The organism is Rhizobium sp. RAF56, from assembly GCF_052113965.1.
Lineage (GTDB): Bacteria > Pseudomonadota > Alphaproteobacteria > Rhizobiales > Rhizobiaceae > Rhizobium.
Window position 1 is genome coordinate 1 of sequence record NZ_JBFRDU010000025.1, and the last position, 54527, is coordinate 54527.

Here is a 54527-nt window from a genome sequence, read left to right on the forward strand (position 1 = left end):
GAAAATGCCAGCGCCGGATTACGCTCAGTAACGCCATGTCGATCACTCCAGAGCCCCCGCTGAAAACATGCGAGGGACGGTTGAAACATGGGTCAATTCTCAATGGAAATATCGGGCTGTGCCGGGTCAGCTCTCAGTGGAAATCAACACAGAGAAAATCCTTTGGCAGCGAGAGACTCGCAATGACGGTGGTAAGCGGCTGCAGTTCTGCGTTGGATTAATAGCCCGCAAACTGGAATATTCGCTGGCCACGCTTCAAAACATGAATTTCCAAAATGACGCGTGGCATACGGCAAACAATTTTCTAGCAATTTGCCTAAATTCCTTCTCCGAGGCGCCCCCGGAATCAGTTCCGGATTTACGCATGCTGGAAGCAAATTGCGCCGTTGCCTATTTTAGAGCGTGGCGTGGCGTGACCATGGCCTGGAAGGGGAAAAGCCGTAAATTCATTCCAGATCATTGGAATGCGTTCGAACAGCGTAGTTCGCCGCTTGTCGCAAATGGCAATCGGAAAGCCCATCACCCCATAAATGCATTGTTGAACTATGCTTATCAGGTTGCGGAGAGCGAACTGCTTATACAGTCGGTTTCGGAAGGGTTCGACCCGACGATCGGCATTCTGCACGAAAGCCAGCCCAATCGAAATTCATTCCTGCTCGATTTGATAGAACTCGAACGGGCCCAGATTGATTTTCAGATTTTCAATTTTGTTCGCAGCAATGTGTTTTCGGCGGACGATTTCACAATTGCTAAAGACGGAACCGTTTTGCTTAATCCGCAATTGGCTCGCTACGTTGCCCTGATGGTGTGCAGACTGCCGCCTAAGTCGATCGAGGAAAAGCTCTGTCTTGAGGCGATTGGTTGACTCCGGCGCATGCGGGACCAACTTGTGCAATTGGCTAAGATCAGGTATTGGGTTTTGCAAGGGATTAAATCCCAACGGAATAGACGGGCTGAGCATTCGGTGCTGCCCAATATATTGCTAGCTGCTTCCCAGTATTTTCTGGGTTGCAGCTGTGGCGGCGGCTTCGATCGCAATATCGCCCTTCCTATCAATATAGCCTAACACTCTTTTAGCGTTTCGCCGGAACCAACCCGGTTTCAGATGCTTTGAAATTTCGTCGGCGAGTCTCGCGAGATCTATATCTGATCGGTTAACAATCTCGCGCATCAGGCTGCAAGTGTCGGCATCATGTTGGTTGCCTTCAACCGGCGACAGCGCTTTCATGCGTTCCAACATAGCAGAAATTGCCTCTTCTAGGCGGTCGGTTTTTGGCATCACCCCGTGGTCATACCCATCAAGATAAAATTTATGCGCGAACAGCAACGTTCTCAGTTGCGTATAAATCAGTCGCACCAATCGTTCCTGTGCCGTTTCTGCTTCGAGCGGATTGGGTGACTTTATTACAAGAGTATCAAAACCTTGGTGATGTACACCAGAACGGATTGTAAAGGCATCCATTTCGTTTCGACTGAACACGGGCCTCATTTGCTTAGCATGCAAAATCGGGGTCTCGGCCGCCGCTCTTATCACCACAAATGGCGACCCGACACCTACGTATAGTGATCCGACGGTAACGATGTCGTAGTCGCCAAGCGAGTCGCTTTTCGTACTGCTGAGAAGATAGGCGTCTCGAAGATAGTCCATTGATCTAACGCTGGGGCGAACCGCAACCCGATCATCCAACAGGTGAAGCGAAACATTCGATTCAAGTATCTGTTTTGAGATTGCCACGGCATCAAAAAAAACTGGCGTTTTGCGAATATCTGCGAGCATCGCAATTTCGTTAAGACTCGCTCTGTTGAGGCGAAATCCTAACTCGAACCTGCCTGCGAACAACCCATCAAAGAAAAACCGTCTATAGATCGGGTAAGCGAGGACTGAACGTTCCCGTTTATGGAGAGCCTGAATAAACTTCAATTCAGGATATCTGATCAACTTTTGACAATCGGCATAGTAATTTTCGCCGATGAAACCATTCCCAGATTTAGTCCGCGTGTGGATCCCGCCAAACCCACGAGCAAACTTGGCTCTTGGGTCAGAACTGCCCCAGGCCGGGATATTTAGTCGGCCCGCATGTTCCCTGTGAAGGATGCGAAAGTCTGCAACCGGAAACGTAACCGAAATGAACATGCCTATTTCAACCTCAATGCGCTGGCCTGCCTATAAAAGAAAGCTGACGCTCAGTAAATCGCCGTCCTGCTCTTGCCGTGCCACAATCGCCGAGCCCATCATTCATAAATGCGCTGTTGAAATAATGCATATCTGGTCGCAGCGAGCGAATTGCTGATCCAAGCAGTCTCTGCCCAATAGAACCTGACGATCTAAATAAGCATGAGAACCAACGAAACCGGAATTCATTCCTGCTGGATTCGATCGGGCTCGAAGGGGCATGCATCGATTTTTCAGACGTTGAACTTTCTCGCAGCAATCTGTTTCGGGGAACGATTTTGCGATCGCGCCTACCGGGGCGGCCCTACTGAGCGCGCGGTTGGCTCGCTATGCTGTGCTCACGGTCCGCGGAATGCATCGACTGTCTGTGCGCGCTAAACCATTATTGGTGGATTGAGAAAAATAGACACTAGCGACCGCCTGTAAGTTGCCGGAAGGTAATCACCGGGCCCGATGCTCCGCTTGACCTTCGAACACAGGACAAATTTCAATATGAAACTTCACCCTTGGGAGCCGGACCTTCGAACGTTGGTTGATCGGATTGACCAAGGCGACATCGACCTGCAGCCTGATTTTCAGCGACAAGAGGTGTGGCCGACAGCCAAAAAAAAACGTCTTATCGATACGGTATTACGAGAATGGTCCATACCCCCAATACATTTGGTGGTGGTAGATGACAACAAGCTCGAAGTTCTGGACGGCCAGCAACGTCTAGCAGCGATCCGTGACTTTCTCCATGGAAGATTCTCCATCGATGGAAAGATAACGCCACCGGATGCGAGAGTGTCCGAGCTCGGCGGGCTCTTCTACGATAAGCTTCCTCCGTACGCTAAACGTAAAATTGATCAGTACACGCTTCGATGCTTTAGGATCACTGATTACCTACCAGAGGAGCCAAGCGAATTATTTTATCGGCTAAATCAACCCACAATGCTTACCGCCGGTGAACAGCGAAATGCTTTGTACGGTCCGGCTAGAGAACAGCTTAAGGAGCTAGTGCAGTTCTTCGAGTCGGAAGGGAACGAGAAATCTACGATTGGGTTTTCGAATGCTCGATTGGCTTACGACGATATTTTAGCGCGTTTGCTCTTTTTCATTGAAGTCAATAATTTTGGCGAAAAGAGCACCGAGTCCCGCATCTCAGAGCGCTTTCGCCAAATTGCTCCCTTTGGCGACTACGCAATCACCCGTTGTCGTATCGGCATCAGTCACTTTTCGCGTTGTAGAGAGCAGGCTTCTCCGTTTCGTTTCAATAAAGCCAGTACACTATCTTGGCTGCTCTTCTTTAGCCGATTTGATACGAATCCTCCCGAAGGAAATCTAGTTCAGGATTTCGTGAACGTGGAAGCGGGACGCGCCGGTATGCAACTGGCGCCCGCGATCGGCCTATTCAACGATCGTGCCAGTTTGCGAGTTACAGACGTCTCGTCCGTCGTATATCGTGACTTTGCCCTAGCCTACTTATATTTTTTCAAAGACTTTCGACATCTACCTCCCAGGATACCTGAAGCAGTCTTAAGTGATGTCCGTAGAGTGGTAGAAGGAGATGGCCTGGACTTCGAATCTGCAGTCGCGGAGTATGTCCGAATTGACGAATGGAGCCGCTCTATATGAGACAGGCTCGGTTGTTGGATTATAGACGCAATTTACTCGACAAACCTCAGCGCTGGTCTGTTCAACTCGACAGATTTGCCTTCAGCGACGTTCCAAGTCTGGGGACCCTCGAGATACCGTTTAACGCGCCACTTACTGTGCTCTGTGGCGCAAACGGCGTCGGTAAGTCCACTGTGCTAGCTGCGCTGCGGATAGCTCTCTGCCTGGACAGGGATACCTATGGATCAAATGTTCGGAAACTTGCAGGCGGCTCTGCCAGCGCGCATCTAGTAGCGGACAAACGCTCATACGAGCTTTCGGTTGAGTTTGGTGGGAGCTCAGCGCGTCGGACGGTCGGCGATGACCAGTTGGTGACCTTCGTGAACACGGGTGCCATCGTCCATCAAATACAATCCGTTTTCTGTGAATTTGAGAATGCCGAGGAGCTGTTGAATGGCGCTGGTTCCAAAGAATTAAGCGGCGGGGACGTTGCCGCGATAAACTATCTGCTCCAGCGCAACTATCGCCGGATATCTTTATCGGAAGTTGAAATAGGAACGGTGGCGCCATTTTTCGAAGTCTCGTTTGAAGACGATAACTACGACAGCCGAACCATGGGATCTGGGGAGCTTGCCGCACTCTATCTGTGGTGGATCATTCAACGCGTTGAGAAGAACTCAATTGTTCTAATCGAGGAGCCAGAGAGCTTCCTTTCTCCAGCGGCCCAGGAAACTATGGGAAATTTCATTGTCGCAAGCGCGGTAGAGAAGGGTTTGTGCATCGTGGCGACAAGCCACTCGGCGCCCATCATTGCTCCACTTCCCAAGCCCTGCGTCAAATTCCTTTATCGTGGCGCCAATGGGCTGAGAGTTACCTCAGAGCCCACACCGTTGTCTCTAAGCAAAATAGGAATCACAACAGCTCCCCGATCAATCGTTTTTGTCGAAGACCACGCGGCGAAAACTTTCACCAAACTACTACTCGAGCGAAAGGACCCGTTACTGGCAGCTACAGTGCTGCTTCAGGTACGACAGGGGGAGGCCGAGATAACGAGAGTCTTGGAGAGTGTTGGTGTTCTTGAGGGTCCCATAAAGCTTCTTGGAATGTATGATGGGGACATGAAGGGGAAGGTGGATAAAAAGAATGAGACTATAAGCATGTTCCTTCCAGGCGCTGAAGCGATTGAGACCGCGTTTATGCGCTTGGTGCAGAATTCACCCCGGGACTTGGCCCTAGCTCAGGGGGTGGGCGAAGAGAAGATCGAGGAGCTTCTTGCGGGATTGCAGGGCGCAAACCACCACGATTGGTATGAGGAAATTAGCAGGGGGCTAGGTCTCACTAAGGAGCAATTGTTCGCCAATCTTTTCGTCATATGGATGCGAAATGCGGATAATGAAAAAGCGGCCGACGCTTGGTACGTCGAGATTTCGCGTAAGCTAAACTAATTGGGTCATCCCGTACTTGTTGCCAGTTTGGCTTTTTTTCTTCTTATCTCCTTACCCCATCTTGCATGGAAAAAAGAATAAAACAAGAACAATTCTAGAACGATTTCGCCCACCCGCTGCATTTAAGTTGCAGCAGGTTGTGTGAGTGGAACAAGGAAGCAGCCGAATTTGGCCGGGGCGGGTCAGGCGCGTTTGGTCTCTATCGCGTCCCAAAGCAGGCTGGCGATGTCCGCCCCGCCGAAACGCTTGACCTCGCGGATGCCGGTCGGGGATGTGACGTTGATCTCAGTCATATAGTCGCCGATGACGTCGATGCCGACCAGCAGGAAGCCGCGTGCTTTCAGCGCAGGGCCGATGCGCGCGCAGATCTCCCGTTCGCGCGCCGTCAGTTCCGTCGCCTCGGCGCGGCCGCCGACATGCATGTTGGAGCGGCTGTCGTGCTCGGCCGGCACGCGATTGATGGCGCCCACGGGCTCGCCGTCGACGAGAATGATGCGCTTGTCGCCCTTGCGCACGTCGGGCAGGTATTGCTGCGCGATGAAGGGCTCGCGGAACATCTGGCCGAACATTTCCATAAGCGACGACAGGTTGCGGTCGTCGCGGGTCGAATGGAACACGCCGGCGCCGCCGTTGCCGTATAGCGGCTTCAGGATGATATCGCCCATTTCGTCGCGGAAGCGTCGGATCTCGGCCGCATCGCGGGTGATCAGCGTCTGCGGCATGAGGTCGGCGAATTCGGTGACGAAGATCTTTTCGGGAGAATTGCGCACCCAGGCCGGATCATTGACGACCAGCGTTTTCGGGTGAATGCGCTCAAGCATATGCGTCGAGGTGATATACGCCATGTCGAACGGCGGATCCTGGCGCAGCAGCACGACATCCATGGTGGAAAGGTCGATGCGCTCGGGCGCGCCGAGTTCGAAATGATCGCCCTTGAGGTCGCGCAGCACCATCGGCTCGGCCGCGGCATAGACCTTGCCGTCGCGCATGCTCAGCCGCTCCGGCGTGTAATGGAAGAGTTTGTAGCCGCGGTTCTGGGCCTCGAGGCTCATGGCAAAGGTCGAGTCGCCGGCAATGGTGATGCCCGACACATGGTCCATCTGGACCGCAACATTCCTGATCTTCGCCATTTCCGTTCCTCGCTTGAATGCGGGACAGATTTAGGTCGCCCCGACCAGAAACGCAACGACATTCACGGCCGCCGCCCTACGCCGCGAGCCCCGAAAGGACGCCCGAACGGATCAGATTTCTGAGGCGGTAGGCCAAGGCCAAAGGCTTTGGGAAGGGCTTGCGGCAGAAGGCGATCTTGCGAACATAGTCATCGATCCGCCAGACCGCCGTCGTGCCGCCGGCGAAATAGGCAACGTCGCCGGCGCCAAGCGTGCGCTCCGTGCCATCGGCGGCTGTGACGTGAACCGAGCCTTTGAGGATGACAACCGTCTCGTCCCAACCGAAGTGCCAGCGGAATTCGCCCGCGGTGCAATCCCAGACGGCCGTGACGGCCGCGTCGTCTCGGCCGCGCGAATGCTCGGCAAACCGTGCAACGGGGTTACCCGCGATGATCCAAGATGGATCGATCGGGGCTGGCTTAAGGCACATGGTTTCAGCCGTGCCCGCGACGAAATTCGGTGCCGGCGGCTCGTTCGCCCACACGGGCACTGCGCGCACCGCGAACGCCGCAGCGGTTGCCGTCATGAGTTTCCAGACCATCCGCATTATCCCTGCCGACCGTATCAACGGGCAAAATGACACAGAAAACGTAGGAGGCGGATGAACCGGAATGCTTGCATTTTAACGATGCGAGCAGACTTCGCGGGACTTAAAAGGCATCCTGAAAATGCTTGGGCCAGCGGCCGGGCAGGATCGCCACGATATCGTATCGCTGCGAAAGCAGCGCATGTTCGGGCCGCCGCGCCAGCCAGAGATCGCTGGCGGCGCGTATCCGGCGCTGGGCGGCGGGCGCCACGGCATCGATCGCCTCGCGCTCCCCCCGCCGGGCCTTGACCTCGATGAAGACGGCAAGATCGCCCTTGCGCGCTATGATGTCGATCTCGCCAAGCCTGGTGCGATGGCGAATGGCGAGAATGCGATAGCCCTTGGCGAACAAGTAAAGTGCGGCGAGATACTCGGAAAGATGCCCTCGACGCCATGCCTTGCGCCGTTTCGCGAGATTGCCGCTACTGTCCATCGCGCGCCTTGATGTCGAGCAGGCGCTGGTAGAGGTCCTTGCGCGGCAGGCCGGTGAGGCGGGCCGCCTCGGCCGCCGCCTTCGCGGTCGGCATGGATTTGGAGAGATCGACGAGCATGGCTTCGAGATCAGCCTCCGGCGTCAGCTTCTCGCCCGGCGGCGCGATCACGAGGACGATCTCCCCCTTGACGTTGTCGACCCCGCTATAGTGCGCTGCGAGTTCGGCGAGAGAGCCGCGGCGGAATTCCTCGAAAGTCTTGGTCAACTCCCGGCAGACGGCCGCCTTGCGCTCGCCGCCGAGCACGTCGGCGGCTGCGGAAACGGTGGCACCGATCCGATGCGGCGATTCGAAGAAGATCAGCGTCGCCGGCACCGCGGCAAGCTCGGCCAGTCGGTCGCGCCGCCCCTTGTCCTTGGTGGGCAGGAAACCGGCGAAGAAGAAGGCGTCGTTCGGCAGGCCGGCACCAACCAGCGCCGCAAGCGGCGCCGAGGCGCCGGGGATCGGCACGACGCGGTGGCCGGCGTCGATCGCCTGAAGCGCGAGCCGATAGCCGGGATCGGAGACCAGCGGCGTTCCTGCATCCGAAACCAGCGCCACCGACCGACCGTCGGCAAGCGCCTGCAACAGCTTCGGGCCTACCTGGTCGGCATTGTGTTCGTGATAGGCGAAGGGACGATTGTCGATGCCGTACCGGTCGAGCAGGACGCGGGTCACGCGCGTGTCCTCGCAGGCAAGCACGTCGGCACCCGCAAGCGTTTCCAGCGCTCTCAAGGTTATATCGCCGAGATTGCCGATCGGGGTAGCAACCAGGTAGAGCGCCGGCGACAGCGGTCGGGCCGGAACGCCGACATTGAAGAGACGGAACGAGCGCGTCTTGCCGCTCTCGCCGTTGTTGTCGTCGCCCATAAAGATCCCGCTATTCGCCTTGTTTCGATTGGATCTTTATGGGCGAGGCGCGCCACTTCGGCAAGGGCTCGGCGATTCTCGCGAGGATCGTCACCGGAATCCCCGAATGCCTTTGGATGACCCGCTATTCCTCTTGCAATTCCGTGCTGAATTCTGCCATTTTGCCCGTCCATTCCTGTGGGCTTGGCCCGCAGCGGCATCCTTCAGGGCGCACCCGGTGCGCCCGGCAGTCACGGTCGAAAGCGGTAGCATCCATGCGCATTACCATTGAGCGTTCCAACTTGTTGAAATCGCTGAACCACGTGCATCGCGTGGTGGAGCGTCGCAACACGATCCCGATCCTCTCAAACGTCCTTTTGAAGGCCGAAGGCGCCAACCTCGACATGAAGGCCACCGACCTCGACCTCGAAGTCACAGAGGCGACGCCGGCCAATGTCGAGCAGCCCGGCGCGACCACCGTTCCGGCTCACCTTCTTTACGACATCGTCCGCAAGCTGTCGGACGGCTCGGAAGTGCTGCTCGCGACCAACAGCGACGGCAGCTCGATGACGGTCGCCTCGGGGCGGTCGAAGTTCTCGCTGCAATGCCTGCCTGAATCCGATTTCCCGGATCTGACGGCCGGCAACTTCAGCCACAGCTTCCGCCTGAAAGCCTCGGACCTGAAGATGCTGATCGACCGGACGCAGTTCGCGATTTCGACGGAAGAGACGCGCTACTATCTGAACGGCATCTTCCTCCACACGATAGAAAGCAAGGGCGACCTGAAGCTGCGCGCCGTGGCGACCGACGGACACCGCCTTGCGCGCGCCGACGTCGACGCCCCCTCAGGCTCGGAAGGCATGCCGGGCATCATCATTCCCCGCAAGACTGTCGGCGAACTGCAGAAACTCGTCGATAGCCCCGATGCCATCGTCACGATCGAGGTCTCCGACGCCAAGATCCGGATGAGCATCGATTCCATCGTCCTGACGTCGAAGCTGATCGACGGAACCTTCCCCGACTATCAGCGCGTCATTCCCGCGAACAACGACAAGGAAATGCGCGTCGATTGCCAGACCTTCGCGCAGGCCGTCGACCGCGTCTCGACGATTTCGTCCGAGCGCGGCCGCGCCGTGAAGCTGGCGCTTTCGGACGGCCAGCTCCTGCTGACCGTCAACAATCCGGATTCCGGCAGCGCCACGGAAGAGGTCGCCGTCGGCTACGACACGGATTCGATGGAGATTGGTTTCAACGCCAAGTACCTCCTCGACATCACCGCGCAACTCTCCGGCGACGAGGCGATTTTCCTCCTCGCCGATGCCGGTTCGCCGACACTGATCCGCGACACGGCTGGCGACGACGCGCTCTACGTGCTGATGCCGATGCGCGTTTGACGACGTCGCATCGGCGCAAAGATGCACTGAATGCGACGTTTAGCCTTGTTTTTGCGCCACTATCCTGCGACCATGACATGAAACTTTGGCGGCGTGACTGCTTCCGGGTTGAATGATTCGGGGGCGATCAGGCAACGTTCCAAGTTCGGCGATGATGCGCGGATGCGCTCGTTTTCGGGCGTCGTGACAACATATGGTGGAGGCATGCCATGGCGATACGACTGAAGGAACGGCTGGGCAGGAAGTTCGACGAGGAGATCCGTTTCTTCAAGGGCATGATGCAGGGCCCGAAAACCGTGGGCTCGATCGTGCCGACATCTTCGGTCACGGCGCGCAGGATGGCGAGCGTGATCGACACGAATTCGGGGCTGCCGGTCCTGGAGCTCGGACCCGGCACCGGGGCAATCACCAAGGCCATATTGGCGAAGGGGGTGCGGCCGGACAATCTGGTCGCGATCGAGTATTCGACCGACTTCTACCTGCATCTCGTTCGCCTCTACGAAGGCGTGCATTTCATCAACGGCGACGCCTTCGATCTGAACCGGACGCTCGGCGTGCTCCGCGGACAGGTGTTCGATTCCGTCATTTCGGCCGTACCGCTCCTGAATTTTCCGATGCAGGCGCGTGTGAACCTTCTTGAAGACTTGCTCGACCGCCTGCCGCCCGGCCGGCCGGTGGTGCAGATTTCCTATGGCCCGGTCTCGCCGATCATCGCCAAGCCGGAGCGCTATCACATCCGGCATTTCGATTTCGTCGTGCGCAATATCCCGCCGGCGCAGCTGTGGATCTATCGCCGCTCCTGAAGTGCTACCGCAAGACCGAGCGCAATCTTTGTCTTGCGGTTCACGTCGTCTCATGCCACTCCACCGCCATGATGAATTGACCGGGATGGGATGAAACGCATGGGTGCACGCGACCGCCTGATCGTCGGACTGGATGTACCGACGGTGAAAGAAGCCGAGACGATCGTGGCGACGCTCGGTGACGACATCCTTTTCTACAAGATCGGCCATCAACTCGCCTTCGCAGGCGGACTGGAACTGGCGCGGGATCTGGCGAGCAGCGGCAAGAAGATCTTCCTCGACATGAAGTTGCTCGACATCGACAACACTGTGGCATCCGGCGTCGAAAACATCGCGAAGATGGGCATGTCGATGCTCACCCTTCACGCCTATCCGAAGGCGATGCGGGCGGCGGTGACCGCCGCCAAGGGCTCCGACCTCTGTCTGCTCGGAGTGACGGTACTGACATCGATGGATGACGAGGACCTCAAGGATGCCGGCTACGGCACCGACGCGGTCTCGCTGGTGTTGCGACGCGCAGGCCAGGCGCGCGCCGCCGGCATGGGCGGCATCGTCTGCTCCGCCGAGGAAGCTGTCGCGGTCAGGAACGTCATTGGACCCGACATGGCGCTAGTGACGCCGGGCATTCGCCCGGCCGGTGCCGAAAAGGGCGACCAGAAGCGCGTGATGACCCCGTCAGATGCCATTCGCGCCGGATCGAGCCACCTCGTCGTGGCCCGTCCGATCGTCAAGGCGCCAGATCCGAAAGCGGCTGCGCGGGCTATTCTCAACGAGATGCTGTCGGCGCTCTGGCCGGCCAACCACTAAGCCTGTCCAAAACGAGGCAAAGGAGCGAAACATGGCCAAGGGATACTGGATCGCGCGCGTCGATGTCCGCGATACCGAACGCTACAAGGATTACGTCGCCGCGGCAAAGCCAGCCTTCGAAAAATACGGCGCCAATTTCCTGGCGCGTGGCGGCGCTTTCACCCAGCTCGAGGGTCCGTCGCGTGGGCGCAACGTCATTATCGAGTTTCCCTCCCTGCAGCACGCGGTCGATTGCTACAACTCTCCGGAATACCAGATCGCGGCAAAGATCAGACAGCAGATCGCCGACGCCGAAATGGTTGTCGTCGAGGGCATCTGAGCGGCGTTCGGAACGCGCGGCGATGCGGCGCGATGGCACTTCACCTGCCGCTCCGGATCGGCTAAGACGAAGCCAGATCCGATCAGCCCATCCAAGCCTTTCGAGGAGCCTGCCATGACCCTATCCAACCTTCCACCGCTTGTTACCGTGTTCGGAGGGTCTGGATTCATCGGGCGGCATGTGGTGCGGGCGCTTGCCAAGCGCGGCTATCGCATCCGCGTCGCCGTGCGCCGTCCTGATCTGGCAGGCTACGTACAGCCGGCCGGCAATGTCGGCCAGATTTCGGTGGTGCAGGCGAACCTGCGTTATCGCAGCTCGATAGACCGAGCCGTCGAGGGCGCCCAGCACGTGGTTAATTGCGTCGGCATCCTTGCCGAAAGCGGCCGCAATACCTTCGACGCCGTGCAGGAATTCGGCGCCCGCGCCGTCGCGGAAGCGACACGCGCGGCCGGCGCCACATTGACGCACGTCTCGGCGATCGGCGCCAACGTCAATTCCGAATCGTCCTATGCACGGACCAAGGGCCGTGCCGAAGCCGCCATTCATTCGATCAAGCCGGATGCGGTCATCCTGCGCCCCTCGATCGTCTTCGGCCCCGAGGACGGCTTCTTCAACAAGTTTGCCGACATGTCGCGGCTTGCGCCCTTCCTGCCGCTCATCGGCGGCGGAACGACCCGTTTCCAACCTGTTTACGTCGAGGACGTCGCCGAAGCGGTCGCGCGCGCGGTCGATGGCAAGCTCGACGCCGGCAAGATCTACGAACTCGGCGGTCCTGACGTGCTGAGCTTTAAGGAATGCCTCGAGACGATGCTTTCGGTCGTCGACCGCAAGCGGCCGCTGGTGTCAATCCCCTTCGGCATCGCCTCACTGATCGGCAGCATCGCTTCGATGGTTCCGCTGATCACCCCTCCGATCACCCCGGACCAGGTGAAGCTGTTGAAGCACGACAATGTGGTGAGCAAGAACGCGGAAGCGGAAGGGCGCACGCTCCAGGGCATCGGCATCCGCCCGACCCTGCTTTCCTCGGTGTTGCCGACCTATCTGGTCCGCTTTCGCCCTCAGGGCCAGTATACCAATTCCGGCAAGGCCGCCTGAGCTTTTCTTCCGACATTCACGAGCCGCCAGCGTAATCGCCGGCGGCTTTTTTGTGCTCGCTTTCCAGCCCGCTTGGACGGCGTTGCGGCCATTCATTCACAGGTTTTCGTTGCCGAAAAGCCGCACTCGAAAAAGACCGGCATTAACGGCAAATTTAGCGGGAACATTTATTGCTATTTTTCATTCCATTGACTACCTAACCCGCGCGCCCAACGACTGTTCCTAAGGTTTTTTTGCGGCGCGCTGATTTTACGAAGAGGGCATTCTTCCATGGGCAAGTCTATCGCGCTTCTTTTCGGATGTGCGGCGCTGGTTATTCTCGCGGGCTCTTTCATTGCTCCTCACAGCGTTGCCGCCGTGAAGGGTGAATGCTCGCCCGCCTATGGCCTCGACCCCTGCACGACGGCGTCGATCGACCCGACCGGCCGCTAGACCGTTTCCGTTTTTCGTCGAAACACGTAAACGCTCTATCTGTTTGCTTTTACGCAATTCCGGACGGAAAACCGCGTCACGCTTCCCTGAATTGCTCTGATGCAAGAAGGCCGGTTTGCCCGGCCTTCTACATTCCTTTGATTTCACATAGCTTACTATGTTCAGCGGATCGGCAGCAGCAATGCGAGGCCGAGCACGCCGACGATGATGCGCCACCAGCCGAACGGCGCAAAGCCGCGGCGCGACACGAAGTCGAGCAGAGTGCGCACGACGAACAGTGCTGAGATGAAGGCAGTGACGAAGCCGACCATGATCAGCAGGCCGTCGTCCATGCTGAGATCATGACGGCTCTTCCACAGATCCAGAGCGAAAGCGCCGGCCATCGTCGGCATGGCGAGGAAGAAGGAAAATTCCGCAGCGGAGCGCTTATCGGCGCCGAGCAGCAGCGCGCCGACGATCGTAGAACCCGAGCGAGACGTTCCGGGGATCATTGCCAGGCATTGGAAGAAGCCCACGCCGATCGCCATCGGCCACGAAAAATCCTGCGCATCGTGGACCTTCGGCTGCAGTTTTATCTTGTCGACCGCAAGCAGCACGAAGCCGCCGAGGATGAGGACGACGCAAATCAGGCTCGGCGTTTCAAACAGCACGTTCTTGATGAAGTCATGGGCAAGCGCGCCGATGATTGCCGCCGGCAAGAAAGAGAAGAGCACGGCGAGCACGAAATGCTGCGTTCGCGCGCTGCGGGGCAGCGTCTTCACGATTTCGACGAGCCGGCGGAAATAGACCAGCAGAACGGCGAAGATCGCGCCGAGCTGGATGAGAACATCGAATGTTCCCATGGACTTCGGCGACAGGAAGGAACCGGCGGGCAGGAACTGCTGGACCAGAACAAGATGGCCCGTAGAGGAGACTGGAATGAATTCCGTCAAGCCTTCGACAAGCCCGAGGATCAACGCGATAACGATTTGTTCAGCCATAGGATGTCCTTTGTCAGGAGGCAAGGCGGCCCGATTCGCTTGTATTGGCGGGGCCAAACTCCTATAGCTTCAATCAATAAGTCATGACTAGGGCCGAGCCGTATACGGCATGCGACCCGGTCGTTGCCAATCGCAAAATCCAGGTCTCCATGCCAACGCTTTACCATCACCCCATGTCCACCGCCTCACGGTTCGTCCGTCTGATCCTGACGGAATACGGCTATCAGACGGAACTGCTCGAGGAACAGACCTGGGAGAAGCGGCGCGACTTTCTGGCGCTCAATCCGGCGGGCACCCTGCCGGTCTACGTCGATGACAGCATGCGCGCGCTCTGCGGCGCGTCGGTCATTTCCGAGTTTCTCGACGAAACACACGGCGTCCTGAAGCGCGACCGGCGGCTTCTGGCGGAAGATCCGTTTCAGCGGGCCGAAATCCGGCGGCTGACGGAATGGTTCATGCAGAAGATGGAACAGGACGTCACCCGGCCGCTCGCCCGCGAGCGCGTCTTCAAGCTGCAGATGACGGCAGAACAGGGCGGCGGCGCGCCGGATTCGAAGATGATGCGCACGGCGCGCGCCAATATCCGCCAGCATATGAAGTATCTCACCTGGCTCGCCGGCTCCCGTCAGTGGCTGGCTGGCGACCGCTTGAGCTACGCCGACCTTGCCGCGGCGGCCTCGATCTCGGTGCTCGACTATCTTGGCGAAATCGACTGGCCGGAATCGCCGGTCGTCAAGGATTGGTACCAGCGGCTGAAGTCGCGCCCTTCGTTCCGGCCGCTCCTGGCCGAGCGCGTGCGCGGCGTCACACCGGTTTCCCACTACGCGGATCTGGATTTCTGACGAGGGCTTGAGATGCCCGACGAACCGACAGAAGAAAAGAAGCACAAACGGCGGCAGACGCTGACCGCTTTCCTGCGCGGCGAGGCAGCCGCACAGGGCTTCGATCTCTGCCGCGTCACACGGCCCGATTCTACCCCTGAGGCCCGGCCCCGACTTGATGCTTTCCTCGATGAGGGTCTGCACGGTACGATGAACTGGATGGCGGAGACGCGGGAGCGCCGCGGCGATCCCCGCGTCCTATGGCCGGACGTGCGTTCGATCGTCGTGCTTGGCCTCAACTATGGCCCCGAAGCCGATCCGCGCGGCATTCTGGAAAAGCCTGACCGCGCTGCAATATCGGTCTATGCGCAAAACCGAGACTACCACGACGTCATCAAGGGCCGCTTGAAAGAGATCGCCACGCGCTTTGCCGCCCGCTCCGGCGAGGACGTGAAGGTTTTTGTCGATACGGCGCCGGTGATGGAAAAGCCGCTCGCGGCCGCAGCCGGCATGGGCTGGCAGGGCAAGCACACCAATCTCGTCAGCCGCACGCATGGCTCCTGGCTCTTTCTAGGATCGATCTTCACCACGGCCGATCTCGTTGCCGACGAACCGGAAATCGATCATTGCGGCTCTTGCCGTGCCTGCCTCGATGCCTGTCCGACCGACGCTTTCCCTGAGCCCTACCGGATCGATGCGCGCCGCTGCATCTCCTACCTCACTATCGAGCATAAGGGGCCTATCGATCCTGAGCTCAGACCGCTCATCGGCAACCGGATCTACGGCTGCGACGACTGTCTTGCGGCCTGTCCCTGGAACAAGTTCGCGCAAGCCGCGTCCGAAATGAAACTCGTCGCCCGCCCGGACCTCAGGGAACCCACCATCGCCTCTCTGCTGGCGCTCGACGACGCTGCCTTCCGGACGTTCTTCAGCGGCTCGCCGGTCAAGCGCATCGGCCGTGACCGGTTCATCCGCAACGTTCTGATCGCGGCCGGCAATTCGGGCGATCGCGCCCTGATCGACCGCTGTCGGATCCTGGCGGACGACGCCTCCCCGGTTGTGCGCGCGATGGCGGTGTGGGCGCTGTCGCGATTGATGGAGGCTGGTGAACTGGAGGACTTTGCGGCAAATAGGGACGATGAAGAGGACGCAGGCGTGCGTGCCGAGTGGCGTCTGGCGGGAGTGACGCGATGCATATGATGATTTTCGGCTGCGGCTATTCGGGATCGGCGATCGCCGAAGCTTTCGCGGATCCCGACGCACGCGTTGCCGGCACCACGCGCTCTCCGGAAAAGGCTGCACTTCTAGAGAAAGCCGGCGTGCAATCCTTCGTCTTCGACGGCGAAACGATCAGCGATGCGCTGAGGGCCGAAATAGCCACCGCCACCCATCTCGTCCAGTCGATCGCGCCGGGCAGGTCCGGCGACCCCCTGATCCGCCTGCTCGGTTCTCATCTCGACGCCACCATGCCGAAGCTCGAATGGATCGGCTATCTCTCGACGGTCGGCGTCTATGGCGACCACAAGGGCGCCTGGGTGGACGAAACCATGTCGCTTCATCCGGTATCCGCCCGCTCTGTCGAGCGTGTCGAAGCCGAAGAGGCGTGGCTTTCGATCGGAGACAAGCTCGGTATCCCCGTTGCCGTTTTGCGGCTCGCCGGCATCTACGGTCCCGGCCGCAACGCCTTCTGCAATATAGAGAGAGGCACCGCGCGCCGTCTCATCAAGAAAAACCAGGTCTTCAACCGCATTCGCGTGGAAGATATCGCCGGCGCCACACGCTTTCTTGCCGACAATAGGCGCGGCGGCATATTCAACGTCACCGACGACGAACCCGGTCCGCCTCAGGACGTGATTGCCGAAGCCGCGCGGCTGATGAGCGTCGAGCCGCCTCCGGAGCAGCCCTTCGAGACGGCCGAGCTGAGCCCCATGGCCCGCTCTTTCTATGGAGAGAACAAGCGCGTTTCGAATAGGCGCCTGCGCGTCGAAGGCTTCGATTTTCAGTATCCGGACTACCGGATGTCGCTGAAAGAGCTTTGGTCCTCCGGCCGCTGGCGGGGTTGAATTCTACCCCCTATCCTTGCTGGAACAGCATCGCCGCTGCTCGGCATCACGCGCAGACACGGATGCGTGAGCCTGTCGTTTGGCACTTGCAAGCTCGTCTAAGTGCCCCATATCGAGACAATTCCAAAGGCAGAAAATTCCTACTAGCCCATATGGATTAGCTAAAAATACCCTTAATATAGCGTTAATTGCCACAAACTTTGCACAATGCGGCAGGAATTATGGCGTTCCCGCAAAATAATTTTTCGAAAATTTGTGATTTGCGACCGAGTTGCCGCAGCACGGCAAAATTCGTTCTGATTTCGACTGATTTCATTTAATTTTTTCCAATTCCCTTCCATTCATCTCGCCCTAACCATAAGCCCCGAGACATCCGGAATGTTACAGACCGTAACAGTCCGTGATCACGAGTGGCACTTTTTCGCCACGTTTCGAAGGATTGAACGCTCTCAGTAATCACGCAGGAAGTTCAACCATTTCGAGGGGAAACTGATTTGAAGAAAATCCGTCTATCTTTCGTGGTCGCGGCAACTATTGCCACCGCCTTTTCTTTCCAGCCATTGGAGGCATCAGCAGCAAACGGGTGTGGGGGCGCATCCTGGTACGGCGGCAGTTCCAAAACTGCCTCTGGGGAACGCATGAATGCCGCAACACTTACTGCGGCACACCGTTCCCTTGCTTTCGGCACGAAAATCAAAGTGACCAACAGCCACAACGGCCGCAGCGTCGTCGTTCGCGTCAATGACCGCGGTCCATTCATCCGCGGCCGCGTGCTCGATCTGTCGCGTGCCGCCGCACAGAACATCGGCATGGTTGCCTCCGGCACCGCCAAGGTCTGTTACGACGTCATAAGCTGACACGGCGCGCAATCCGGCCCGCAAAGCTTGCTCTCTCCCTCAATCGCGGTTACGACGCGATCGAGGCGTTTCAATAATCTGCCGCCATGTGCGATTTCCGTGCGGATTGATGAGGCGCCAACGACAAGCAGGAGAGACGAATGCGTTTGGGCGGCCGGCTGCAGGGAGCCATCGAGGTACTTGCCGATATCGAGGCTCGCAAGCGGCCGGTGGCAGACGCTCTCAAGGACTGGGGTCTGGCCCACCGCTTCGCCGGGTCCGGCGATCGCGCCGCGATCGGCAACATCGTCTACGACGCCTTGCGCATGCGGCTCTCCCACGCCTGGCTGATGGACGACGACAGTCCGGCGGCGCTCGGCCATGCCGTTCTCTTTCGGCAGTGGGGCGTCTCCCCCGAGGCCCTCGCCGCGGAACTGGAGGGCGACCGTTTTGCGCCCGAAGCCCCTCAGGCGGCCCTCGCAGCCTTTCACAGCCGTAACCTCGCTGACGCGCCCCTCCATGTGCAGGGCGACATCCCGGAATGGGTTCAGCCTTCCTTCGAGCGCGCTTTCCGAGCCGACTGGCTTGCGGAGGCCAAAGCGCTCACCGAACGTCCCACCCTTGATCTCAGGGCAAATGGGCTCAAAGCCAGCCGCGAGAAAGCCGTCAAGGCTTTGGAGCGTGCCGGCGCCGTTGCCTCTCCGATCGCCCGGGAGGGCATCCGCATTGCGGCCGGCGAAGGCCCCTCCCGTTTGCCCAACGTCACGGCTGAGCTTTCGTTCCAGAAAGGCTGGTTCGAAGTTCAGGACGAAGGCTCGCAGATCGTCGCCGATCTGGTCATGCCGGAGGAAGGCAGCCAGGTGCTCGACTATTGCGCCGGCGGCGGCGGCAAGACGCTCGCCATGGCGGCCGCGATGCACAACAAGGGCCAGGTGCACGCCTATGACTCGGACCGCAAGCGGCTGGCCCCGATCATCGAGCGCCTGAAACGTGCCGGCACCCGCAACGTCCAGGTGCACGACGATAGAAAAGGGCTGGCCGGGCTCAACGACCGCTGCGACCGGGTGCTCGTGGACGCGCCCTGCACCGGCACGGGCACGTGGCGCCGTCGTCCCGACACCAAATGGCGGCTGACGCAGAAGAACCTCGACGAGCGCACCGCCCAACAGCAGGACGCGCTTGGCCAAGCTTCCGCCTTCGTACGCCCCGGCGGCATGCTGATCTACGTCACCTGCTCGGTGCTGCCGGAAGAAAACGAGACGCAGGTCAATCGCTTCTGCGCCGACAATCCCGGGTACGCGATAGAGGAAGCGTTAACCTCATGGAAGACGCTGTTCGGCGCGAACGCGCCGCAGCCGCGCTCCTCCGACGGCAAGACCATTACGCTGACGCCCGCTTCCACCGATACGGATGGATTCTTTTTCTGCCGCATGCGCCGCATGGCATAAGTCCGTCCGGCGCGCGGGATGAGGCATAATGCCGCTGCCCGCTACTCCGCCCGCAGCGGATATTGCTGGCGTGGCGGAACAAGGTGGTGCAGCACGGCGATTGAAATCAGGATCAGGCCGCCCATCAAGACCACAAGAAAGAGCGTTGGCGCGGCCAGATGCGAGCCGAAAGCCACGAGCGGAACGGCGCCGGCCGGTGGATGCGTGACGCGCAGCACCAGCATGGCCGCGATCGCAAGCCCCACGGCAATTGCCGCCACCCACCAAAGTCCTGGAAAAAATGCCATCGCAAGACCGCCAATGGCGGCTGCGACCAGATAGCCCCCGAGCACGTTGGCGGGCTGCGCCAGCACGCTTTTCGGCTGTCCGAAGATCAATACCGCGGTCGCGCCGAAGGGCGCGATCAGGAGCGGAATGTCCGTGGCGATCGCAAGACCACCGACCGCCGACATGCCGATCACCGCGCCGAAGCCGGATTTCAAATGGCCATGCCAATGGCCCCTGGGTTCATGACGATGGAGAAAAGGCTTTAAATGGCGGCGCATGGATCCACTGAAACCAATGTTTGAAAATCGCTTCGCTATTTGCCGTTAGTCGGCGGCATTTTCAAGCAAATCCATTCGCCTGGTGGCCCGCTGCCAAGCAAATTCCTGCTCTTAAAACCTTTCTAAACTAGAGGATTTGACACCAGTTTCAATTTGCGCGATGAGACGAGCTGCTCGGAGGACCGCGAGGTCGACCGTCAAAGGAGAGGGACTATGAAACGGACAATCAATTTTGGCGCCGCTCTGGCGCTTGTTGCCGCATCCGCGGTCGTAACGGCGCTGCCCGTTCGGGCCGCGACCGACCCAGCCGCCGTCGTCAAGCACTATGCCGATATGGGACATGCCAAATACGAAGATGCATTGATACTTTCCAAGCGTCTGGACGCTGCCATCGACGCGCTGATCGCCGAGCCGAGCGAAAAGACGCTGAAGGCCGCGCGAGCCGCCTGGATCAAGGCGCGCGTCCCCTACCAGCAGTCGGAAGTCTATCGCTTCGGTAACCCGATCGTCGACGACTGGGAAGGCAAGGTCAACTCCTGGCCGCTGGACGAAGGCCTGATCGACTATGTCGACGCCTCCTACGGCACAGAGAGCGACGAGAACGCGCTTTACGCAGCCAATGTCATCGCCAACAAGACGATCAAGATCGACGGCAAGGATGTCGATGCCTCGCATCTGACGCCGGAATTCCTGTCCGGCACGCTGCACGGCGCGGCCAAATCCGATGCCAACGTGGCGACCGGCTACCATGCCATCGAATTCCTACTCTGGGGCCAGGATCTGCACGGCACCGGCCGAGGTGCCGGCGAACGCCCCGCGACCGACTACGACCTCAAGAATTGCACGCACGGCAACTGCGACCGCCGCGCGGAATATCTGAAGTCCGCCTCGACCCTCCTGGTTTCCGACCTCGATGAAATGACCAAGAACTGGGAGCCCGGCGGCGAGGCCACCAAGCATATCGAAGCAGATCCGAAGGCCGGTCTCGGGGCCATTCTGACCGGCATGGGTTCGCTTTCCTACGGTGAACTCGGTGGCGAGCGCATGAAGCTCGGACTGATCCTGCACGACCCGGAAGAAGAGCATGATTGCTTCTCCGACAACACCTACAACTCGCACAATAACGACGCCGTCGGCATCGCTTCCGCCTATACGGGCGAATACACCCGTATCGACGGCAAGAAGATGAAGGGCCCGTCGCTGCATGATCTCGTTGCCGCCAAGGACAAGGCGCTCGACAAGGAAATGACCGCCAAGCTCAAAGCGACGCTTGCTGCCATGCAGGCGATGGTCAAGCGCGGCGAAACGGTCGAGAAGTACGACCAGATGATCGGCGAGGGTAACGCCAAGGGCAACGCAGTCGTCCAGAAGGCGATCGACGGCCTGATCGACCAGACCAAGAGCATCCAGCGCGTCATCGCCGCGCTCGACCTTGGCACGATCAAGCTCGAAGGCTCGGACAGTCTGGACGACCCTCAGGCCGTCTTCAAGAAGTAACAAAGGAGGGCGGCGGCGCCAGCGCTGCCGCCCTAACCGCCATGATCGGCATTCCGGCCCTTTTGCGTCTTTCAGCGTTCGCCGCCATGGCACTTGCCGGAACGGTGCCGTTCGCGCTTGCCGACAGTCCGGATTTTCCAAGCCATCGTACCGATCTTGACGCAGCTGAGACGAAGCGCGTCGAGGAGGTCACGCGCCCCGCTACCGACTTTTCCAAAGCGGAAGCCTACGAGGCGATGGAGAGCGGGGCCACAACGTCGATCGCACCCGTCACCGCTGACGCATTCTCGCAGCCCTCGGCCAATCTCGGCCTCGAGCGCGAACAGAATTTCCATCTCGGCAATGCGCTCTTCCGCAAGCTCTGGATTACCGCCCCCTCGTCGACGCAGGCCTCCGATGGCTTGGGGCCGCTCTACAACGCCCGGTCCTGCCAGAGCTGCCACGTCAAGGATGGCCGCGGACATCCGCCCGACGTGAATGGGTCAGCCATTTCGATGGTTCTCAGGCTCGCGCGGCCCGCCGGCTCGGCGCAAGAGGCGGAAGCAATCAAGGACCACAGCGCCCCCAATTTTCCCGACCCGGTCTACGGCACCCAACTGCAAGATATAGCAGTCCCCGGCCTTGCGTCCGAGGGAAAGGTATCCGTCGACTACTTCGAACAAACGGTGACGCTTGCCGGCGGCGAAATTGTCAGCCTACGCAAGCCGCACTATGCGGTCGCGGACCTTGCATACGGTCCGCTCGGGTCGGACACGACACTGTCGCCCCGCGTCGCCCCGCCGATGATTGGGCTGGGGTTGATCGAGGCGATTTCCGACGCCGATATCCTTGCCCATGCCGACCCGGACGACCGGGACGGCGACGGCGTCCGCGGGCGGGCGGCAATCGTGCGCGATCATTTGAGCGGCACGATCGCGCTTGGCCGCTTCGGCTGGAAGGCTCAGAACGCCACGATCCGCGACCAGGTGGCAAGCGCGCTCGCCACCGATATCGGCATTTCCAATCCCGACCGGCCGAACGCCTTCGGTGACTGCACCGACAAGGAGCCGGCCTGCCTTGCCATGCCGACCGGCGTACAAAAACGCCTCGGCGACACGGAAGCACCCGGTCCGATCCTCGATCTCGTGACCTATTATTCGCAAAACCTCGCCGTTCCTGCCCGCCGCAAGGCAAGCTTTCCCGAAACGTTGCGCGGCAAGCGGATTTTCTACGAAAGCGGCTGCATCGCCTGTCACATGCCGAAATTCGTGACGCGCAGCGACGCCGCGGCGGAGGCGCAATCCTTTCAGCTGATATGGCCCTATTCCGACTTCCTGCTGCACGACATGGGCGACGGTCTTGCCGACGGTCAGCCGGTCGGTGTGGCAACCGGCCGCGATTGGCGAACACCGCCCCTCTGGGGTATAGGGCTCACCAAAACCGTGAGCGGCCAAACGCTCTTCCTGCACGACGGCCGCGCCCGGTCCCTCACCGAGGCCATCCTCTGGCATGGAGGAGAGGCCGAAAAAGCCCGCAACGCATTCGCATCCCTGGCGAAGGACGACAGGGACGCCCTCATCACCTTTTTGGAGTCACTGTGATGCGCCACTGGAAATCCTTGATCGCCGGGCTTCTTCTCTCCGCCTCGGCAGCGCAGCAGGCACCGGCGGCGGAGATGCTGAACGAAGCCGCCGTCCCTGATGTCATGCAGCGCGCCGTCGACGACTTCATCCGCCCCGGCTACCGCACCATGCACGAGGCTTCGGGCAAGCTGGCCTCGGCCATGAGCGGGCTGTGCGCGGCTCCCTCGCCTGAAACGCTCGCAACGGCGAAATCGGCCTTTGGCAACACCGTTGCCGCCTGGTCGCGGATCGAGATCGTCCAGACCGGCCCCGTGCTCGAAAAGAACCGTTTCGAGCACATCCTCTTCTTTCCCGATCGCAAGGGCGTGGGCATGAAGCAGGTCCAGGCGCTGATCGCCAAAGCCGATGACAAGGACGCAACCGTCGAGGCCGTTTCGAAGAAGAGCGTCGCGCTGCAGAGCCTGACGGCGCTGGAATACGTGCTGTTCGGCACCGGCGCGGAAACGCTCGTCAAGGATAAGGACGGCTTCCGCTGCCGCTACGGCGCGGCAATCGCCGGCAATATCGAACAGGTTTCCGCTCAGCTTTCCAGCGAATGGGACGATCCGAACGGCGTGCGGAAATCCTGGGCGTCACCCGGAAAGGGCAGTGACGACTTCGCCGACGGCAAGGAGGCGATCACCGCGCTTCTCGGCATCCTTGTCCACGGGGCCGGGAATGTCCGCGACCAACGTCTGGAAACCTTCTATAAGGGGGACATCGACGCGGCGCGGCCGAGGATGGCGATCTACTGGCGTTCCGGCAACACCTGGACTTCGATCACCGGCAACCTCCAAGGCCTGCAGGCGCTTTGGCAAAAGGCCGGAATGGCAGACCTGCTGCCGGCAGACCAGCATGACACCGCCGACAAGCTCGACACGCTCATGAAAACGCTGATCGCGACCGCGCCGACCATCAAGCCCGACATCGAGGCCGCACTTGCCGACACCGCCGAGCGTGCCAAGATTGACGAATTGCTTTCCGAAAGCCGGGACCTCACGACAGGCTTCAGCGACAAGTATGGTGGCGCGATCGGCCTTTCGGCGGGCTTTTCCTTCTCCGATGGGGACTGAGATGGTGCGGAGCGCCCTGATCGACCGGCGGGCCTTCGTCAAGGCGGCGGGGGCGAGCTTTCTTGCAGCGCTTGCGCCCGGCCGGCTGATGGCGCTTGAGCGCGCCGATGCGGTCTTTGCCTCCGGCCTGCGTCGGAAAGACGGCTCGTTTGCGATCGCGACCGTCTCCGAGCGCGGCGAGGCCATCGACGAAGTGACGCTGCCGGCCCGCGCCCATGGCATGGCGTACTCCAAGGCGAGTGATCACACCGTCGCATTCGCTCGGCGCCCCGGCACCTATGCGATGATCTTCGATGCCTGGCAAAAGGGCGAGCCGATCGTCATCGCTTCGCCCGAGGGCCGGCATTTCTACGGCCACGGCACCTTTTCGCCGGACGGTCGACTGCTCTATGCCAGCGAGAACGATTTCGACGGCAATCGCGGCATGATCGGAATCTACGACGCCCGCAACCGTTTTGCCCGCATCGGCGAATACGAGACATACGGCGTCGGCCCGCACGACATGACCGCTTCGGACGACGGTCGCTATCTCATCGTCGCGAATGGCGGCATCGAGACCCATCCGGATTTCGGCCGCACCAAGCTCAATCTCGACAGCATGCAGCCGTCGCTGACGCTGATCGATGCGGCAACCGGCGCGCTGATCGAGAAACACATGTTGCCGGCACGCTATGCCCAGGTCTCGACCCGGCATGTGGACGTCGACGCCGCCGGGCGGATCTGGTTTGCCTGCCAGTATGAAGGTCATCGCAACGATCTGCCGCCGCTCGTCGGGCATTTCTCGAAAGGCGAAGACCTCACCTTCGTCAGTCTGCCTGAAGACACCACCCGGGCGCTTGGCAACTATGTCGGCGCGATCGCCGTCAACCGCGCGCAAGGCCTGGTCGGCGTCACGTCTCCCGTCGGTGGCACCGCCGTTACGCTCGATGCTGCGAGCGGCCGGGTGTTGAAGGTCGAAAACGTCCCCGACGCGGCAGGCATTGCGCCTTCGGTGCGGGATTTTGCCGTCTCCTCCTATCGGGGCGGCTTCCTTGGCACGCAGAGCGATGTCGCCTGGGATCAGCATATCGTCCGGCTATCGAGGGCCTAGAAAGGTCTGCAAATCCTGCGCGTATTGCACTCCGACAGCCAATTGATATCGATGGGTTTTCGGCTTGTGGAAAGGCGTTTGCCATGCAACGTTCGCGGAATCGAGAGGGTTCGGCATGGCAGAGGAAGACAGAGACGATTTCCGGCAACGCATTCGCTGGAATTTTGAACGCCAGGCGGCGATGACGACGATCGGCGCCGAGCTGACGCGCGTCGAGCACGGCGTGGTGGAAGTGGAACTGCCGTTCGATCTTCGCCTGACACAACACCACGGCATTCTCCATGCGGGTATCATATCCGCGGCACTCGATACCGCCTGCGGTTTTGCCGCCTACAGCGTCATCGATCCGGACGCGTCGATCCTGACGATCGAATTCAAGGTCAACTTGATGTCGCCAGGGCGCGGCGACAGGTTTCTTTTTCGCGGCGAAGTCACCAAACCGGGAAGCACCATCATCGTCGCGGACGGCCGCGGCTACGCCATCGGCGACGGCCCGGTCAAGCTGATTGCGTCGATGACCAGCACGATGATGGTCGTTCGCGACCGGGAGGGGTTCAAGGGATGACGTTCGAAATGAAATCGGTCGCCGGCAAGTCGATCCTTTTCGTCATGGCGGCGGAGGCCGAATACGGGCCGCTCCTTCGCTCGCGCATCGAGCCGCTGATGACAGGCGTCGGCCCGGTCGAGGCGGCGATTGCCATGGCGCGCGCGCTTGCCGGTCTTGAGGCCCAAGGGGAGCTGCCTGATCTCGTGGTATCGCTCGGCTCGGCCGGATCGGCAAAGCTGGAGCAGACCGAGGTCTATCAGGTGACCTCCGTCGCCTACCGCGACATGGACGCGTCGCCCCTCGGTTTCGAGAAGGGCCGCACGCCGTTTCTGGATCTGCCTGCTGTCATCGATCTGCCTCTGCGCGTTCCCGGCATCGCGGAGGCCAGCCTTTCGACCGGCGCCAACATCATTTCGGGAAAGGGTGCCTACGATGCGATCGCTGCCGACATGGTCGACATGGAGACCTTCGCGATCCTGCGCGCCTGCCAGAACTGGGATCTGCCGCTGATCGGCCTGCGCGGTATTTCCGACGGCGCGGTCGAACTCCAGCACATCTCCGGCTGGACGGAATATCTGCATGTCATCGACCGCAAGCTCTCCTATGCGCTCGACGGCCTCTTCACCGCCCTCGAGGACGGTGTATTCTGGTTCTGACCCTATCCCCGCCTCTCCGAGCGACCGCCGAGGGAGGGACAATCGGGACAATAAAACCGGGCCGCGGCCCATTTCGCCGATTGAAAGCCGAAGCGCTTTTCTTTAAAGGCTCGCCATGACCCAGACAGCACATCCCGATACCGTTCTCATCGTCGATTTTGGCAGCCAAGTGACGCAGCTCATCGCACGGCGCGTGCGCGAAGCGGGTGTCTATTGCGAAATCGTCCCCTTCCAATCCGCTGCCGAAAGCTTCAAGCGCCTGCAGCCGAAAGCCGTGATCCTCTCCGGCAGCCCGGCGTCGACCGTCGAGGACGGCTCGCCGCGAGCGCCGCAGGTCATCTTCGACAGCGGTGTGCCGGTTTTCGGCATCTGCTACGGCCAGCAGACCATGTGCATGCAGCTTGGCGGCAAGGTCGAAAGCGGCCATCATCGCGAATTCGGCCGGGCCTTCCTCGACGTCAACAAGGATTGCGCACTGTTCGAAGGCCTCTGGTCCTCCGGCTCCCGTCATCAGGTGTGGATGAGCCACGGCGACCGCGTCACCGCGCTGCCTGAAGGCTTCGAGGTCATCGCGACGTCCCCGAACGCGCCCTTCGCCTTCGTTGCCGACGAGAAGCGCAAGTACTACGGCGTGCAGTTCCATCCCGAAGTCGTGCATACGCCCGATGGGGCCAAGCTGATCGGAAACTTCATCCACAAGATCGCCGGCCTCAAGGGCGACTGGACGATGTCGGCCTACCGCACCAAGGCGGTGGAAGCGATCCGCAAGCAGATCGGCGACAAGCGCGTCATCTGCGCGCTGTCGGGCGGCGTCGATAGCTCGGTCGCGGCCCTTCTCATCCATGAAGCCGTCGGCGACCAGCTCACCTGCATTCTTGTCGACCACGGCCTGATGCGCAAGGACGAGGCGGCAAACGTCGTCGCCATGTTCCGAGAGCACTACAACCTGCATCTCCTGCATGTCGACGCCTCTGACCGCTTCATCGGCGAACTCGAGGGCGTTAGCGACCCGGAAACCAAGCGCAAGATCATCGGCCGTCTTTTCATCGAGACCTTCGAGGATGAAGCCAAGAAGCTCGGCGGCGCCGACTTCCTCGGCCAAGGCACGCTTTACCCGGATGTGATCGAGAGCGTCTCCTTCACGGGCGGCCCGTCGGTCACCATCAAGTCGCACCACAATGTCGGCGGCCTGCCCGAGCGCATGAACATGCAGCTCGTCGAACCGCTGCGCGAACTCTTCAAGGACGAAGTCCGCGCGCTCGGCCGTGAACTCGGCCTGCCCGACAGTTTCATCGGCCGCCATCCTTTCCCCGGCCCGGGCCTAGCGATCCGCTGCCCAGGCGGCATCACCCGCGAAAAGCTGGCGATCCTGCGCGAAGCTGATGCCATCTATCTCGACGAGATCCGCAAGGCCGGGCTCTACGACGCCATCTGGCAGGCCTTTGCCGTGCTGCTGCCGGTGCAGACGGTCGGCGTCATGGGCGACGGCCGTACCTACGAATTCGTCTGTGCCCTTCGCGCCGTCACCTCCGTCGACGGCATGACCGCGGATTTCTACCACTACGACATGGATTTCCTCGGCCGCGCGGCAACCCGCATCATCAACGAAGTCCGCGGCATCAACCGCGTCGTCTACGACGTCACGAGCAAGCCGCCCGGCACGATCGAGTGGGAGTAATCTCTAGGCCGGTTCCGTTTTTCTTCGAAACACGTAACCGGTCTATCTGTTTATTTTCACGAAATTCGGGACGGAAAACCGCGTCACACCTTTCCTGAATTGCTCTTGGGCCTAAAATCCCAGCGACTGTTGTGCGGGTTCAGGCGGTCCTATGTGCACGCCTTCCAGTTCCAGCATGCGGAGCTTCGCAGTGGAACCGCCGGGGGCTGAGAAGCCGCCGATCTTGCCGCCGGCGGCGAGGACGCGATGACAGGGGATGATCAGCGCGACGGGGTTCTTGGCCATCGCCTGGCCCACATCGCGCGCGGCTTCCGGTCCGGCGCCGAGCGCTTTTGCCAGTGCGCCGTAGGTGGTCGTGTGACCCCATCCTATGCCCCGGGCCGCGGCGTAGACTTTTCTGAAAAATTCGTCCTGCCCGTCGAGATCAAGCGCGACCTTGGAAAAATCGGTATGCTCGCCGGCAAAGTAGCGCTTAATCGCGGCAACGGCCGCAAGCACCTCGGACCCGGCAGCGCCGGGCTCGACACTCGGCAAACGGCGCAGCAAAAGCCGTTCGGTTGCATCAGCGCTTTTCGTCGGCAACTGGAACCGCGTGATGCCGACGTCGCTCCAGGCGATACCGCAAAAACCGGCCGCGGTTTCGAAGATGAGATAGCGGTGCATTGTCCGATCCTTGAAAAAGCGTTTGCGTTTTCCTGTCTATAAAAATCGGCCCGCTTGATCCGGATTTCAACCCGTTTCTTGCGTTATGCCGTTGTCAGCATCTCGGGTCTTCCGAACCCCGTCTTCACGGAAATTAACGATAAATTAATTGTTGTGTTTTTGTTTTTGACTGTTGGCGGCGACGGCATATGATGGTGCGCGGGCTTGATGGAAGCGCCTGAGGCGTGTCCCATGGGTCACGGAGCGATCGATGCGGGAAAGCCGACACGCGCATTTTTCCTATGATCTTGGCGGTCCGCCGCAATTCCGGGAGAGTCGTCCTGCCTGGCCGCGGCGCTCAGATCTCTATTTCGCACTACTGCCAGAGCCGAGCGCCGCAACCGACGCCGAGCGGCTCGCCACGGCACTCAGCCGGCAATACCATTTGTCGGGGAGGCCATATGCGCGAGACCGGCTAAACATCTCGCTCTACGGCATCGGCGCCTTTGCGGAATTGTCGGAGGAGATCATCTTCGCGGTGATGCAGGCGGCAGCCGCGGTTCGGGCGGCGCCCTTCACCGTAACGCTCGACCGCGCCGTGAGCACCGATGAGCCCAATCACCCGCTCGTGCTTTGCGCGAGCAATGAAAACAGTGCGCTGCAGGCGCTGCATTTTCAGCTGCGCCTTTCCATGCATGGGCTCGGCCTCCATCCCACAACATTGATCCCGAGCCTTGCGCCGCATCTGACCCTGCTGTGCGACCGCCGAACCGTTCCCGACACCAACCTCGAGGCACCCGTGACCTGGACGGTGCGCGAATTCGTGCTGGTCCATAGTCTTTATGGTACCGGCAAGCATGATCAACTCGGCTGCTGGCCGCTGCTCGGCTGACGGCTTTGCACGTGCCATCGACGGCCTTCAGTGCGTTGACCGTTGCGCATCTTCACTTGCGCTTGCTATGAGCTTTCGGCAACGCATGCGGAGGAGACCGGGATGGACACCCATGAAATCGTGATTGCCGGCGATACGCCGGGCATCGAATGGCGGCTGCCCGTGCTGCGCTTCAACGGCAGCGATCCCAAGGCACCGACCGTCTACATCCAGGCCGCCCTCCACGCCAATGAACTGCCGGGAACCGCGCTTGTCCATTTTCTCTGCGAGCGGCTTCGGCAAGCGCAAGCGGATGGCGCCATCCTCGGCAATCTCACCATTGTTCCGCAGGCGAACCCCATCGGTGCGGGGCAGTGGCACTTCGGCGGCATGGAAGGTCGGTTCGATCTTGGTTCACGGACGAATTTCAATCGTGACTTCCCGCTGATCTCCGCCCGCGATGCCGACAGCCTGCTTGACGATTTCGACGATCACCGCGCGCCGGACCGGCTGAAGCGGCACCTCATGTACATGGCGCTGGGCGCAGACCTCGTGATCGACCTGCACTGCGATGACGAGTCGCTGCAGTATGCCTATATCGATGAAGCGTTCTGGCCGGAGGCAGCCGATCTGGCGGCAGCGCTCGACATGGAAGCCGTGCTGATTTCGGACGGCGAGAGTTCGGCCTTCGAAGAGGCTGTCGGCTTCGCCTGGAAATACGAGGTTCCCGGCGAAAGGAAACCACACCTGCCCGGCAAGCTGGCGGTCACCGTAGAACTGCGTGGCACCCGCGACGTCTACCCTGAAATGGCAAGGAAGGACGCGGACGGCCTCTGGCGTTTCCTCGCTGCCCGCGGCGTCGTGCGCGATCCTTCCGTCAGCCTGCCCGGCTTCTCCGGCCCCGCCGTACCCCTCGACAATATCGAAATGATCCGCGCTCCGATGGCCGGCACCGTGCTGTTCCACCGCAACGTCGGCGAACGCGTGGCCGAAGACGACCTTCTCGCCACCATCATCACCGCGCCGGGCATGCCGGACGGGACGATCGAGGTCCGCGCGCCGCAGGACGGGTTCATCGTCACCCGCGTCTCCGACCGCCTTGTCCGGCGCTCCGGTGACCTGATGAAAATCGCCTGTAACCAGCCGACCGCTGCCGCCCGCAAGCCCGGCACGCTGGAGGATTGAGCGTCATGTCGGCAACGATTTACGGAATCAAGAACTGCGACACGATGAAGAAGGCGCGCGCCTGGCTCGACGCGCATGGCGTCGCCTATCGCTTCCATGACTACAAGGCCGAAGGCATCGACCTGGCGCACCTCGAAAGCTGGAGCGAACGGGCCGGCTGGGAGACGGTTCTCAACCGCGCCGGCACGACCTTCAGGGCTCTGCCCGACACCGAGCGCGCCGATCTGACGAAGGCAAAGGCCATCGCGCTGATGCTGTCCCAGCCTTCGATGATCAAGCGCCCGGTGCTGGAAGCAGACGGCAAGCTGCTCATCGGCTTCAAGCCGGAAATCTATGCGCTCAACTTTCCGGGGTGATAAAATCTTTCGTTTTGATAGCGCATATGCTATCAAAACGAATGGCAGAAAAAGTCGTTGTTGATACCAACATATTCGTTTCGGCAATCATGAACGCCGATGGGGCACCTCGGCACATCATTCGCTTGTGCCTTGCAGAAGCCCTGATCCCTTTAATGGGAAACGCCCTTTTTGCCGAGTATGAAGACGTTTGCGGCAGAAGCGAACTCTTCGATGACCAGCTGATACCGGAGGCAGAGCGTTTTGTGTTGCTTGACGCCTTCTTCTCGAGTTGCCATTGGGTTCCCATTTACTATCTGTGGCGGCCGAACTTGAAGGATGAAGCTGATAATCATTTGATCGAGCTGGCTGTGGGTGGCGGCGCTACCGCGCTCATCACGGCAAATAAGCGGGATTTTGTGCGGACCGAACTATTGTTTCCTCAACTACGCATCTACACAGCCGGCGAATTCCTCGCTCAAAGGAGGTCTTGACGTGAGTACATTGACAATCCGCCTTCCGGCCGATCAACACGAGCGCCTCAAGGCGCTCGCCGCAGCGCGCGGTACGAGCCTCAACAAGCTCTTCGAAGAACTATCGACCAAGGCATTGACCGAATTTGACGCCGAGACGCGGTTTCTCCTGAGGGCAGCAAGCGGTAACCCGAAGAAGGGCCTTGATATTCTCGATCGACTTGATCGCGCACATTCCGAAAATCGAAGCAGTTAAGAACGAATGTCGAAAACCACCCGTGCCACGCAGGCGTTGACCAAGGCCGGCGTTGCCTTCGCCGTCCACTCCTACGACTACGACCCGAATGCCGAGCGTGTCGGCCTTCAGGCCGCCGAAGCGCTCGGCGAAGCGCCGCATTGCGTCCTCAAGACGCTGATGGCTGAGGTCGATGGCAAGGCCGTCTGCGTCGTCGTCCCCTCGGATCGCGAAGTCAGCATGAAGAAGCTTGCGCACGCCTTCGGCGGCAAGTCGGCCAGCATGATGAAGCCGGCCGACGCCGAGCGCCTGACAGGCTATCACGTCGGCGGCATCAGCCCCTTTGGACAAAGGAAGCTGGTGCCCACGGCAATCGAAGAGACGGCGATGAGCGAGGACCTTGTTTTCATCAACGGCGGGCAGCGCGGCCTGCAGGTGCGGCTTCATCCCGGCGATGCCGTAGTCGCGCTGAAGGCCTCGACCGCGTCTCTCATTGCATAAGACCCCATCGTCTTCATTTTCGCCGCAAAGGCGTTTAAGTCTTGTTCCTTCCTCCAGTACGCAGGGTTTCCCATGACGTTCGTTCCGCAATCCCACAACTATCCCATCGACGCCGCCAAGCTGGACCAGCTCGCGGAAGTGGCCGTGAAGGTCGGACTGCGGCTGCAGAAGGGCCAGGATCTGGTTATGACGGCACCGATCGCCGCCTTGCCGCTGGTGCGCCTGATCACGCGTCACGCCTATGCCGTGGGCGCCGGGCTGGTGACGACCTTCTATGCCGACGAGGACACGACGCTTGCGCGCTACGACCTCGGTCACGATGAAAGCTTCGACCGCGCGTCGGGTTGGCTCTACGAAGGCATGGCCAAGGCCTACGCCAGCGGTGCGGCCCGGCTTGCGATCGCCGGCGACAATCCGCTGCTGCTCTCGAGCCAGGACCCGGCGAAAGTTTCACGCGCCAACCGCGCCAACTCGGCCGCCTATCAGCCGGCGCTCGAAAAGATCGCCAATTTCGACATCAACTGGAATATCGTCGCCTACCCGACGGCCTCCTGGGCGAAAGTGGTTTTCCCCGATGACCCCGAGGCGATCGCGGTCGCCAAACTCGCCAAGGCGATCTTCGCCGCCTCGCGCGTCGACACGCCCGATCCCATCGTCGCCTGGGGCGAGCACAATGAGAACCTCGGCCGCCGTTCGGCCTGGATGAACGAGCATCGTTTCGCGTCCCTCCATTTCCAGGGCCCCGGCACCGATCTCAAGGTCGGGTTGGCCGATGGTCACGAATGGCATGGCGGCGCCGCGACCGCCAAGAACGGCATCACCTGCAATCCGAACATTCCGACGGAAGAAGTGTTCACCACCCCGCATGCGCTTCGCGTCGAGGGTCACGTCTCCAGCACCAAGCCGCTTTCGCATCAGGGCACCCTGATCGACAACATCCAGGTGCGCTTTGAAGGAGGCCGCATCGTCGAGGCGAAGGCGACACGCGGCGAAGAGGTGCTGAACAAGGTGCTCGACACCGACGAAGGCGCGAGGCGCCTCGGCGAGGTGGCGCTGGTGCCCCATTCCTCACCGATTTCGGCGAGCGGCATTCTCTTCTACAACACGCTTTTCGACGAAAACGCCTCCTGCCATATCGCGCTCGGCCAGTGCTACTCCAAGTGCTTCGTCAACGGCGCAAGCCTGACCCCTGACCAAATCAAGGCGCAGGGCGGCAATTCGAGCCTCATCCACATCGACTGGATGATCGGTTCCGGCAAGGTCGACATCGATGGCGTGACGGCCGACGGCGCACGCGTCCCTGTCATGCGCCAGGGCGAATGGGCCTGACCGACAAAGCCCTACCTGACGGAAACTCGGGTGGGGCGGAAAACCGTCCTCCGGTGGATCGGCAAACCGCGCGGCATGCGCTTAAAACAACGTTCCCTGCTTCGACGTGGCGGCTAGTTCGGCGGATTTCGGTACCTTTTTCTTCGGTACGGGGGGCGACGGCAAATCGCCGCTGTCACCCGTGACCGCGCCGACGCGGCCGTCCGCGAACTCGATGCTGACGGCGGCTCCCGGCTGCAGCGAAGAGGCAAGCGACACCGGCTTGTCGGCTTCGTCGCGAATGACCGCATAACCGCGTCTAAGGACATTCTTGTAGGAAAGCGACTGCAGCACGCGATCTTGGGCGGCGACCGCGCGGCTCGTCTGTGCGAGCTTGTGGCGAACCGCGGTATCGGCGTGACGCACGAGATTGGCGAGGCGATCGCGGGCGCGGGCCGTCTGCACCTTCAGCCGGTTCGGTACGCTACGCAGCGACGTTTCGGCGTTCGAGACGCGCTTGTGACTGTCGGAAAGCAACCGCTCGACCCGTCGCTCCGCCCGCACCATGCGCTCGCTCAGCACTTGCCGGCGCTCCGCGATACGGTTCGACAGCACGTCTGGTCGGAGATCAGCGGCGGTGCGTTCGAACGCGCGGCGCTTGTTCAGCGTATTGAGCTCCAGCCCACGCCCGAGCCCGGCGGCGGCTTCATCGAAGCGACGACGCGGCAGGGCAAGCAGCTGATCGAGCGAGGGAAGAGCGCGCACGAGTGCCCGCACACCCTGACGGCGGTGGTCCATCTGCCGGCTCGTGCAGGTCTGGAGCCGCGCCGCAAGGCTCGCAATTTGTGCCTGGAGTTCGCCCTTGACGGGTACCGCCATTTCCGCGGCCCCGGTCGGGGTCGGTGCGCGCACGTCGGCCGCGTAGTCGATCAGCGTCCAGTCGGTCTCATGGCCGACTGCTGAAATCAGCGGAATGTCGCTGGCGGCGGCGGCGCGAACCACGGCTTCATCGTTGAAGCTCCAGAGATCCTCAAGGCTGCCGCCGCCGCGCGCGACGATGAGCACGTCCGGCCTCGGCAGCAGGCCGCCCGGCTCCAGCGCGTTGAACCCTCGGATGGCATTCGCCACCTCTTCCCCCGAGCCATCGCCCTGCACCTTGACCGGCCAGACCAGCACATGCACCGGAAACCGATCGGCGATGCGGTGCAGGATATCGCGGATGACCGCCCCGGTCGGCGAGGTCACGACGCCGATCACACGCGGAAGAAAGGGAAGACGCCGCTTGCGGTTCGGGTCGAAGAGACCTTCGGCGCCGAGGTTGCGCTTGCGCTCCTCGATCAATGCCATCAGCGCGCCGGCGCCGGCCGGTTCCAGCGTTTCGATGACGATCTGGTATTTCGAGGAACCGGGGAAGGTGGTGACCTTGCCGGTGGCGATCACCTCCATGCCCTCCTCGGGGCGGAACTTCAGACGCGAGAAGCTGCCCTTCCAGATGACCGCATCGATGCGCGAGCGGTCGTCCTTCAGCGAGAAATAAGCGTGACCGGAGGAATGTGGTCCGCGATAACCCGAGATCTCGCCGCGAACGCGCACCTGGTCGAACGCGTTCTCGACCGTGCGTTTGATCGAGCCCGACAGTTCGGAGACCGAATACTCGGTGAGGTTCGACGGCGAATCATTCTCGAAGAAGCTGCTCATGCAACGTTTTTAGCCGATGACGCGACGAAGATCAGCAGTAAGGTCGCGCTCGGACGCCAGTCTTTCACTGCAAGACGCGGAAGAATTGCACGCCTTCCTGGTCCGGCGACGACAGCCGCTTGAGATAGGGCGGCACATTGCCTTTCGCGAGTGCCGCATAAAGGCCATCGGGCTTCAGATGCGCGATGTTTTCCGTCTGCGGATCGTCGCGGCAAAAGGCGAGCAGCGTCACATCCGCACCGCGCAGAAATGCTTCTGCCTCCGCAGGTCGGGAAAGCCCAATGTGCATTTCCGTCAGCATGCCGGCCTGATCTCGGTGATAGGGCGCCGATAGTGCACGGTGAGGCGTGAAACGCAGGATGCGCGCGCCCATGTTCGAAGGTGCCGAGATCACACCCGGCTCAAGCTCTGCAATCGGCGACAGCGCCTCTCTCGACGAGCACGCGGCGACTTTTCCGCGCCCTGACACGTCGGTCGAAGAGATGAGGTTTGCCCCCATGCCGCCGGCGAGAGTGCCGCCGACCGCCCAGACGGCGGGTACGGATATCAAGAGGCCGACGACATAGAAGAAGGCTGCGCCAAGGTCCTCCGTATCGGCGCTGGACATGCGCCGCAGGTCTAGAATGAAAGGGGTGAGCGGCAGGATCGCCAGCACGTTCGAAAAGAGCGCGCCCCGCACCTGCACCAGCGCGATGATCCAGTTGACGAGCAGCAGCGCAAGCAGAACGGCGTGCAGCTGGGCGCGATCGCCGCGCAGAATGCGGAAGATTGACACCGCAATGCCGAGCAGGCCGGTCGCGTAGAAGGCGCCTACTATCTCCGGTTCTCTGCGGGCAAGCACCAGGATCGATTGCGCCTCGCTGACGTTGTCGAGCCACAACTCCTTGAGCATCGGATCGAGATCCGCGAGTGGATTGCGCAGGCATTGCGGGGCGAGCACAAGCGCAGTCACAAGAACCGCCCCGCCTGTTGCCGCCAGCGCGGCCATTCGCCAGCCGCGCGAACGCTCGCTTGCCATCAGCGCCGAGACGAACAGTCCCGCGCCGCCGACGCTGGCGATGCCGTAAAAGCCGAGCGAAAGATTGTCGCAGGTAACCGCCGAATAAAGATGCGGGGGCACCGTCAGCAGGAAAGCAGCTGTAATGGAAAGCGTCAGCGTCAAGGCGAAGGCGCGAGCGGCTGGAGCGAAGGCCGCTCCCTCCCAGGCCCAGATCGCCGCCACCACCACACAAACCACAGCCACGAACGGCGTCGTTTCAGCACCGATGCCGAGAGCAATCGCGGCCGCGAACCCTGCCGCGCCGAAATTTGCCGGTCGATAGCGCCCATCCACCAGCATCGCCGCCATGAGAGCAACGAGACCGAGCTGCGCATTGTCATGGTCGATGGAACCGGGCAGGAAGCGGTTCGATGTGAAGATCGTGAGCGCGGTCAAGCCGAGAGCGACATGCTGCCCCCCCGCGCCGCCCATTCGGCGCCCGGCGAGACCCATGAAGCCCAGGAACGGCACCACCAGCAGAAGCGGCCAGATCGTCAACGCCCAGGCTTCGGCGCGCTCGGGGCTGACGAAGAAGCGGAAAAACGAGATCAGATTGGCGATCGGCAGATCGATGAAGCGCGACCAGTGCATCAGCGTGCCGCCGGCAAGGCCAAGCCGGTACTGCGTCATGTCGAACCAGCTCTGGCCAGCCAGCAGATCGCGAACTTCGACGAGGCGCATGGCGTCGTCATTGTCGGCACCGACATAGTCCGTCGCGTTGCGATTGAGGAAGAGCAGCGCGATGATGACGAGGGCGCTGTAGACGAGAGTGATGATCCAGGGGTTCGACCAGATCGTGGCCCCCTTTTGCTTAAGACCCGCAGTCTCGGGCATTCCCACTACGTTCGCCATGTCGTCGTCCCGCGCTCGCGCCAATGCGAGGCAAAAATAGTCTTTCGGCCTCAACAAAGCGTAAAAGCCGTCGCCGGCCGGGATTTCATAGGGTCTTATTAACGGCCCGCAGTATAGGCTTTTGTCGATTTCGTTTGTTTCGAGTGGAAATCATGAAAGAGCTCTGGACGGAAAGCTTGCGTGTCGCTGTTCTGCTGCCCTGCTACAACGAGGCGGCGACCATCGAATCGGTCGTGATGGGGTTTCAGGCAGCGGTGCCGGGGGCCGAGATCTACGTCTACGACAACAACTCGACGGACGGCACGGCGCTGCGTGCCATGCTTGCGGGCGCAACCGTTCTGCGCGAGCGCCGGCAAGGCAAGGGCAACGTCGTGCGCCGCATGTTTGCCGACATCGATGCGGACATCTACCTCATGGCCGATGGCGACGGCACCTATGCGCCAGAGGACGCCGACGAGCTGATCCGCACCCTGTTGACCGAGCGTGCCGACATGGTCGTCGGTACGCGGCGTGGCGTTCATGACGATGCCGGCAGGCAGGGCCATGCCATTGGCAACCGGTTGTTCAATACTCTCTACCGGACGATCTTCGGGCCAGACTTCACGGACATCTTTTCCGGCTATCGCGCTTTTTCACGCCGCTTCGTCAAGAGTTTCCCCGCTGTCTCCGGCGGCTTCGAGATCGAAACGGAAATGTCGGTCCACGCCTCTCGTCTGAAGCTGCCGGTCGCCGAACTGGAACTCGATTACGGCCGCCGACCGGAGGGCTCGCATTCGAAGCTCTCGACCTTCAAGGACGGCGCCAAGATCCTCTGGATGTTTGCGATGCTGATGAAGGAAACCAGGCCGTTCGCGTTTTTCGGCATCCTGGCAGCGCTTTTCATGGGCTCCAGCATCGTCTTCATGACGCCGGTGCTGATTTCCTACTTCGAGACGGGACTGGTCCAGCGCATGCCGACATGGGTACTTTCCATGGCGCTGATGATGATTGCCTTCATGCTGTTCACCGCCGGCACGATTCTCGATTCGGTGGCGCGCTCGCGCGCCGAACAGCTGCGGATCCACTATCTCAACCTTCATCAGCATTCGGCAATCAATCCGATACTCAGCCGCAACCGCCAGGGCATGGAACGATTGGGCAGCACAACAAATGCCGCCTGAGATCCTTCACCTTTTCCCCAAGGATGTCACATGAACCGCGAGACGACCAACAAGCTGCGCTTCCTCTTCGAAGACGCGATCCCCCCGATGCTTCGCGATTCCCGCTTCTTCCGCTGGACGGCGCGGCTCGCCTGGGGAGAGCATATCGATCGGCTGGTGGATTTCCGCGAACGCGCACCGTTTCTGACGCCAGCCGAATATGCCGGCCTTTATCGCGATCATCCACGCGTCCACGAAGGAACCGATAATTCCGCCGGTTGCATCGCCGAGATCGTCCGATCAATCGTCGGCTCCAGCGTTTGTGACGTCGGGTGCGGTACCGGAGCGCTGCTGAAGCACATCAGGGCTGGTCATCCGAGCCTCGGCCGGCTGACCGGCGTCGATTTCGTGATCGACGACGCCTCGCGCATCGAAGGCATCGAATATGTGCCCGCCCGCATCGAAGCATTGCCATTCGCTGATAACGAATTCGATACCGTGATCTGCACCCACGTCATCGAGCATATCCTTGAATACCGTGAGGCGATTGCGGAGTTGCGGCGCGTAGCGCGCCGCCGGCTGATCATCGTCGTGCCACGAGAGCGGGAATACCGCTATACATTCAACCCGCACTTCAACTTCTTCCCGTACACGCATTCGTTTCTGCGCGCAGTGCATCCAGTGCCGGACGTTTACGTGTGCAAGGATATCGGCCGCGACATCTTCTATAGTGAAGATCGACCGGCAGACGCCTGAGGCCTCAAATGCCTGCTTCCTATCCCCTTGGCATATGGACGAGCCTTGTTGGAACGCCGCTGCTAATCGCCACCGGCCAGGTGCTCTTCAAACTCGCCAGCGCCCAAGCCGGCCGGCCGGACCTGCGCGGCATCGTTTCGCTTCTGATCAACCCGGTGCTGATCGCAGCCCTGTTGCTCTATGCCTTCGGCACGATCGTCTGGATCTATGTGCTGAAATCCGTGCCATTGACGATCGCCTACTCCTTCATGGGATTGACGTTCTGTTTCGTGCCGTTGCTTGCCCAGGTTTTTCTAGGTGAGGCCTTGACACTGCGCTATATGATCGGCGCTGCCTGCATCGTTGCGGGCATGCTGGTAATCAACATCCGATGAAGCGGCGAAGCATTCCGACCAAGGCGGAAGGATGGGAGCGGTGACGGACCATCTTCGCTTTGCTGCTCTCTCGCTGGCGAGCCTCGCCCTATTCTGCGTCGCCAGGGAGCTCCTGCTTCACTATTCACCCCTGGGCCCGGTCACGGCCGGAGCCTGCGGGTGCGTGCTGGCCGTAGCGGCGGTCTTGGGTTCCGGCAACCTCAGCCATCTCTGGGGCGGGACGTGGAAAACGCCTCGCAAACGGGCGCTGCAGACCATCCTCGTCGTTTCGTTGTTGATGAGCTACAGCCTTTCCGCCGTTCTCCTCGTACATCAACCACTGCTGCAACCGCTCGCAGCACTCGTCCTCGCGTCGGCAGCGGCGATGGCGTTCAGCTTTTTCGGATATTCGCGCCTGGTTTTCCGTCGCTGAGCACGCGTCAGACCGGCTCCCAGCCGTCCTTCTCGCTGGCGCGATAGATCGCGTCGATGACCTCCTGGTTCTTTTTCGAGCTCTCGAGCGTCACCACGTCGGCCTTTCCGCCCCGTGCCGCGTCCGCGAAAGCCTCGGCTTCGCGCTTGTACTGGCGGCTGTCGGGGAAGCGGAAGATTTGCGATTCGGAGTGGTTGCGGTTGGTCAGCTCGATTTCCTCGGCCCCGTAGCGGTCGGCATTGAAGGGCGATTTCACTTCGATGAAGCCGTCCGTGCCGTGGAAGACCATGACCTGACGCGCCGCCATCTGGGTGGAGATGTAGAAGGTCATTTCGAAATCGCCGAAATCGGCTTTCACGCTCGAATAGATGTCAGTGCCGAATTTCGGGTCGCGTTCTGTGACGGCCTGGATGCGCATCGGCTCACGGCCCGTGACGAAGCGCGTGCTGATCGTCGGGTAGACGCCGATATCCGGCAGGCCACCGCCGCCAAGGCCGGGAATATTGCGCATATTGTCGGGATCGCGGTTGAAATAGGTAAATGCGCCCTGCACGTGCCGCAGCTTGCCGATGGCGCCCTCGGCGATCAGCGAGCGAACCTTCTGCCAGACCGGCGTATAGGTCACCATATAGGCTTCGGTGATCAGCACCTTGTTGCGGTCGCGGGCGGCAATCAGGCTGTCGATTTCTTCCGCTTTCAGTGCAATGGGCTTTTCGCAAAGCACGTGCTTGCCCGCATCCGCGGCCTTGATCGTCCATTCGACATGCTGCGAGGTCGGCAGAGGGATATAGACGGCGTCTATCTTGTCGGAGGCAAGCATCTCCTCGTAGGAGCCGAAGGCGTGCGGAACAGAAAAGCGGTCAGCCATTTCGCGGGCGCGCCCAAGATCGCGGCTGGCGACAGCCGAGACAACGCAGTTCTCCGCGTCTTGAATGGCCGGGACGACCAACTCACGACCGATTTTCGCCGTCGACATGATTCCGAAACGCAGCATCGCTGATCCTCCCCGAACTGAAATCGACGCACCTTATTTCAGCCGATACTAAACGTGCAATGGCCCGGACGAATTTGTCCCTTCCAGGAGTTGCCCCCAGGTCACCCTCGCTCGCGACGAAGTGAGGAAATCCCGGGTGGCATTTCCGGCAGTGCGCCGGTAACGTGCCGCAGCGACGCAACGCGCCGAAACTCTTACAAATCGATGGAGATCAACCGATGGAAATGCGTAAGCTTGGGCGAACGGGGCTTTCGATCGCACCGATCGTGTTCGGCGGCAATGTGTTCGGCTGGACGGCCGACGAGAAAACCTCTTTTGCCATCCTGGATGCATTTTTCGAGGCCGGCTTGAATGCCATCGATACGGCTGATGTGTATTCGTCCTGGGTTCCCGGCAACAAGGGCGGGGATTCGGAAGAAATCATCGGCAAGTGGTTGAAGCAAAGCCGCACGCCTCGCGACAGGGCGGTCATCGTCACCAAGGTCGGCTCCGACATGGGCCAGGGCCAGACGCTGAAAGCGGCCTATATCCTGAAAGCAGTCGAAGATTCGCTGCGCCGGCTACAGACCGACTATATCGACCTTTATCTTTCGCATTGGCCTGATCCGGGCACGCCCTATGAGGAGACGCTGAGCGCCTTCGCGAAGCTAAAGGAACAGGGTAAAATCCGTGCAATCGGATGCTCCAATCTCGACGCTGGGCAACTAAAGGATTCGCTGAACGCGGCGGCGAAGGCCAACCTGCCGCGCTACGACGTGCTGCAGCCGGAATACAATCTCTATGAGCGCGCCAGTTTCGAAGGGCCGCTTGCCGAGCTATGCGTCGCCGAGGAGATCGGCGTTATCACCTACTTCAGTCTCGCCGCCGGTTTCCTGTCGGGCAAGTATCGCAGCAAGGCCGATGCCTCAGGCAAGGCGCGCGAGAACCGCGTTGCGGCATATCTGAACGACAAGGGCATGCGCATCCTCGATGCGCTCGATACGGTTGCGAAGGAAACGGGTGCCAAGCCCGCCGAGATTTCGCTTGCCTGGCTCCTGCGCAAGAAAGGCGTCACCGCGCCGATCGCAAGCGCCACCAGCCTTTCCCAGCTCGACGCGCTGATCAACGCCGCAAAGCTCAAACCTTCCGACGAAGCGATGCGCCTCCTCGACCAGGCCGGCGCGTAAGAAAGGAACGATGATGACCGTTGTCGTTCGTGACGCCACCCCTGCCGACGAGATGCGTTGGCGCGAACTCTGGGCGGGATACCTTGCCTTCTACAAGGTGGACATCGATCCTGTTATCACCGATGCGACGTGGCGCCGGGTCTTCGACCCGGCTTCCGCCATTTTCATGCGCGTCGCCGAGGTCGAGGGCGAAGTCTTGGGCTTCACCCTTTGCCTGACACACGAAGGCACCTGGACGCTGAGGTCCGATTGCTATCTGGAAGACCTCTTCGTCGACGCCCGTTCCCGCGGCCAGGGCGTCGGCCGGGCGCTGATCGACGATCTCATCGGCCTCTGCAAGGCAAACAATTGGGCGCGTCTCTACTGGCACACCGAAGAGACCAACGCGACCGCTCGGAAGCTTTACGACAGCTATGTCGAAAGCGACGGACATATCCGCTATCGCATCAACTTTTAGAGCACGACCGAAAGCCGTGTCATACTTCTCCTGAAATTGTTCGAAGGGGCGGCAGACCTTCATAGAGGGCCGAGTGATCGCCTTCCCAATTTGCCATGCCCGGTTTCGTCAGAAGACCGCGCGGCGGGACGTAGCTTCGGATCACCCGGCGCGGACGTTCGTGCCACTGGATGTTGAAAGCCCATAGCTTCGGGAAGAAGCAGAGCGACGCGTAGGGAAGCTTGTCATGGATCCACCAGGCAAGCTTCCGCCAGTCTCCTTCGCTGCGGCAATGATCGATCAGCCAGGGCACCACGATGCAGGCGGTCGCGCCCATGCACCCGTCGAAGTCGCGCATATCCCAGATGTGATCGGCGGCGGTCGCGGCGTTGGTCGAACAGTTGAGACCGTTCCTGTTGCCGAAATCGTTGACCTCGGGCGAACGATAGCCGGAGCGGATATGCAGCCGCCCAAAGGTCGCCTGCAGCGGTTCCAGCAGATTTTCGCAAAGCGCCCTGCCTGCTTCGGCGGCAAGATCGGGATCATCAGGGATATTCGAGATGCGGTAGAAATCAGCAATCTCGGAATGCAGGAAATCGCGCAGGAAGAAGTTCTTCGAAAGCCTGATCCGGCCCAATTCTTCCAGGCCTTTCATCGAGGCCGGCTTTTTCATTGCTTGGTTCCCCCACAACTTCCGACTGCCGAGCATGCCCGCGCGCACCAGCGTGCCGCAACCCGTTTTTCAAGGCTTGAGGAAAATAGCGCCCTTCTGCCTTGCCCGCCGTGACCTGTTCTCTACCTTAGGGGTTGCAACACAGGAGGAACTGCATGTCCGAGGAACAGGCAATCCGAGCCGTGGTCCATCTCTATGTCGACGGAATGGCGTTCGGCAACGAGCCTGCGTTGAAGAAGGCTTTTCATCCGAAAGCGACGATCATCGGCAATTACCAAGGGGCCGTGGAGTGGCTGTCGCGCGACGAATTCATCGCCGCCATTCTCGCCGAAACGCCCGCGACACCTGACACCCAGCCGCTGATGGATATCGGCATGATCGACATCGAAGGCGACGCGGCAAGCGTCAAGGTCGTCGACGAATTCGCCGGGATGCGTTTTTCCGACTACCTGTCATTGCTGAAAATCGATGGTCGCTGGACCATCGTCAACAAGGTCTATCACCTGCATGCTTAAGGGGTGAGAGGAACCGCCCCTCACCCTAGCTTTCCCAAATTCGCTAGGCCCTAAGCACGCCGCCGGTGGACTTTGCAACGTTGGCGACGATCTTCTGGGTCAGCGCCTCGAAATCCTCGTCGGTCAGCGTGCGCTCGGCCGGTTGGATCTGCACCTCGATCGCAATCGATTTCTTGCCTTCGCCGAGCGAGGCACCCTCGAAAATGTCGAAGATGTTGACACCGGTGATCAGCTTGCGGTCGGCGCCGCTGGCGGCGCGCATGATGGCGCCCGCTTCCACGCCCTTGTCGACGACGAAGGCGAAGTCGCGCTTGACCGCCTGGAAGGCGGAGAGCTCCAGCGCCGGCTTGGTGCGGGTCGCCTTCTTCTTCGGTTCGGGCATGGCGTCGACATAGACCTCGAAGCCTGAGAGCGCGCCGGAGACATCCAGCGCTTCCAGCGTCTTCGGATGGAATTCGCCGAAGTAGCCGAGCACGACCTTCGGGCCCATCTTGATGGTGCCGGAGCGACCGGGATGATACCAGGCGGGACCGCCCTGCTCGATCTGGATATTCGTCATCGGCAGTCCGCAGGCCTCGATGACGGCGAGCGCATCCGCCTTGGCATCAAAGACGTCCACCGGTTTTCCGCCGCCCTTGGCGGCGTTCGACCAGGAACGACCGCTGCCGGCGAGCGATGCCGTACCGCGGCGCACGCCGCCGGCGACGCGCCGCTGGCCTTCCGGCCGGTCGTTCTCATAGGTGCCGGAGACTTCGAAGATCGCGACGTCACCGAAACCCTTGTCGGCGTTGCGTTGCGCGGCGCTCAGCAGTCCCGGCAGCAGCGACGGCCGCATGTCGGACATGTCGGCGGCAATCGGATTGGCAAGTTTCAGCGCCTCGGCGCCGCCGCCGAAAAGCGATGCCTGTTCGGCGGAAATGAAGGACCAGGTGACTGCTTCAAGCATGCCGCGGGACGCCAGCGCCCGCTTGGCGGTGCGCGTGCGGATCTGCAACGTCGTCAAAATCTTGCCGTTGACGGCGGCATGGCTTTCAAGCGGCGCCGGCTTGATGTTGTCGACGCCGTGGATGCGCATGACCTCTTCGACGAGATCCGCCTTGCCGTCCACATCAGGACGCCAGGACGGCACCGAGACGGAAACGCGCTCGCCCGAGCCCGCGACCGCAAAGCCGAGCCTGGTCAGGATCGACGTGCTCTCCTCGGCGGAAATCTCAAGGCCGGTCAGGCGCTTGACCTCGGAGAAAGGAAAATCGACGCTCTTCGGCTGGTGGCCTTCGTAGCCCACGACCTTGGCGGTGGCCGCGCTCCCGCCGCAGCATTCGAGCACCAACTCCGTCGTCCGTTCCAGTCCCGGCACCATGTATTCAGGATCGACGCCGCGTTCGAAACGGTAGCGCGCGTCGGTAATGATGCCGAGGCCGCGGCCGGACTTGGCGATGTTCATCGGGTCCCACATCGCCGACTCGATCAAGACATCGGTGGTGTTTTCGTCGCAGCCGGAATGCTCGCCGCCCATGATGCCGCCGATCGACTCGACCCCGCTGTCGTCGGAGATCACGACGTTATTGGGGGTGAGCTTGTACTCGCGTTCATCGAGCGCCAGCACCGTCTCGCCTTCCTTCGCGCGGCGGACCACCAGATTGCCCTTGACCTTGGCGGCGTCGAAGACGTGCATCGGGCGGCCCTGATCGAAGGTCATGTAATTGGTGATGTCGACGAGCGCGCTGATCGGGCGAAGGCCGATGGCCATCAGTCGCTGCTGCATCCATTTCGGACTTGGGCCGTTCTTGACGCCGCGCACCAGTCGGAGCGCGAAGCCTGGGCAGAGACGGCGATCGTCGAGGTCGATCGAAAGCCCGACCGACGTGTCGCCCTCGACCGCAAAGCTAGGCGTCCGGCGTGGCTTCAGGGTGCCGAGACCGGAAGCCGCGAGATCGCGGGCGATACCATAAACACCGGTGCAATCCGGCCGGTTCGGCGTCAAATTGATTTCGATCATCGGATCGTCGAGCCCGGCGTAGGCGGCGTAGCTCGAACCGACGGGCGCATCGGCGGGCAAATCGATGATGCCGTCATGACTGTCGGAAATCTGCAGTTCCTTTTCCGAGCACATCATGCCCCGGCTCTCGACGCCGCGGATGTTGCCGACGGCGAGCGTCACGTCGATGCCGGGCACATAGGTGCCAGGCGCCGCAAAGGCGCCAACCAGTCCCTCGCGCGCATTTGGAGCGCCGCAGACGACCTGCACGGGAGCGCCGGCGCCGGTATCGACCATGAGCACCTTCAGGCGGTCTGCCTGCGGGTGCTTTTCGGCGGAAACGACCTTGGCGATGACAAACGGCTTGAATGCCGCCTTGTCGTCGACATCCTCGACCTCCAGCCCGATCATCGTCAGGCGGGCGCAGATCTCATCGAGCGTCGCGTCGGTGTCGAGGTGCTCTTTCAGCCAGGAGAGTGTGAATTTCATTGAATATTCCCCTTACGCGCGCGACTTAAGCACTGAGACCGCCGAACAGTGTCGGCATATCGAGCGGGCGGAAGCCGTAGTGGTTCATCCAGCGGACGTCGGCGTTGAAGAAGTCGCGCAGATCAGGCATGCCGTATTTCAGCATCGCGATGCGGTCCAACCCCATGCCCCAAGCAAAACCCTGGTATTCGTCCGGGTCGAGGCCGCCGAAGCGGAGCACGTTCGGGTGCACCATGCCGCAGCCGAGGATTTCCATCCAGTCGTTGCCCTCGCCGAACTTGACGATCGGGCCGGAGCGGTCGCACTGGATGTCGACCTCGAAGGAGGGCTCGGTGAAGGGGAAGAAAGACGGGCGGAAGCGCATCGTCACGCTGTCGACCTCGAAGAAGGCCTTGCAGAATTCCTCAAGCACCCAGCGGATGTTGCCGACGTTGGATGTCTTGTCGATGACGAGGCCTTCCACCTGATGGAACATCGGCGAGTGGGTGGCGTCGGAATCCTGGCGATAGGTCTTGCCGGGGATGATAATCCGGATCGGCGGCTTTTGTGCTTCCATGGTTCGCACCTGCACCGGGGAGGTGTGGGTGCGCAGCACCTTGCGCTCACCTTTCTCGTCCGGCTGGAAGAAAAACGTGTCGTGCATTTCGCGCGCCGGATGGCCTTCCGGGAAGTTCAGCGCGGTGAAATTATAGTAGTCGGTCTCGACGTCTGGGCCTTCGGCGATGGAGAAGCCCATGTCCCCGAAGATGGCCGTGATTTCGTCGACGATCTGGCTGATCGGGTGAATGCGGCCTCGCTCGGCCGGCGAGGATCGCACCGGCAGGCTGACATCGACGGTTTCAGCCTTCAGCCGCGCGTCGATCGCCGCATCCTTCAACGCGCTCTTGCGAGCATTGATGGCGTCGGTGACGGACGTCTTCAGAGCATTGATCGCCGCCCCGCGTGTCTGGCGCTCTTCGGGCGTCATGCCACCGAGCGTCTTCAGAAGTTCCGAAACCGAGCCTTTCTTGCCGAGGGCCGCAACCCGAACGGCTTCGATCGCCTGCTCATCGGGAGCCGCGGCGACGTCCGCCATCAATTGGTGTTCCAAAGTTTCCAGTTCGGTCATCTTGTCCTGCCCTGCCGGCGTCGGTTGTCGTTCAGTCGACGTAGTAGTCGATGCACACCGTCAGAAGATAGCTGGTGGCAACGATAAAGCGCTGCAGATCACTACCCATGTGCACGCGGCCAATCAACCGGGCAGCAGTCAAAAAACCACCGAGATGGCGGGTCAGGCGGCGAAGTTCGGCAATCGTGGCCGGCGGGGCGTAATCCGACCATGCGGCGAACGCCCGATCTGGGGTCTCCCACCGCCAAAACAAAAAAAGACCCGCCCCAGTTTCCTGGCGCGGGTCTTGACTTCAACGCGATCGAGCGTCCAGCCGCGCCGAGTTAACGGACGGTGGACTCGAACTCGTTCGTGGTGCCGGCGTCCTTAAGGTATGCAAGCGCCTTCTTGGCGGCAGCGACGAGCGCGCCGAATGCTTCCGGCTCGTGGATCGCCATGTCGGAGAGGACCTTGCGGTCGACTTCGATGCCAGCCTTGTTCAGACCGTCGATGAAGCGGCCATAGGTCAGGCCGAATTCGCGGACGGCGGCGTTGATACGCTGGATCCAGAGGGCGCGGAAGTTGCGCTTGTTAACCTTGCGGTCGCGATAAGCGTACTGCTTGGCGCGATCGACGGCAGCCTTTGCGGTACGGATGGTGTTCTTGCGGCGGCCGTAGAAACCCTTGGCCTGCTTCAGAACCTTCTTGTGCTTGGCGTGAGAGGTGACGCCTCTTTTTACGCGTGCCATGTCATGATCTCCTTAAATCTAAAGCGTTCGCGAAGGGTCTTAGAGACCGTTCGGCAAGTAGTTCTTGATCACCTTACGGCCATCCGGTTCAGCGAGAACCATGGTGCCGCGGGCGTCGCGAATGAACTTGTTGGAACGCTTGATCATGCCGTGGCGCTTGCCAGCAGCGGCTGCCTTGACCTTGCCGGTCGCGGTGATCTTGAACCGCTTTTTGGCAGACGACTTCGTCTTCATCTTGGGCATTTTGCTACTCCTTCTGTGCCCCGGCTTCGCCTTTAACAAAAGACGCCCCTTGCAGGCCCGGCAATCCGGTCTCGCAAAAGGTGCGGGTGCTTCGTGTTGTTGAACTGCGAAAGGGTGACGATCCCTTCCGCCAGCATTCTAAACTGCCACGGCATGCCCTGCCGGTCAGTTCGGACGGGCGCTTATAACCGCAGTTCCCCGAAAGTGCAACGGGAGCAGCGCCTGAATCTTTCAGGACATCGACGTGAGAAATCGCTCGCGCTGTCTCGCCGGGAAAGTCAGGGTCACTTCCAGCCCGCCAAGGCCAGACGCCGACAGATCCAGCCGGCCGCCATAGGCCTCGACGATATCGCCGGAAATGGCAAGCCCGAGACCAGAGCCTTCGCTGTCCTCGTTCATCCTGGAGCCTCGTTTCTGCAGCAAATCGTAGTCTTGCGGATCGGCACCCGGCCCATCATCGGCCACCTTCAAAAGGATACCGCTCCGCAAGCCCTCGGCGGTCAGTTCAATGCGGGAGCGCGCGAAACGCGCGGCATTGTCGAGAATATTGCCGAGCGCCTCGGCGACATCGGCCGGGTCGGCCTCGATCACGAGATCGGACGCGATATCGACGTGCCATTCGACACCCTTTTCCACCGTAAAGGGCTTCAGCACGTCGACGAGCTTTTTGGCGAGAGAGAGGGCCACCGTGGTCGTCATCCGTTCGACGCCCATGCGCGCCGCCTGCAGCTGACGGTCAGCCCGCTGGCGAACGAGCTCGATCTGCTGCAGAGCGGCCGACCGCTTCTCGGGAGGCAGGCTCTCCACGAGATGGGAGAGCACCGTCAGCGGCGTCTTCAGACCGTGCGCCAGATCGCTTGCCCGCGCCCGTGCCCGCGCCACCGCCGTCTCGCGTTCGGAAAGCAGCAGGTTGAGTTCCGAGACCAGCGGCCGGACTTCGCTCGGTCCTTCGACGTCGATCTTGGCGCTGCGGCCGGCGCGAATGTCCGCGACGCGGTCGCGCAGCCGGCGGAGCGGGCTGAGGCCGATCCAACCCTGCAGGAAGGCCGCCATCAGCAAAACGCAGCCCATGGTGAGCAACATCCGGCGCATCGGCCTGTGATAGCTCTCAAGCGCCGCATCGAGATCGCCGCGGGAAAAGGCGGTATGGACGACGAAGGCTTTTTTCGCCGCACCGTCGCCGAGCGTCATCGGCCGCGAGGCGACGAGCATCGGCGAGCCGTCCGGTCCTTCGGCCTCGAAGAAGCCAGCAAACGGACTCTTCGCAAACGACGCGGGGTTCAGTTCCACGTCCCACAGCGAGCGGGACCGCAGCGGCGGTTCGCCGTCATCGATTGAGATCTGCCAGTAGCGGCCGCCCGCGGGCAACGAAAGCCGCGGATCCGGGAGATCGCCGGCAAGCAGCAGCCGGCCGTTTTCGACCGCCACGCGCGCGGCCAACGTATCGGCAAGCGCCGACATTTCGCCCGCATACTGGTCGACCACGTAGTCCGTGAACAGGCGGCTTAAGAAAAGCCAAGCCAGCGTCACCGCCACGGCGATCGCCACCAACGCACCGAAGGCCAGTCGGAACCGCAGCGAGCGCATCATTTTCGTCGCTCCGGCAGGAGATATCCGAAGCCGCGCCGCGTCTCGATCGCATCGCTCTCGGTCTTCTTGCGCAGCCGCGCAATCATTGCCTCCACTGCATTCTTGGAGGCATCGTCGTCGCGACCCTGCACCCCGCGCGCCAACTCCATCGGGGTCAGAACCTCGCCCTTACGCTCGATAAAGAGCGCGACCATCCGATATTCGAGCGGAGTGAGGTCGAGATCCCGGCCGTCGAAAGTCACCCGCCGGGCGTGTTCGTCGAGCGTGAAACGGTCGGTGGATTTGTGCGGCGAAGGGCGGCCTCCGGCGCGGCGCAGCAGCGCGCGCAGACGCGCCAGCAGCTCCTCGCTGCGAAACGGTTTCGGCAGATAGTCATCGGCACCGGCGTCAAAGCCGTCCACCCGCTCCATCCACGAGCCTCGGGCGGTCAACACCAGCACGGGCGTTTCGAGACCCGCCTTGCGCCAGCGCTTGAGGATCGAAAGACCGTCCATGCCGGGCAAACCGAGATCCAGAATGATCGCCGCATAGTCGCCGCTCTCGCCTTCCTCCCAAATCTCAGGTCCAGCCGCCAGCCTGCGGACCAAATATCCTTCCCGCTCGAGCTTTTCCGCTACATGCGCGGAAATGTCGTTGTCGTCCTCGGCGAGCAGAATGCGCATCGTGCTTAAGGTCCTCCGAGCACCGCGCCGCTGCGGGCATCGACGCGCAGCGTCTTGATCGCGCCGCTGTCGTCGCGCAGCTTCAGGCGATAAACGTCGCGATTGGCGGATCGGCCAAGATCCACGTCGATGACGCGGCCATAGCGCCCCGCGTCGATCTTCTGCAGGACTGTTTTCAGAGACAAGACCTTTCCGTCCCGCACGGCGTTGCGGGCAAGATCGTGGTTGTCTTCGCGCTCTTTACCCTTCGAGCCGCCATTATCGTCGTCGCCGCCGCCGTCGTGACCCTTTCCGCTACCGCTGTCGTCACCGCCACCGCCCCGGCCGGAATGGCCGCCGCCATCGCCCGAGCCCGATCCGGAGGAGCCGCCTTGCGAGCCGCCGCCATGGGACCCGGAGCCCGAGCCCGAACCACCGCTGCCACCGGAACCACCACTCCCGCCGCTGCCGGAACTGCCGCTTCCACCGCTGGAGCCGCTACCACCACCCGAACGTCCGCCACCACTGCCGGAACCACCGTCCTTGGCCCAGGCGACGGACACGGCACCAAGGTTGGCGGACAGCGCCGTGGCAGCGGCGGTTGCGAGCAGCACCAAAAAAGAGCGGCGATGCGTGTTCATGGTCCTTTCCGGCAATGACGAGGCTTGTCAGAGTGAACGGTCACAGCTTGCTAAACAAGTGCCGACGAAGATAAAGGCCGCCGCGCCGAACCGGCGCGGCGGAGGCTTCTCCGGTCATGACGGACCGGAGAGAACCAGCCAGATTGCTCAGCGTGGGGGGACGATGGAAACGCTGCTGATCGGGCCTGGATTGCGCTGGGCATCCCCACGATGCGGCTTTGCCGTCACGGTGACCGCGCCATGCTCGCGTTCGACTTCGATCTCGAGCGGGCGGCCAAGCTGATCGACGGCGACCAGCGAGCCGTTGAGCAGGCCCTGAAGCGCCTGGCTGGACACGGAAACCGTCACCTGCGGCCGCTCGGCACGATCCTCGCCGGCACGCGGCCCTCGCCGATGATGATCGTCGGCAGCAGCGCCCGCATGGTGACCGTGATCGTCATTGCCATCGTCATCGCCTGCCCCTCGACCGGCTCGACCGCCGCCATGATCGTCACCGGCTTCGGCATGGCCGCTGCTTGAATTTCCATGATCGTCGCCGCCACCATTGCTGCTGCCACTGGCGCTGCCGCTATCGCCGCCGCCGCTGTCATGGCTGCCGCCGCCGGAATTGCCGCTGCCGCCGTGGCCCGAATTGCCGCCGCCACTTCCGCCGCCGCGCGCGTAGGCGGCGGAAAGGAAGAAATCGGCACCGTGCGAACTTGCGAAATCCTGAGCGAGCGGAGATATCGCGAGCAGTACGACCGCGGTGGCAGACGCCAGAAGCGCATTTCTAGTCGGGGTGATCATGACTTATATCCTTTCCCACATGCGTCGATGGGAAAAGAATGCCATGGCGGTGCTGACGGACCGTTGAGTGCAACTGTCAGCGCGCTGTCAGGTTAAGACCCGACACCTGAAAATGCGAAAGCCGCCCTTACGGACGGCCTGCATCAACGACTGGATATTCCCGAAACCTCAAGGCTATCGAGGGCGCTCATCCGGCAATTCAAACGACGACACCGCCATTTGCCGCCTTCAAGCGATGCTGTGCGGCTCGTGCCGATCACTTCGGCGCGAGCACCATCATCATCTGGCGTCCTTCGAGCTTTGGCTCGGCCTCGACCTTGGCGATCTCCACCGTATCAGCCTTGACCTGCTGAAGGAGCTTCATGCCGAGTTCCTGGTGAGCCATTTCACGGCCACGGAACTTCAGCGTCACCTTGACCTTGTCGCCTTCGTCAAAGAAGCGGCCCATTGCCTTCATCTTCACGTCGTAGTCGTGCGTGTCGATGTTCGGGCGCATTTTGATTTCTTTGATTTCGACGATCTTCTGCTTCTTGCGCGCCTCGGCGGCCTTTTTCTGGTTAGCGTATTTCAGCTTGCCCAGGTCCAGGATCTTGCACACAGGCGGTTCGGCATTGGGGGAAATCTCAACGAGGTCGAGCCCGGCTTCCTCAGCCATTTTGAGTGCCTGGTCGGTGGCGACCACACCCAGGTTGGCGCCGTCAGCCCCGATGAGCTGTACTTTTGGAATGCGGATTTCCCGATTGGAACGCGGCCCTTCCTTCACGGGCGCGTCAGTTTTGAAAGGTCTGCGAATGGTCGTACTCTCCACGAATTGTTTCGAACTATGCAGCTTTTTTGCTCCCCGCCGGCACGTTCGTCCGGCCCTCTGCAGAGCTGCGATGAAGTCAATAGCACGCTTTAAGACAGAAATCACCTCCTGTCAGCCTCTGCAAGAATCTGTTTTATAGCCCTAAACTGGAGGCCTTTCGCATGACCGTAACCTTGACGACGTGCAATCCCGAATTCCTGACTGTCGGCATCGGCGAGGCCGAGCGCCGGATCGCCTTCGTCGTGCGCCGGACAAAGGACGACGAGCCTGGCGCCACACTTGTCTGGCTGTCCGGCTATCGCTCGGATATGTCCGGGACCAAGGCGGTCGAACTGGACGGGCTCGCCGATCGCCTCGGCCTCGGCTGCATCCGTTTCGACTATTCCGGCCACGGCCAATCGGGCGGAAATTTCGTCGACGGCACGATCTCGCGCTGGCTCGAGGAAGCGCTTGCTGTCATTTCTCACATTGCGCCGAAAAGCGTCGTATTGGTGGGCTCGTCGATGGGCGGCTGGATCGCGCTTCGCCTGGCGCAGGAACTGCGCAGGCGTGGCATCAGCCCCGTGGTCCAGGGAATGGTGCTGATCGCGCCGGCGCCGGATTTCACCATCGACCTCATCGAGCCGAGCCTTTCGGACGCGGAGCGAGCCTCGCTCGCCGAACGGGGTTATTTCGAAGAAGCTTCGGAATACAGTCCCGAACCCAACATCTTCACCCGCCGCCTGCTGGAGGACGGACGGGCGAACCAGGTGCTGACCGGCATCGTCGAAACCGGCTCGCCTGTGCACATTCTGCAGGGAATGCAGGATGCCGACGTTCCCTATGCGCATGCGCTGAAGCTTGTCGAACACCTGCCGGCCGACGACGTCGTCCTAACCCTGATCCGCGACGGTGACCACCGCCTGTCACGACCGCAAGACATCGAGCGCATGCTTGCCGCCGTCGCCGCACTTGCCGTCCCTTAAGAACGTCCGCCGCATTTTCGCCATTGACCATCGGGCCGCAAGAGGCCCGTTCAAGCCGATTTCTGTTGCATTTTAACCATGTTGAAGAGTTGCCTGTGTTAAGAATTAAGTAACGATTGACTTGGCGCACCCCCCTCCTTAACAGTTTGTTAACAAATAGAGGGACGATACAAGGAAGTTGGGCGTGCGTATAAAATGCCTGTTCGTAGCCTTTGTGGCTGTCTTTGCAATGTCGTCGTCGGCCATGCCGGCCTCTCAGAACACCCCCTCGATGGCCATTGGAAACGTGACTTCCCAACCCATCGGCCACTATGATTTCTGTCAGCGCTACCGCAGCGAATGCGGCCCCGTCCGGGACCTCAAGGCTGTCGATCTGAACGCTGATACCTGGGCGCTGGTCACCAAGGTGAACCTTTCCGTCAATAGGATGATCACGCCTGCCACCGACAAGGAAGTCTACGGCGTCGAGGAATTCTGGGCCTATCCGACGACCGCGGGCGACTGCGAGGATTTCGCCCTTCTCAAGCGCCGCATTCTGATACAGCGCGGCATTTCTCCTTCCAATCTCCTGATGACGGTGGTTCGCAAGCCCGATGGCGAGGGCCACGCCGTGCTGACGCTGCGCACCTCGCAGGGCGACTTTATCCTCGACAATCTCGAGAACGAGGTGAAGCTCTGGACGGAGACGCCCTATTCCTTCATCAAGCGCCAGGCGAGCAACAATGCCGGCCGCTGGGTCACCATCGAGAACGGCCGCGACGTTCTGGTCGGCGCTTTGAGATAAGCTGACAGGATCAATTATGCAGAAGGCCGGCTTTCGCCGGCCTTTCCACGTCGGGCTTTCGGATCTAGCCGCTGCCGATCAAAATGCCGGCGCCGAGCACGAGCGAACCGCCGAGAACGACCTGGAAGGCCGCCCTCAGGAATGGGGTTTCCATGAATTTGTTCTGGATGAAGGCAATGGCCCAGAGTTCGA

At 60.9% G+C, this 54527-nt stretch carries 60 protein-coding genes (1 of these 60 running past the window's edge); 37 read left to right on the forward strand and 23 right to left on the reverse strand.

Annotated features, from left to right (window positions below; genetic code table 11):
- Positions 1 to 67: 67 nt before the first annotated feature.
- A complete protein-coding gene (gene cas1 / locus AB4048_RS19955) occupies positions 68 to 865 on the forward strand; it encodes a CRISPR-associated endonuclease Cas1 (protein ID WP_442203726.1) in 798 nt (265 codons plus the stop codon).
- Between the two features lie 117 nt (positions 866 to 982).
- Here the strand turns inward: cas1 and AB4048_RS19960 are convergent, their stop codons facing one another.
- Positions 983 to 2134, reverse strand: a complete 1152-nt coding sequence (locus tag AB4048_RS19960; RefSeq protein ID WP_442203727.1) for a hypothetical protein — start codon at positions 2132 to 2134, stop codon at positions 983 to 985.
- Between the two features lie 531 nt (positions 2135 to 2665).
- Between AB4048_RS19960 and AB4048_RS19965 the strand changes: the two genes are divergently transcribed.
- Together AB4048_RS19965 and AB4048_RS19970 are read left to right on the forward strand one after the other, a co-directional pair.
- Positions 2666 to 3787 carry a DUF262 domain-containing protein gene (locus AB4048_RS19965; RefSeq protein WP_442203728.1) on the forward strand — a complete coding sequence of 374 codons (1122 nt, stop codon included), beginning with the start codon at positions 2666 to 2668 and terminating at the stop codon, positions 3785 to 3787.
- 14 nt (positions 3788 to 3801) lie between these two features.
- Entirely contained in the window at positions 3802 to 5211 is a 1410-nt protein-coding gene (locus tag AB4048_RS19970; protein ID WP_442203729.1) for an ATP-dependent nuclease, read from the forward strand.
- A gap of 182 nt (positions 5212 to 5393) precedes the next feature.
- Here the strand turns inward: AB4048_RS19970 and gshB are convergent, their stop codons facing one another.
- The 4 genes from gshB to rsmI all read right to left on the reverse strand — a co-directional run bounded on the left by gshB (position 5394) and on the right by rsmI (position 8306).
- The gene (gene gshB / locus AB4048_RS19975; protein WP_442203730.1) at positions 5394 to 6341 is read right to left on the reverse strand and encodes a glutathione synthase; all 948 of its coding nucleotides are present in this window, start codon (positions 6339 to 6341) and stop codon (positions 5394 to 5396) included.
- 76 nt (positions 6342 to 6417) lie between these two features.
- Positions 6418 to 6921, reverse strand: coding sequence for a cupin domain-containing protein (locus tag AB4048_RS19980; RefSeq protein WP_442203731.1), 504 nt, complete (start codon positions 6919 to 6921; stop codon positions 6418 to 6420).
- Positions 6922 to 7030: 109 nt separating this feature from the next.
- Positions 7031 to 7399: a YraN family protein gene (locus AB4048_RS19985; protein WP_442203732.1), complete on the reverse strand. Its 369-nt coding sequence runs from the start codon at positions 7397 to 7399 to the stop codon at positions 7031 to 7033.
- Positions 7389 to 8306, reverse strand: coding sequence for a 16S rRNA (cytidine(1402)-2'-O)-methyltransferase (gene rsmI / locus AB4048_RS19990; RefSeq protein ID WP_442203733.1), 918 nt, complete (start codon positions 8304 to 8306; stop codon positions 7389 to 7391). The genes AB4048_RS19985 and rsmI overlap by 11 nt, the downstream gene beginning before the upstream one ends.
- 254 nt (positions 8307 to 8560) lie before the next feature.
- On the opposite strand from rsmI, the gene dnaN reads away from it, so the two are divergent.
- The 6 genes from dnaN to AB4048_RS20020 all read left to right on the forward strand — a co-directional run bounded on the left by dnaN (position 8561) and on the right by AB4048_RS20020 (position 13135).
- Positions 8561 to 9679, forward strand: coding sequence for a DNA polymerase III subunit beta (gene dnaN / locus AB4048_RS19995; RefSeq protein WP_442203734.1), 1119 nt, complete (start codon positions 8561 to 8563; stop codon positions 9677 to 9679).
- 209 nt (positions 9680 to 9888) lie between these two features.
- Positions 9889 to 10482: a phospholipid N-methyltransferase PmtA gene (gene pmtA / locus AB4048_RS20000; protein ID WP_442203735.1), complete on the forward strand. Its 594-nt coding sequence runs from the start codon at positions 9889 to 9891 to the stop codon at positions 10480 to 10482.
- 99 nt (positions 10483 to 10581) lie between these two features.
- The gene (pyrF, locus tag AB4048_RS20005; RefSeq protein ID WP_442203736.1) at positions 10582 to 11289 is read left to right on the forward strand and encodes an orotidine-5'-phosphate decarboxylase; all 708 of its coding nucleotides are present in this window, start codon (positions 10582 to 10584) and stop codon (positions 11287 to 11289) included.
- 31 nt (positions 11290 to 11320) lie between these two features.
- The gene (locus tag AB4048_RS20010; protein ID WP_442203737.1) at positions 11321 to 11608 is read left to right on the forward strand and encodes a DUF1330 domain-containing protein; all 288 of its coding nucleotides are present in this window, start codon (positions 11321 to 11323) and stop codon (positions 11606 to 11608) included.
- Positions 11609 to 11722: 114 nt separating this feature from the next.
- Positions 11723 to 12703 carry a complex I NDUFA9 subunit family protein gene (locus tag AB4048_RS20015; protein WP_442203738.1) on the forward strand — a complete coding sequence of 327 codons (981 nt, stop codon included), beginning with the start codon at positions 11723 to 11725 and terminating at the stop codon, positions 12701 to 12703.
- Between the two features lie 270 nt (positions 12704 to 12973).
- Entirely contained in the window at positions 12974 to 13135 is a 162-nt protein-coding gene (locus AB4048_RS20020) for a hypothetical protein (protein ID WP_442203739.1), read from the forward strand.
- Between the two features lie 161 nt (positions 13136 to 13296).
- Here AB4048_RS20020 and AB4048_RS20025 read toward each other — a convergent pair whose 3' ends face one another.
- Positions 13297 to 14115 (reverse strand): undecaprenyl-diphosphate phosphatase, encoded by an 819-nt coding sequence (locus AB4048_RS20025; RefSeq protein WP_442203740.1) that lies wholly within the window; start codon positions 14113 to 14115, stop codon positions 13297 to 13299.
- Between the two features lie 149 nt (positions 14116 to 14264).
- Here AB4048_RS20025 and AB4048_RS20030 point away from each other — a divergent pair, with 149 nt between their 5' ends.
- From AB4048_RS20030 to AB4048_RS20050, 5 genes are all read left to right on the forward strand, one after another.
- Positions 14265 to 14957, forward strand: coding sequence for a glutathione S-transferase family protein (locus AB4048_RS20030; protein ID WP_442203807.1), 693 nt, complete (start codon positions 14265 to 14267; stop codon positions 14955 to 14957).
- A 12-nt stretch (positions 14958 to 14969) separates the two neighbouring features.
- Positions 14970 to 16136 (forward strand): tRNA epoxyqueuosine(34) reductase QueG, encoded by a 1167-nt coding sequence (gene queG / locus AB4048_RS20035; RefSeq protein ID WP_442203741.1) that lies wholly within the window; start codon positions 14970 to 14972, stop codon positions 16134 to 16136.
- Positions 16127 to 16999, forward strand: a complete 873-nt coding sequence (locus AB4048_RS20040; protein WP_442203742.1) for an SDR family oxidoreductase — start codon at positions 16127 to 16129, stop codon at positions 16997 to 16999. Before queG ends, AB4048_RS20040 begins: the two co-directional genes overlap by 10 nt.
- A 494-nt stretch (positions 17000 to 17493) precedes the next feature.
- Positions 17494 to 17856 carry a septal ring lytic transglycosylase RlpA family protein gene (locus AB4048_RS20045; RefSeq protein ID WP_442203743.1) on the forward strand — a complete coding sequence of 121 codons (363 nt, stop codon included), beginning with the start codon at positions 17494 to 17496 and terminating at the stop codon, positions 17854 to 17856.
- A 140-nt stretch (positions 17857 to 17996) separates the two neighbouring features.
- Positions 17997 to 19283: an RsmB/NOP family class I SAM-dependent RNA methyltransferase gene (locus AB4048_RS20050; RefSeq protein WP_442203744.1), complete on the forward strand. Its 1287-nt coding sequence runs from the start codon at positions 17997 to 17999 to the stop codon at positions 19281 to 19283.
- Positions 19284 to 19324: 41 nt separating this feature from the next.
- Here the strand turns inward: AB4048_RS20050 and AB4048_RS20055 are convergent, their stop codons facing one another.
- A complete protein-coding gene (locus AB4048_RS20055; protein WP_442203745.1) occupies positions 19325 to 19828 on the reverse strand; it encodes an HPP family protein in 504 nt (167 codons plus the stop codon).
- Positions 19829 to 20041: 213 nt separating this feature from the next.
- On the opposite strand from AB4048_RS20055, the gene AB4048_RS20060 reads away from it, so the two are divergent.
- The 7 genes from AB4048_RS20060 to guaA all read left to right on the forward strand — a co-directional run bounded on the left by AB4048_RS20060 (position 20042) and on the right by guaA (position 27970).
- Positions 20042 to 21325, forward strand: a complete 1284-nt coding sequence (locus AB4048_RS20060) for an imelysin family protein (RefSeq protein ID WP_442203746.1) — start codon at positions 20042 to 20044, stop codon at positions 21323 to 21325.
- A gap of 86 nt (positions 21326 to 21411) precedes the next feature.
- A complete protein-coding gene (locus tag AB4048_RS20065; RefSeq protein WP_442203808.1) occupies positions 21412 to 22905 on the forward strand; it encodes a di-heme oxidoreductase family protein in 1494 nt (497 codons plus the stop codon).
- Complete coding sequence (locus tag AB4048_RS20070; RefSeq protein WP_442203747.1) at positions 22905 to 23999, forward strand: imelysin family protein; 1095 nt, start codon at positions 22905 to 22907, stop codon at positions 23997 to 23999. Before AB4048_RS20065 ends, AB4048_RS20070 begins: the two co-directional genes overlap by 1 nt.
- 1 nt (position 24000) lies before the next feature.
- Positions 24001 to 25089: a DUF1513 domain-containing protein gene (locus AB4048_RS20075; protein WP_442203748.1), complete on the forward strand. Its 1089-nt coding sequence runs from the start codon at positions 24001 to 24003 to the stop codon at positions 25087 to 25089.
- Between the two features lie 115 nt (positions 25090 to 25204).
- Positions 25205 to 25654 (forward strand): PaaI family thioesterase, encoded by a 450-nt coding sequence (locus AB4048_RS20080; protein WP_442203749.1) that lies wholly within the window; start codon positions 25205 to 25207, stop codon positions 25652 to 25654.
- Positions 25651 to 26292, forward strand: a complete 642-nt coding sequence (locus AB4048_RS20085; RefSeq protein ID WP_442203750.1) for a 5'-methylthioadenosine/S-adenosylhomocysteine nucleosidase — start codon at positions 25651 to 25653, stop codon at positions 26290 to 26292. The genes AB4048_RS20080 and AB4048_RS20085 overlap by 4 nt, the downstream gene beginning before the upstream one ends.
- 115 nt (positions 26293 to 26407) lie before the next feature.
- Positions 26408 to 27970: a glutamine-hydrolyzing GMP synthase gene (guaA, locus tag AB4048_RS20090; RefSeq protein WP_442203751.1), complete on the forward strand. Its 1563-nt coding sequence runs from the start codon at positions 26408 to 26410 to the stop codon at positions 27968 to 27970.
- A 111-nt stretch (positions 27971 to 28081) separates the two neighbouring features.
- Here guaA and AB4048_RS20095 read toward each other — a convergent pair whose 3' ends face one another.
- Positions 28082 to 28633: a methylated-DNA--[protein]-cysteine S-methyltransferase gene (locus tag AB4048_RS20095; protein WP_442203752.1), complete on the reverse strand. Its 552-nt coding sequence runs from the start codon at positions 28631 to 28633 to the stop codon at positions 28082 to 28084.
- A 250-nt stretch (positions 28634 to 28883) separates the two neighbouring features.
- On the opposite strand from AB4048_RS20095, the gene AB4048_RS20100 reads away from it, so the two are divergent.
- The 7 genes from AB4048_RS20100 (at position 28884) to AB4048_RS20130 (ending at position 33541) form a co-directional block, all read left to right on the forward strand.
- The gene (locus AB4048_RS20100) at positions 28884 to 29504 is read left to right on the forward strand and encodes a 2'-5' RNA ligase family protein (protein WP_442203753.1); all 621 of its coding nucleotides are present in this window, start codon (positions 28884 to 28886) and stop codon (positions 29502 to 29504) included.
- 102 nt (positions 29505 to 29606) lie between these two features.
- Positions 29607 to 30668, forward strand: a complete 1062-nt coding sequence (locus tag AB4048_RS20105; protein ID WP_442203754.1) for a peptidase M14 — start codon at positions 29607 to 29609, stop codon at positions 30666 to 30668.
- A gap of 5 nt (positions 30669 to 30673) precedes the next feature.
- Positions 30674 to 31024, forward strand: coding sequence for an ArsC family reductase (locus AB4048_RS20110; RefSeq protein WP_442203755.1), 351 nt, complete (start codon positions 30674 to 30676; stop codon positions 31022 to 31024).
- A gap of 41 nt (positions 31025 to 31065) precedes the next feature.
- Entirely contained in the window at positions 31066 to 31497 is a 432-nt protein-coding gene (locus AB4048_RS20115; RefSeq protein ID WP_442203756.1) for a putative toxin-antitoxin system toxin component, PIN family, read from the forward strand.
- A 1-nt stretch (position 31498) separates the two neighbouring features.
- Positions 31499 to 31732, forward strand: coding sequence for a ribbon-helix-helix protein, CopG family (locus tag AB4048_RS20120; protein ID WP_442203757.1), 234 nt, complete (start codon positions 31499 to 31501; stop codon positions 31730 to 31732).
- Between the two features lie 6 nt (positions 31733 to 31738).
- Positions 31739 to 32212 (forward strand): Cys-tRNA(Pro) deacylase, encoded by a 474-nt coding sequence (ybaK, locus tag AB4048_RS20125; protein WP_442203758.1) that lies wholly within the window; start codon positions 31739 to 31741, stop codon positions 32210 to 32212.
- Positions 32213 to 32284: 72 nt separating this feature from the next.
- Positions 32285 to 33541, forward strand: a complete 1257-nt coding sequence (locus AB4048_RS20130) for an aminopeptidase (RefSeq protein WP_442203759.1) — start codon at positions 32285 to 32287, stop codon at positions 33539 to 33541.
- An 81-nt stretch (positions 33542 to 33622) separates the two neighbouring features.
- Here AB4048_RS20130 and xseA read toward each other — a convergent pair whose 3' ends face one another.
- Positions 33623 to 35218 carry an exodeoxyribonuclease VII large subunit gene (gene xseA, locus AB4048_RS20135; protein ID WP_442203760.1) on the reverse strand — a complete coding sequence of 532 codons (1596 nt, stop codon included), beginning with the start codon at positions 35216 to 35218 and terminating at the stop codon, positions 33623 to 33625.
- A gap of 64 nt (positions 35219 to 35282) precedes the next feature.
- On the reverse strand, positions 35283 to 37109 hold the full coding sequence (locus tag AB4048_RS20140; protein WP_442203761.1) for a hypothetical protein: 1827 nt from the start codon (positions 37107 to 37109) through the stop codon (positions 35283 to 35285).
- A gap of 152 nt (positions 37110 to 37261) precedes the next feature.
- Here AB4048_RS20140 and AB4048_RS20145 point away from each other — a divergent pair, with 152 nt between their 5' ends.
- From AB4048_RS20145 to AB4048_RS20160, 4 genes are read left to right on the forward strand one after another with little or no spacing between them, the layout of a single operon-like run.
- Entirely contained in the window at positions 37262 to 38269 is a 1008-nt protein-coding gene (locus AB4048_RS20145; protein ID WP_442203762.1) for a glycosyltransferase, read from the forward strand.
- A 30-nt stretch (positions 38270 to 38299) separates the two neighbouring features.
- Positions 38300 to 39004: a class I SAM-dependent methyltransferase gene (locus tag AB4048_RS20150; protein WP_442203763.1), complete on the forward strand. Its 705-nt coding sequence runs from the start codon at positions 38300 to 38302 to the stop codon at positions 39002 to 39004.
- Positions 39005 to 39012: 8 nt separating this feature from the next.
- Positions 39013 to 39378: an EamA family transporter gene (locus AB4048_RS20155; RefSeq protein ID WP_442203764.1), complete on the forward strand. Its 366-nt coding sequence runs from the start codon at positions 39013 to 39015 to the stop codon at positions 39376 to 39378.
- A gap of 40 nt (positions 39379 to 39418) precedes the next feature.
- Entirely contained in the window at positions 39419 to 39790 is a 372-nt protein-coding gene (locus AB4048_RS20160; RefSeq protein ID WP_442203765.1) for a GtrA family protein, read from the forward strand.
- Positions 39791 to 39797: 7 nt separating this feature from the next.
- On the opposite strand, the gene AB4048_RS20165 is transcribed toward AB4048_RS20160, so the two are convergent.
- The gene (locus AB4048_RS20165; RefSeq protein ID WP_442203766.1) at positions 39798 to 40784 is read right to left on the reverse strand and encodes a Gfo/Idh/MocA family protein; all 987 of its coding nucleotides are present in this window, start codon (positions 40782 to 40784) and stop codon (positions 39798 to 39800) included.
- 218 nt (positions 40785 to 41002) lie between these two features.
- Between AB4048_RS20165 and AB4048_RS20170 the strand changes: the two genes are divergently transcribed.
- Both AB4048_RS20170 and AB4048_RS20175 read left to right on the forward strand, forming a co-directional pair.
- The gene (locus tag AB4048_RS20170; protein WP_442203767.1) at positions 41003 to 41950 is read left to right on the forward strand and encodes an aldo/keto reductase; all 948 of its coding nucleotides are present in this window, start codon (positions 41003 to 41005) and stop codon (positions 41948 to 41950) included.
- Between the two features lie 13 nt (positions 41951 to 41963).
- Entirely contained in the window at positions 41964 to 42407 is a 444-nt protein-coding gene (locus AB4048_RS20175) for a GNAT family N-acetyltransferase (RefSeq protein ID WP_442203768.1), read from the forward strand.
- A gap of 19 nt (positions 42408 to 42426) precedes the next feature.
- Here AB4048_RS20175 and AB4048_RS20180 read toward each other — a convergent pair whose 3' ends face one another.
- The gene (locus tag AB4048_RS20180; protein WP_442203769.1) at positions 42427 to 43059 is read right to left on the reverse strand and encodes a hypothetical protein; all 633 of its coding nucleotides are present in this window, start codon (positions 43057 to 43059) and stop codon (positions 42427 to 42429) included.
- Positions 43060 to 43214: 155 nt separating this feature from the next.
- On the opposite strand from AB4048_RS20180, the gene AB4048_RS20185 reads away from it, so the two are divergent.
- Positions 43215 to 43574 carry a nuclear transport factor 2 family protein gene (locus tag AB4048_RS20185; RefSeq protein ID WP_442203770.1) on the forward strand — a complete coding sequence of 120 codons (360 nt, stop codon included), beginning with the start codon at positions 43215 to 43217 and terminating at the stop codon, positions 43572 to 43574.
- A gap of 43 nt (positions 43575 to 43617) precedes the next feature.
- Here the strand turns inward: AB4048_RS20185 and pheT are convergent, their stop codons facing one another.
- The 10 genes from pheT to infC all read right to left on the reverse strand — a co-directional run bounded on the left by pheT (position 43618) and on the right by infC (position 52571).
- Positions 43618 to 46041, reverse strand: coding sequence for a phenylalanine--tRNA ligase subunit beta (gene pheT / locus AB4048_RS20190; RefSeq protein WP_442203771.1), 2424 nt, complete (start codon positions 46039 to 46041; stop codon positions 43618 to 43620).
- 25 nt (positions 46042 to 46066) lie between these two features.
- Entirely contained in the window at positions 46067 to 47149 is a 1083-nt protein-coding gene (gene pheS, locus AB4048_RS20195; protein WP_442203772.1) for a phenylalanine--tRNA ligase subunit alpha, read from the reverse strand.
- A gap of 31 nt (positions 47150 to 47180) precedes the next feature.
- A complete protein-coding gene (locus AB4048_RS20200) occupies positions 47181 to 47402 on the reverse strand; it encodes a hypothetical protein (protein ID WP_442203773.1) in 222 nt (73 codons plus the stop codon).
- Positions 47403 to 47472: 70 nt separating this feature from the next.
- On the reverse strand, positions 47473 to 47877 hold the full coding sequence (rplT, locus tag AB4048_RS20205) for a 50S ribosomal protein L20 (RefSeq protein WP_442203774.1): 405 nt from the start codon (positions 47875 to 47877) through the stop codon (positions 47473 to 47475).
- Between the two features lie 39 nt (positions 47878 to 47916).
- The gene (gene rpmI / locus AB4048_RS20210) at positions 47917 to 48120 is read right to left on the reverse strand and encodes a 50S ribosomal protein L35 (protein WP_003544621.1); all 204 of its coding nucleotides are present in this window, start codon (positions 48118 to 48120) and stop codon (positions 47917 to 47919) included.
- A 231-nt stretch (positions 48121 to 48351) separates the two neighbouring features.
- Positions 48352 to 49710 carry an ATP-binding protein gene (locus AB4048_RS20215; protein WP_442203775.1) on the reverse strand — a complete coding sequence of 453 codons (1359 nt, stop codon included), beginning with the start codon at positions 49708 to 49710 and terminating at the stop codon, positions 48352 to 48354.
- Positions 49707 to 50372, reverse strand: a complete 666-nt coding sequence (locus tag AB4048_RS20220) for a response regulator transcription factor (protein ID WP_442203776.1) — start codon at positions 50370 to 50372, stop codon at positions 49707 to 49709. Before AB4048_RS20220 ends, AB4048_RS20215 begins: the two co-directional genes overlap by 4 nt.
- Positions 50373 to 50377: 5 nt before the next feature.
- Positions 50378 to 50992, reverse strand: a complete 615-nt coding sequence (locus AB4048_RS20225) for a PepSY domain-containing protein (protein ID WP_442203777.1) — start codon at positions 50990 to 50992, stop codon at positions 50378 to 50380.
- 147 nt (positions 50993 to 51139) lie between these two features.
- Entirely contained in the window at positions 51140 to 51778 is a 639-nt protein-coding gene (locus tag AB4048_RS20230) for a hypothetical protein (protein ID WP_442203778.1), read from the reverse strand.
- A 256-nt stretch (positions 51779 to 52034) separates the two neighbouring features.
- A complete protein-coding gene (infC, locus tag AB4048_RS20235; protein WP_442203809.1) occupies positions 52035 to 52571 on the reverse strand; it encodes a translation initiation factor IF-3 in 537 nt (178 codons plus the stop codon).
- 176 nt (positions 52572 to 52747) lie between these two features.
- Here infC and AB4048_RS20240 point away from each other — a divergent pair, with 176 nt between their 5' ends.
- Positions 52748 to 53551 (forward strand): alpha/beta hydrolase, encoded by an 804-nt coding sequence (locus AB4048_RS20240; RefSeq protein WP_442203779.1) that lies wholly within the window; start codon positions 52748 to 52750, stop codon positions 53549 to 53551.
- A 184-nt stretch (positions 53552 to 53735) separates the two neighbouring features.
- Positions 53736 to 54335 carry a transglutaminase-like cysteine peptidase gene (locus AB4048_RS20245; protein WP_442203780.1) on the forward strand — a complete coding sequence of 200 codons (600 nt, stop codon included), beginning with the start codon at positions 53736 to 53738 and terminating at the stop codon, positions 54333 to 54335.
- A 64-nt stretch (positions 54336 to 54399) separates the two neighbouring features.
- Here the strand turns inward: AB4048_RS20245 and mbfA are convergent, their stop codons facing one another.
- Positions 54400 to 54527: the final stretch of an iron exporter MbfA gene (gene mbfA / locus AB4048_RS20250; protein ID WP_442203781.1), read on the reverse strand. It continues 856 nt past the right edge of the window; only the last 128 of its 984 coding nucleotides appear in the window; its start codon lies off the right edge, out of view — the gene reads right to left on this strand; its stop codon occupies positions 54400 to 54402.

What these genes read in the sequence shown, in the direction of transcription:
- cas1 (WP_442203726.1), top strand. Translation starts at nt 68, where the DNA reads ATGCGAGGGACGGTTGAAACATGGGTCAATTCTCAATGGAAATATCGG.
- AB4048_RS19960 (WP_442203727.1), bottom strand. Translation starts at nt 2,134, where the DNA reads ATGTTCATTTCGGTTACGTTTCCGGTTGCAGACTTTCGCATCCTTCAC.
- AB4048_RS19965 (WP_442203728.1), top strand. Translation starts at nt 2,666, where the DNA reads ATGAAACTTCACCCTTGGGAGCCGGACCTTCGAACGTTGGTTGATCGG.
- gshB (WP_442203730.1), bottom strand. Translation starts at nt 6,341, where the DNA reads ATGGCGAAGATCAGGAATGTTGCGGTCCAGATGGACCATGTGTCGGGC.
- AB4048_RS19980 (WP_442203731.1), bottom strand. Translation starts at nt 6,921, where the DNA reads ATGGTCTGGAAACTCATGACGGCAACCGCTGCGGCGTTCGCGGTGCGC.
- AB4048_RS19985 (WP_442203732.1), bottom strand. Translation starts at nt 7,399, where the DNA reads ATGGACAGTAGCGGCAATCTCGCGAAACGGCGCAAGGCATGGCGTCGA.
- rsmI (WP_442203733.1), bottom strand. Translation starts at nt 8,306, where the DNA reads ATGGGCGACGACAACAACGGCGAGAGCGGCAAGACGCGCTCGTTCCGT.
- dnaN (WP_442203734.1), top strand. Translation starts at nt 8,561, where the DNA reads ATGCGCATTACCATTGAGCGTTCCAACTTGTTGAAATCGCTGAACCAC.
- pmtA (WP_442203735.1), top strand. Translation starts at nt 9,889, where the DNA reads ATGGCGATACGACTGAAGGAACGGCTGGGCAGGAAGTTCGACGAGGAG.
- pyrF (WP_442203736.1), top strand. Translation starts at nt 10,582, where the DNA reads ATGGGTGCACGCGACCGCCTGATCGTCGGACTGGATGTACCGACGGTG.
- AB4048_RS20010 (WP_442203737.1), top strand. Translation starts at nt 11,321, where the DNA reads ATGGCCAAGGGATACTGGATCGCGCGCGTCGATGTCCGCGATACCGAA.
- AB4048_RS20015 (WP_442203738.1), top strand. Translation starts at nt 11,723, where the DNA reads ATGACCCTATCCAACCTTCCACCGCTTGTTACCGTGTTCGGAGGGTCT.
- AB4048_RS20020 (WP_442203739.1), top strand. Translation starts at nt 12,974, where the DNA reads ATGGGCAAGTCTATCGCGCTTCTTTTCGGATGTGCGGCGCTGGTTATT.
- AB4048_RS20025 (WP_442203740.1), bottom strand. Translation starts at nt 14,115, where the DNA reads ATGGCTGAACAAATCGTTATCGCGTTGATCCTCGGGCTTGTCGAAGGC.
- AB4048_RS20030 (WP_442203807.1), top strand. Translation starts at nt 14,265, where the DNA reads ATGCCAACGCTTTACCATCACCCCATGTCCACCGCCTCACGGTTCGTC.
- queG (WP_442203741.1), top strand. Translation starts at nt 14,970, where the DNA reads ATGCCCGACGAACCGACAGAAGAAAAGAAGCACAAACGGCGGCAGACG.
- AB4048_RS20040 (WP_442203742.1), top strand. Translation starts at nt 16,127, where the DNA reads ATGCATATGATGATTTTCGGCTGCGGCTATTCGGGATCGGCGATCGCC.
- AB4048_RS20050 (WP_442203744.1), top strand. Translation starts at nt 17,997, where the DNA reads ATGCGTTTGGGCGGCCGGCTGCAGGGAGCCATCGAGGTACTTGCCGAT.
- AB4048_RS20055 (WP_442203745.1), bottom strand. Translation starts at nt 19,828, where the DNA reads ATGCGCCGCCATTTAAAGCCTTTTCTCCATCGTCATGAACCCAGGGGC.
- AB4048_RS20060 (WP_442203746.1), top strand. Translation starts at nt 20,042, where the DNA reads ATGAAACGGACAATCAATTTTGGCGCCGCTCTGGCGCTTGTTGCCGCA.
- AB4048_RS20065 (WP_442203808.1), top strand. Translation starts at nt 21,412, where the DNA reads ATGGCACTTGCCGGAACGGTGCCGTTCGCGCTTGCCGACAGTCCGGAT.
- AB4048_RS20070 (WP_442203747.1), top strand. Translation starts at nt 22,905, where the DNA reads ATGCGCCACTGGAAATCCTTGATCGCCGGGCTTCTTCTCTCCGCCTCG.
- AB4048_RS20075 (WP_442203748.1), top strand. Translation starts at nt 24,001, where the DNA reads ATGGTGCGGAGCGCCCTGATCGACCGGCGGGCCTTCGTCAAGGCGGCG.
- AB4048_RS20080 (WP_442203749.1), top strand. Translation starts at nt 25,205, where the DNA reads ATGGCAGAGGAAGACAGAGACGATTTCCGGCAACGCATTCGCTGGAAT.
- AB4048_RS20085 (WP_442203750.1), top strand. Translation starts at nt 25,651, where the DNA reads ATGACGTTCGAAATGAAATCGGTCGCCGGCAAGTCGATCCTTTTCGTC.
- guaA (WP_442203751.1), top strand. Translation starts at nt 26,408, where the DNA reads ATGACCCAGACAGCACATCCCGATACCGTTCTCATCGTCGATTTTGGC.
- AB4048_RS20095 (WP_442203752.1), bottom strand. Translation starts at nt 28,633, where the DNA reads ATGCACCGCTATCTCATCTTCGAAACCGCGGCCGGTTTTTGCGGTATC.
- AB4048_RS20100 (WP_442203753.1), top strand. Translation starts at nt 28,884, where the DNA reads ATGCGGGAAAGCCGACACGCGCATTTTTCCTATGATCTTGGCGGTCCG.
- AB4048_RS20105 (WP_442203754.1), top strand. Translation starts at nt 29,607, where the DNA reads ATGGACACCCATGAAATCGTGATTGCCGGCGATACGCCGGGCATCGAA.
- AB4048_RS20110 (WP_442203755.1), top strand. Translation starts at nt 30,674, where the DNA reads ATGTCGGCAACGATTTACGGAATCAAGAACTGCGACACGATGAAGAAG.
- AB4048_RS20115 (WP_442203756.1), top strand. Translation starts at nt 31,066, where the DNA reads ATGGCAGAAAAAGTCGTTGTTGATACCAACATATTCGTTTCGGCAATC.
- ybaK (WP_442203758.1), top strand. Translation starts at nt 31,739, where the DNA reads ATGTCGAAAACCACCCGTGCCACGCAGGCGTTGACCAAGGCCGGCGTT.
- AB4048_RS20130 (WP_442203759.1), top strand. Translation starts at nt 32,285, where the DNA reads ATGACGTTCGTTCCGCAATCCCACAACTATCCCATCGACGCCGCCAAG.
- xseA (WP_442203760.1), bottom strand. Translation starts at nt 35,218, where the DNA reads ATGAGCAGCTTCTTCGAGAATGATTCGCCGTCGAACCTCACCGAGTAT.
- AB4048_RS20140 (WP_442203761.1), bottom strand. Translation starts at nt 37,109, where the DNA reads ATGGCGAACGTAGTGGGAATGCCCGAGACTGCGGGTCTTAAGCAAAAG.
- AB4048_RS20145 (WP_442203762.1), top strand. Translation starts at nt 37,262, where the DNA reads ATGAAAGAGCTCTGGACGGAAAGCTTGCGTGTCGCTGTTCTGCTGCCC.
- AB4048_RS20150 (WP_442203763.1), top strand. Translation starts at nt 38,300, where the DNA reads ATGAACCGCGAGACGACCAACAAGCTGCGCTTCCTCTTCGAAGACGCG.
- AB4048_RS20155 (WP_442203764.1), top strand. Translation starts at nt 39,013, where the DNA reads ATGCCTGCTTCCTATCCCCTTGGCATATGGACGAGCCTTGTTGGAACG.
- AB4048_RS20165 (WP_442203766.1), bottom strand. Translation starts at nt 40,784, where the DNA reads ATGCTGCGTTTCGGAATCATGTCGACGGCGAAAATCGGTCGTGAGTTG.
- AB4048_RS20170 (WP_442203767.1), top strand. Translation starts at nt 41,003, where the DNA reads ATGGAAATGCGTAAGCTTGGGCGAACGGGGCTTTCGATCGCACCGATC.
- AB4048_RS20175 (WP_442203768.1), top strand. Translation starts at nt 41,964, where the DNA reads ATGACCGTTGTCGTTCGTGACGCCACCCCTGCCGACGAGATGCGTTGG.
- AB4048_RS20180 (WP_442203769.1), bottom strand. Translation starts at nt 43,059, where the DNA reads ATGAAAAAGCCGGCCTCGATGAAAGGCCTGGAAGAATTGGGCCGGATC.
- AB4048_RS20185 (WP_442203770.1), top strand. Translation starts at nt 43,215, where the DNA reads ATGTCCGAGGAACAGGCAATCCGAGCCGTGGTCCATCTCTATGTCGAC.
- pheT (WP_442203771.1), bottom strand. Translation starts at nt 46,041, where the DNA reads ATGAAATTCACACTCTCCTGGCTGAAAGAGCACCTCGACACCGACGCG.
- pheS (WP_442203772.1), bottom strand. Translation starts at nt 47,149, where the DNA reads ATGACCGAACTGGAAACTTTGGAACACCAATTGATGGCGGACGTCGCC.
- rplT (WP_442203774.1), bottom strand. Translation starts at nt 47,877, where the DNA reads ATGGCACGCGTAAAAAGAGGCGTCACCTCTCACGCCAAGCACAAGAAG.
- rpmI (WP_003544621.1), bottom strand. Translation starts at nt 48,120, where the DNA reads ATGCCCAAGATGAAGACGAAGTCGTCTGCCAAAAAGCGGTTCAAGATC.
- AB4048_RS20215 (WP_442203775.1), bottom strand. Translation starts at nt 49,710, where the DNA reads ATGATGCGCTCGCTGCGGTTCCGACTGGCCTTCGGTGCGTTGGTGGCG.
- AB4048_RS20220 (WP_442203776.1), bottom strand. Translation starts at nt 50,372, where the DNA reads ATGCGCATTCTGCTCGCCGAGGACGACAACGACATTTCCGCGCATGTA.
- AB4048_RS20225 (WP_442203777.1), bottom strand. Translation starts at nt 50,992, where the DNA reads ATGAACACGCATCGCCGCTCTTTTTTGGTGCTGCTCGCAACCGCCGCT.
- AB4048_RS20230 (WP_442203778.1), bottom strand. Translation starts at nt 51,778, where the DNA reads ATGATCACCCCGACTAGAAATGCGCTTCTGGCGTCTGCCACCGCGGTC.
- AB4048_RS20240 (WP_442203779.1), top strand. Translation starts at nt 52,748, where the DNA reads ATGACCGTAACCTTGACGACGTGCAATCCCGAATTCCTGACTGTCGGC.